The following is a 52,742-nucleotide window of genomic DNA, read 5'->3' as shown; positions in this document are numbered from 1 at the left end:
GCGGTGCGGCGGTCGCTGACCATGGCGGGCTCCTGGACGACGGAAACGAGAACACTGTTCTCTCTTGTGTGAACAGTGTTCTCGCGCGCCGGCGAGAAGTCAAGAACAGTGTTCTCACTTATGCTGCCCGGATGGCTGGCACCGTCCGTGAGCGCCGTCGTCAGGAGACGACCGACGCGATCCTGCGCTCCGCGCGCGCGCACCTGGAGCGGGCCGGGGTCGAGGGGGTCACCCTGCGCGCGGTGGCCCGCGACCTGGACATCGCGGTGTCCGCGCTCTACCGCTACGTCGACAGCCGCGACGACCTGCTCACCGAGCTGCTGGTCGAGGCGTTCACCGAGCACGCCGACGCGGTGGACGCGGCCGTCGACGCGGTGGCCGCCGACGACCTCCCCGGGGCGATCACCGCCGGGCTGCGTGCGTACCGGGCGTGGTCGCTCGCGCACCCCGCGCAGTTCGGCCTCGCGTTCGGCGCCCCGGTGCCCGGGTACCGCGCGCCCGCCGAGCGCACGATCGCGGTCGCGGTGCGGCCGGGCAGCCGGATCATGGGGCTCTACGCAACGGCGTACGACCGTGGTCTCGTCGACGAGGGCGTGCTCACCGCGCGGGCGTCGACCCTCGACGACGGCACCGCCGCGGGCTTCGACGCGCTGGCCGCCCGGCAGTCCTACCCGCTGCCCGCACCCGCGATCGCGCTGGCCGTCGACGCGTTCGTCCGCGTCCACGGCTTCACGGTGATGGAGGTCTTCGGCCAGCTCCGCCCGCTGGTCATGCCGGCGGACGCGTACTACGAGCAGCTGCTCGGAGAGGTCGTCGCAACGCTCGGTCTGCGCGCGCTCTAGTCGCAACCGCCGAGCTCGTCACCTGCGGCCGAGCTCGTCGGTTGCAACAGACGAGCTGGGCCGGGAGTGACGAGCTCGGCGGCCAGGTGGTCAGCCGGCGGGGATCGTCGACGTGTCGATGACGAAGCGGTAGCGGACGTCGCTGTTCACGACGCGGTCGTAGGCCTTGTCGACGTCGTCGGCCGTGATGGTCTCGATGACCGAGCCGATCCCGTGGGACGCGCAGAAGTCGAGCATCTCCTGGGTCTCGCGGATGCCGCCGATGTTGGACCCGGACAGGTTCCGACGGGCACCGGTGAGCGAGAAGACGCGGAACGACTGCTTGTTCTCGGGCAGCCCGACGAACACCAGCGACCCCTCGAAGCGCAGCAGCGACAGGTACGCGTCGACGTCGATGTCCGCGCCGACGGTGCTGATGATCAGGTCGAACGACCTGCGCAGGTCCCGGAAGGTCTGGCGGTCGCTCGTCGCGTAGTAGTGGTCGGCGCCCAGCGAGAGCCCGTCGGCCTGCTTGGACAGCGACTGGCTGAGCACGGTGACCTCGGCGCCGAGCGCGTGCGCGAGCTGGACGCCCATGTGCCCGAGCCCGCCCATGCCGACGATGGCGACCTTCTTGCCGGGACCCGCACCCCAGTGCTTCAGGGGCGAGTACAGGGTGATCCCGGCGCACAGCAGCGGCGCGGCGACGTCCAGCGCGATGCCCTCCGGGATGCGCAGCGCGTAGCTCTCGTCGACCACGACCTGCGTCGAGTAGCCGCCGTACGTGGGCGACCCGTCGTACGCCTTGCCGTTGTACGTGGGGACGTTGCCCTTCTCGCAGAACTGCTCCTCGCCGGCCAGGCACATCTCGCACTCGCGGCAGGAGTCGACGAAGCACCCGACGCCCGCGCGGTCGCCCACGGCGTGCTTGGTCACGGCCGAGCCGACCGCGGAGATGACACCCGCGATCTCGTGGCCGGGGACCATCGGGAAGATCGCCTTGCCCCACTCCTCGCGGGCCTGGTGGATGTCGGAGTGGCAGATGCCGGCGTACGCGATGTCGATCAGGACGTCGTGCTCGCCCAGCTCGCGGCGCTCGACGGTGCCGCGCTCGAAGGGTGCGCCGGCGGACGCGGTGAGCAGGGCGGGGACGGTCAGGGACACGGGGAACTCCTCGGGGACGTGCGGGTGGCTGCGTCCATGATGCGCCCGCGGTCGGCGAGGTGGCGACCGGCGACGTGAGGAGGAGACCGATCTCCGTCGCGTGGCTGAGGTCCCACGACCCCGGCAGAGGTCACCATGGCGCCATGACCGCCACCGCGCCCGCCCAGCCCGTCCTCGTGTGGCGGGCCTGGGTCACGCCGGCCATCTTCGCGACGGTCGTGGGCGCCTTCCTGATGATCACGCCCCCCTACAGCTTTCTCGGCCTGGAGGACGCGGCCGACGAGTGGGGGGTCGTCGGGTTGAGCCTCACGTTCGCCTCGGGAGCGGTGGTCGTCCTCGGCGTGCTGCTCGCGCGGTGGTCCCCGGGGTGGGCGACGCTGCTCACACTGGTCCCGTGGGTGCTCGTGCCGGTGGCCGGGTGGTTCATGTACGGCTGGTGGCTGGGCACGATGGCGGTCGCCGTCGTCGCAGCGGTCGACGGGGTGCGCAGGGCGGTCCTGCCGTGGGCCGTGGCGGTGGCCATCGGGGCCTACTACTGCGGGTCGGGTGCGGAGTCGGTGCTCCCGATCGGCCTGGTGAACGCGGGCACGGGCAGCGGCCCGGTCTTCCAGTGGGTGGTGTTCGCCGCGCACGTCGTCGTGTTCACCGCCGCCGTCGGCCTCGCCGCCGCGGTCGGTGCCGAGCGGCGGGCGAGATTCCGGCACGTCGCGGCCCAGGTGACCGAGCAGCACGCGCTCGAGGTCGAGTCGTTGGCCGGTGAGCGGGCACGCCTCGCGCGGGACCTGCACGACGTCGTCGCGCACCACGTGTCCCTCGTCGCGGTCCGCGCGGAGTCGGCGCCGTTCCTCCACCCCGACCTGAACGACGACGCCCGAGCGGTCCTCGCGGACATCGCGGCGGACGCCCGCGAGGCCCTCACGGAGCTGCGTCAGGTGCTCGTCGTCCTGCAGCGCACGTCGGACGAGAGCGAGCGTGCCCCGCAGCCGACGGCGTGCGACGTCGACGACCTGGTGGCCTCCGCCGTCGCGGCGGGGCAGTCGGTCGTGCTCGACGGCCGGTGGCGCGACGTGCCGTCGGCCGCGGGCTACGTCCTCTACCGCGCTGTCCAGGAGGGGCTGACCAACGCCCGTCGGCACGCCCCGGGGAGCCTGACCACCGTCAGCCGGTCGCAGTCCGACGCGCACGTCGGACTTCGGATGACCAACGCGGCAGCAACGGCGGCCGAACCGGGTCGCGGCCTGATCGGCATGCGCGAACGCGTCGAGACTCTGGGTGGCACGATGACGGCCGTGGTCGTCGACGGGGAGTTCGTGCTGGAGATCGAGGTGCCCGCGTGACGCGCGTCGTCGTCGCCGACGACCAGCCGGTCGTGCTGCAGGGGTTCGCAGCGATCATCGGGGCGGCGCCCGGACTCGAGGTCGTCGGTGCCGCGAAGGACGGGCGGGAGCTGCTGCGGCTCGTCGCCGTCGAGAAGCCCGACGTCGCCGTGGTCGACGTGCGGATGCCGGTCCTCGACGGGATCGCTGCGACCGCCCGGATCAGCGTGGAGCACCCGTCGACCCGCGTCCTGATCCTCACGACGTTCGACCTGGACGAGTACGTCTACGACGCCCTGCGCGCGGGGGCCAGCGGCTTCCTGCTCAAGGACGTGACGGCGGAGCGGCTGGTCGAGGCGGTGCGGATGGTCGCGGAGGGCTCGATGCTGCTGGGGCCGACGGTCACCCGGCGGCTGGTCGAGGACTTCACCGCCCGGTCGACCCCCGTCCAGGTGACGGGCATCGCCGACCTGACGCCCCGGGAGCTCGAGATCCTGCGGGCGGTGGCGCGCGGCCTGTCGAACGCGGAGATCGGCGCGGAGCTCTGGATCGCCGAGCCGACCGTGAAGTCCCACGTCTCGGAGGCGCTGCGCAAGCTGGGCTGCCGCGACCGGGTGCAGCTGGTGATCGCGGCCTACGAGTCGGGGCTCGTCCGGAGCTGACGCCGCCGCCCGACGTACAGCAGGTGCCCGGCGGTGGCGAGCACCCCGGGGTCGGACGCCGTCGCGACGAGCCGGTCGAGCAGCTGTCCGTACGCGGCGGGGTGCTCGACGCGCAGCGCCTCGAACCCGTCCTCGACGCCCGTGAGGAAGCCGTGCGTGGACGCCAGCGACACCGTCGAGAAGCCGTGCGACTCGAAGAACGGCGCCACGTCCGCCGGCTCGACGCCGTACACGTGCGTGAACCGGTCGGGCACCGCGTTCTCGAACACGCCGTCGTCGAGCAGCCGGTCCTGGAACGCCCGGTCGGCCAGCTGCCAACGCTCGTCGGGCAGCGACAGCAACCGTCGGACCGACACGTACCGCGGCATGAGCGCCACGGCGACCAGCGCGCCCGGTCGGGTGACGCGCGCGAGCTCGGCCGCGGCGAGCGCGCGGTCGGGGGCCGTCGTCAGGTGGTACATCGGGCCGAGGCTCAGCACCGCGTCGAAGGTGGCGTCGCCCCAGCGGGACAGGTCCCGGGCGTCGATCTGGACCACCTCGCGGACGGTCCCGGCGGGCAGCGACGACTCGGCGATGGCGAGCAGCTCGGGGGAGAGGTCCGCCAGGGTCACGTCCCAGCCGAGCTCCGCGAGCCACACCGAGTACGGGCCGGTGCCGCCGCCGAGGTCGAGCGCGCGACCGGGCTCACCCAGGTGGGGTTCGAGGAGCCGCGTGGTCAGCACGCGTTCGAGGAGCCCCTCCGCAGAGAGCAGCCGGTCGCGCTCGTGGTGGCTCTTCGCCGCGTAGTAGGCCTGCACGGCCGACGGGTCCATCAGGTCCGCACCGTGCTGAGGTCGACGCCGGTCCCGGCGGTCCCGACGCCGAGCAGCGTGGTGCCGGGCGTCAGGTGCAGCGCAGAGGTGAACGGGTCGAGGATCCGGTGGCTGCGCTCGCGGATCGTGTGGTCTCGGGGGAGGTCCATGAGCCGGACGCTACGTCCGGCCCGATGCCCCCGGCGAGGGAAATGACGTATCAGGGACCGTCACAGGGCCTCCTGCGACGTGACGGGACGGCCTGCGCCCGGAGGGGAGCGCAGGCCGTCCTTCTCACATGTCGCGGTAGCGCACCGCCTGGGCCAGCGCGGCGCGCAGCCCGTCCGCGTCGAACCGCTGCACGTACGCCGCGGTGTCGCGCTGGTAGCGCCAGCCCTCCGCGAGCGGGCCCACGTCGACCGTGTCGAAGCCGAGCTCGTCGATCAGCTCGGCCACCGCGGCACGGGCCTCGTCCGAGTCGCCGGCCACCGCGAGCGCGCGGCGGTCCGGCGTCCCGGCGGGGACGCCCTGCGTGGACAGGTCGCCGGACGCGATGTGGTTGAACGCCTTGACGACGTGCGACTGCGGCAGGTGCGTCTGCAGGAGCTCCGAGACGGTCGTCGACTCGTCGTCGAGGGCGGGGATCTGCCCGTCACGCTGCGGGTAGTAGTTGTTGGTGTCGATGACGACCTTGCCGGCCAGGGGCTCGACCGGGACGTCCGGCACGTTCTTCGTCGGGATGGTCACGACGACCACGTCACCGGCCTCGGCCGCCTCCGCGGACGTGGCGGCGCGCGCCCGGTCGCCCAGCTGGTCCACCAGGTCGGTCAGGGTCTCCGGGCCGCGGGAGTTGCTGACGACGACGTCGTAGCCCCGGGCGATCGCGAGCTGCGCGAGGGCGCCACCGATGTGGCCGGCGCCGATGAATCCGATAGTGGTCATGGTGGTGGGCAACCTCCGCGTCCCGGCTGGTGTTCCCGCGTAGCCTCGACAGGTGACCCGTTCTGCCCCGCACCCGTGGCACGGCACGGCGGAGCCCGATGCCCCGACCCTGGTCGTCGGGGTGCTGCCGAACCAGTCGCCGACGGTCGTCCGCAGGGCCGTGACCCTGGCGCACACGATGCGCGCGTCGTTGGTCTGCGTCTGGGCGGACCCGGCGCGGAGCTTCGTCGCCGAGGAGCCCGACGGCACCCTCGTCACGACCCCGCTGGACCCTGACCACGCGGACAGCGAGGAGGGGAGCGGCGTCGCGGAGACGGCGCTGAGCGAGAAGCTCGCGGCGGACCTCGACGACGTGGGCGTCCCGTGGAGGTTCGTCTACTCCGTCGGCGAGGCGTCACGGGCCTTGGCCCGGGTCGCGCGGGAGACAGGCGCCGTGCTGATCGTCGTCGGCAGTCGGCGCCCCGGGATCGGTGGCTGGATGAACCACCTGATCGGGGGGTCCACGGCAGGCCGCCTGGCGCACACCCAGCCTGTGCCGGTCACGATCGTGCCTCTCGCCGTGGAGGAGCACCCGTGACGGGGTCGCCCCACCTCGACCCGCGCCTGATCGCGGTCGTCGCGGTCGGCGGTGCCGTGGGGACTGCCGCGCGCTGGGCCCTGACGCAGACGGTCGGGACCTCGTCGAGCGGCTGGCCGACGGCGACGTTCGTCGAGAACCTGCTGGGGTCGCTCCTTCTCGGGGCGCTGCTGGAGGTCCTGCTGCGGCGGGGTCAGGAGTCTCGGCGAGGCCAGGTGATCCGGCTGGGCGCAGGGACCGGGGTGCTCGGGGGGTTCACGACGTTCAGCAGCCTGGCCATCGAGATGGAGCGGCTGCTCGCGGACGGTCAGGTGACCCTGGCGCTGGTGTACGGGGGGTTGAGCGTGGTGCTCGGGCTGCTCGCGTGCGTGGCCGGTGTCGCCGTCGCTGCCCGGCACCACCGGTGGCGTCACGAGCGTCTGCCTCTGCCCGACGAGGCGCCGTGAGTCTGCTGCTGGTCTCGCTGGTGTCCCTGCTCGGCGGGATCGGTGCGGCGACGCGGTTCGTCGTCGACGGTTCGGTGCGTTCCCGTTGGACGCGCGTCTTCCCGTTGGCCACCCTGGTGGTCAACGTCAGCGGCTCGTTCCTGATCGGCCTGCTCACCGGCGCGAGCATGTACCACGGCCTCGGGCCGCGCTGGCTGGTCCTGGGCGCCACGGGCTTCTGCGGGGGGTACACCACGTTCTCGACCGCGATGGTCGAGACCGTGAGGCTGATCCAGGCGGGCGAGCTGCGACGGGCGACCGTCAATGCCCTGGGGTCCTTGCTGCTGTGCCTCGGCGCCGCGTCCGTCGGAGTCGGCATCATGGCGCTATGACGCACGACCGTGCTATTCATGTCCCATGAGTAAAGGCGACGCCACGCGGCAGGCGGTGATCGACCAGGCGGTCGAGATCGCCGGGCGCCTCGGCGTCGCCGGTCTGACCATCGGCACGCTGGCCAGCGCGAGCGGCCTGTCGAAGAGCGGGCTGTACGCGCACTTCCGCTCCAAGGAGGCGCTCCAGCTCGCGGTCCTGGGCAGCGCGCGCGAGCACTTCGTCGACCAGGTGATCCGGCCGGCGCTCGCGGCCCCGCGCGGGGAGCCGCGGGTCCGCACCCTGTTCGAGCGGTGGCTGGTCACGTCGTCGTCGGGAGCGTCCGGCTGCTTGTTCGTCTCGGCGGCCGCGGAGTTCGACGACCAGCCCGGGCCGGTCCGGGACCTGGTGGTCAAGGACCACTGGGACCTGCTCGACTCGCTCGCCCAGATGTACCGCTCCGGCGCCAAGGACGGGGCGTTCCGCGACGACCTCGCGCCCGAGCAGTTCGCGCACGACCTGCACGGCCTGATGCTTGCGCACTTCCACGCGTGCAGGCTGCTGCACGATCCGGCCGCCGAGGCCCACACCCGGTACACCTTCGAGCGGCTGCTCCAGTCGCTCCTGCGCTGATCCCACCCTGGAGGAACCTGCCATGGCCGCACCGTCGAGCGAAAAAAGCACGACCGTTCGTACACAACTGCCGCCGATCCCGCCCGCGGTCCGCTCGGTCGTCGGCGCGCTGGACCGCGTCGCCCCCGAGCTCGTCGCCCGCGGAGCGCTGCGCCTCTGGTGCACGCCCGCCCGCACGAAGGACCGCACGACGATCCCCGGCGGCATCGCGTTCCGCACCGGGCCGATCGCCGGGCAGATCTGGGGCGACGGCCCGACCGTCTACCTCGTGCACGGCTGGGGCGGCCACCGCGGGCAGCTGCGCTCGCTCGTCGGGCCCCTGGTCGACGCCGGCCTCCGCGTCGTCGCCTACGACGCGCCCGCCCACGGCGAGTCCGGCCCGGGCGAGCTCGGGGGCCGACGGACGACGCTGCCGGAGATGTCGACCGCCCTCGACACCGTGATCGCCGCGCACGGTCCCGCCCGTGCCGTCGTCGGCCACTCGATGGGCGCCGCCGCGAGCGCGCTCGCCGTCCTGGACGGCACCTCGACGGAGCGCCTCGTCCTGGTCACCCCCTTGGCGGACCCGACCACCTACATCGAGGGCTTCGCGCACACCCTCGGCTTCAGCGAACGCACCCGGCACCGCTTCGAGGTCCGCATGCAGGTCCTCGCGTCGCGCCGGCTGGCCGACCTCGACGTGCCGCTGCGGGCCGCCAACACGCGACTACCGCTCCCGACGACGCTGGTACTCAGCGACCGGGACGACAAGGAGGCCGACCACGCCGACGGCGCCCGCATCGCCCGCGCCTGGCCCGGTGCGGAGCTCGTGATGAGCGACGGGCTCGGGCACCGGCGGATCCTGCGCGACGAGGAGACGATCAAGCGGATCGTCGCCCACGTGAGCTAGCTGTCGCAGGAGCAGACGAGGTTGCGCTCGAGGACCTCGTCTCCCAGGTCTGGTCGCGCCCACGCCTCGGCGGCCGCGCGGTCCGCGAACGACCGCGGCGCCAGACGACCGTTGGCCATCATCACGACGGCCTCGATCTGCTCGCGTGGGTCGGTCCAGGTGGTGTCGGTCGTCATCGGTGATCCCCCTCTCACCGTGCTCAACGACGGCGGGCGGCGGGTTGTTTCTCGCCGCGCGCCGAACTCGTCACTCCACGCCGAACTCGTCGCTCCATGCCGAACTCGCGCGTTGCGACCGACGAGTTCGACTGGGACCGACGAGTTCGGCGTGGCGGCGCTCAGGTCCGTGTGCGGCGGTGTCGGATCGCCCACGTGATCGCGCCGGCGACGGCGACGGCCAGGCCGCCCAGGATCGACGGCAGCGGCAGGGTCACGGCGAGGACCGTGCAGCCGACCAGCCCCAGCACCGACACCCACCGCGGCGGCCGCCCTTCGTGCGGTGCGAGCCGCAGCGCGGACGCGTTCGTCAGGGCGTAGTAGGTGAGCACGCCGAACGACGAGAACCCGATCGCCCCCCGCACGTCCAGGGTGGCGACGAGCACGATCACGACGGCCGCGACGGCGAGCTCGGCCCGATACGGCACTCCGTGCCGCGGGTCGACGGCGGCGAGGACCGGGGGCAGCTCGCGCTGTCGCGCCATCGCCAGGGTTGTGCGGGACACCCCGAGCACCAGAGCAAGCAGTGCGCCGAGCGACGCGACGGCCGCGCCGACCTGCACGACGGGGCTCAGGGCGGCCCACGACCCGGCCTCGACAACGGCGCGCAGCGGGGCGGCGGTCGCGGCGAGCCCGTCGGGGCCGACGGCGAGGAGGGCGCTCACACCGACGACGAGGTACACGACGAGGACGATCCCGAGGGCGAGGGGGATCGCGCGCGGGATCGTGCGGCGCGGGTCGACGACCTCGTCGCCGAGCGTCGCGATCCGGGCGTACCCCGCGAACGCGAAGAACAGCAGGCCCGCGGACTGCAGGATCCCGCCGGGGTCGACGCCGGTGAGGTTGGTGGTCGAGGCGGTGCCGCCCGTCAGCGCCGCGACCACGACCACGACCAGCGCGACCAGTGTGAGGGCGACGATCACGAGGCTCACCCGGGCGGACCGCTGGACGCCGCGGTAGCTCAGGGCGGTGACGGCGACGACGGCGAGGACCCCGACGAGGCGGGTGTGCCCGGGTGCGGCGTAGCTGGCGAAGGTGAGCGCCATCGCCGCGCAGCTCGCGGTCTTGCCGACGACGAACGACCAGCCCGCCTGGAACCCCCAGAACGGTCCGAGGCGCTCCCGGGCGTACACGTAGGTCCCGCCCGACTCCGGGTGCTGCGCCGCCAGGCGGGCGGACGAGGTCGCGTTGCAGAAGGCGACGACCGCGGCGATCCCGAGCCCGATCAGCAGTCCCGCCCCGGCTGCCTGCGCGGCGGGCGCGAACACCGCGAACACCCCCGCGCCGAGCATGGCGCCGAGCCCGACGACGACCGCGTCGGTGACGCGCAGCCGGCGGACGAGGGCGGTCACGCGCCGACGGGCTCCACGCCCAGCTCGTCCAGGAGCGTGAGGATCCGGCCGCGGATCTCGTCGCGGATCGGCCGGACGGAGTCGAGGCCCTGCCCGGCCGGGTCCTCGAGCACCCAGTCCTCGTACCGCTTGCCCGGGAAGTACGGGCACGCGTCGCCGCAGCCCATGGTCACCACCACGTCCGAGGCCTGCACGGCCTCGGTGGTCAGCACCTTCGGCTCCTCGGCGCGGATGTCGATGCCGACCTCGGCCATGGCGTCGACGGCGACGGGGTTCACCTGGTCGGCGGGCATCGACCCTGCGGAGCGCACCTCGACGGCCCCGCCGGACAGCGCGGTGAGGAACCCGGCCGCCATCTGGGAGCGGCCGGCGTTGTGGACGCAGACGAACAGGACGCTGGGCGTGGTCATGGTGCTCCGATGATGTCGAGTGTGGTGAGCAGGTATCGGACGCGGGCGTCGATGTCGGCGCGGATCGCCGCGACGCCCTCGGGGGAGGCGAGCGCCGGGTCGCCGACGGCCCAGTCCTCGTAGCGGGTGCCGGGGTAGACCGGGCAGACGTCGCCGCAGCCCATCGTCACGACGACGTCGGCGGCGCGGACGGCGTCGTCGGTGAGCGGCTTGGGGTACCCGTCGGCGCCGAGGGCCTTCAGCTCGGGCCGGACGTGAGTGTGGATCGCGGCGGCCGGTGCCGACCCGGCCGACCGGACCAGGACCGTGCCGCCGGCGTAGCGCTGGAGCAGGGCGGCGGCGAGCTGTGAACGACCGGCGTTGGCGACGCAGACGAACAGGACGCGGGGGATCGTCGTGCCGCCCTCGATCCGCACGAGGTCGTCCAGGCGCTGGCGCGCGAACCGTTCCGTCAGGGAGACCAGCCGGGTGCTCAGGCCGGAGGTCCGGGCGAGCGCCGTCGAGGAGTCGCGGACGACGTCCTGGACCCGGGCGGCGTCGATCGTCGGGTAGCGCGGTGCGAGGCCGGCGGCGACGCGGTCGAGGTGGTGGTCCAGGTCCGGCAGCGTCCCCGTCGGCTGCGGGTCGACGTCGTCGGCGGCCTCCAGGACCGCGCGGACCGCAGGGCGGTGCTCGGGTGCGAGCCGGTACCAGACCCAGGTGCCGCGGCGCTCGGCCGTGACGAGCCCTGCGTCCCTCAGGACCTTCAGGTGGTGGGAGACCGTCGGCTGCGACACCGAGGTGAGCGCGCTGACGTCCTCGACGCACACCTCGCCCCGCGGGCTGGCGGCGATGAGGGAGAGCGCGCGCACGCGGAGGGGATCTGCGAGGGCCTTGAGCGTCCGCGCGACCTGCTCGGCTGCGGGAGCGCTCATCGCGGTCGACGTGGGCACGGGTCTATATTGAAGAAGTTCGATACAGTGGTCAAGCCGGCGCCGGTGCGTCCTGCTCGTCGGCGTGGGCGACGTGCCGGAGCTGGTGCCAGATGAGGACGACGAAGATCGCCGACCCGACGAACGCGAACCAGAACGGCGCCGTCACGCCGTAGCGCTGGGCGAGCAGCCCACCGATCGCGGCGCCGACCACCAGCCCGCCGAACACGCCCACCAGGTTCACGCTGCCGACCCGCCCCTGCAGCTGCCTCGGCACCGCCCGCTGCCGGATCGTCACCGACGTCGTCCCCCACACGAACGCGTGCGCGCCGAAGACGAAGAACACGACCAGCGCGAACCACGGGGTCGTCGTCAGGGCGAGGGCCAGGTGCGTGAGGGTCTCGATGATCAGGCCGATCCGCATGAGGTTCGCCAGGCTGACGCGACGCGTGATCCAGCCGTAGGACACGGTCCCGACGAGCCCGCCGAGTGCCATGACGGTCGTGATGAGCCCGAACCCGATCGCCCCCAGCCCCAGCTGCTCCCGCGCGTACAGGACCAGCACCGACCAGGCTGCGCCGAACGTCACGTTGAAGATGAGGATCGTCAGCACCAGCGTCCGCACCGCCGCGTGGTGGCGCACCCAGCGGACGCCCTCGGCGATGTCGTGCCGGATCTGTGTCGCGTGCTTCTCGGCCCGGTGCGGAGGCAGGACCACCCGGGAGACCAGCACCGCGCCCGCGGCGACCAGCACGGCCTCGGCCGCGAACGGCCACGCCTGCCCGACGGCGAACAGGAACGCCCCCAGCGGCGGACCGACGAGCTGGTTGACGGTGACGAACCCGGCCATGATCCGGCTGTTCGCCAGGGCCAGGTCGTCGCGCTGCACCAGCATCGGCACGAGCGTGCTCGACGCGTTGTCGGCGAACGTCTCCGCGGTGCCCAGGACGAACATCGCCACGAGCACGAGCCAGATGGTCGCGACGTCGACCGCGACCGCCGTGGCGAGCAGCACCAGGACCAGGGTCCGCAACGAGTCGACGACGATCACCAGCCGCCGGCGGTCCAGCCGGTCCGTCACCGCACCGGCCCACAGCCCGAACAGCAGGGGCGGCAGCCACTGGAGCAGCGCCGCCAGCGCGACGAGGAACGCGTCGTCCGTGCGCGACGCCACCAGCAGCGGACCGGCCGCCAGGACGAGCCCGTCGCCGAGGTTCGTGCTCCACGACGAGGCCAGCAGCCACCGGAACCCGGTGCCCAGCCTGCGAGGGACGACGGTGTCCAGGATCCGGCTCACGATGGCCAGACGGTAGTGCGTCGGCCGGTACGGGTCACACCTGATTGTCTGCCGCGTCGCGGTACCAGCCGACGAACCCCTCGCCCGGGGAGCCCAGGTGCTCAGAGCGACGAGAACCCGCCGTCCGACGCGATCGTCTGACCCGTCACCCAGTCGGCCTCGTCGCTGAGCAGCCAGGCGATCAGGCGGGCCGTGTCCGCCGGGGTGCTCCACCGCCCGCCGGGGCTGTGGGCGCTCACGGCAGCACGCGCGGCGTCGTCGGCGTAGCCGGTGTCGTTCGGGCCGGGGTTCACGCAGTTGACCGTGATGCCGCGGGGCATCAGGTGCACCGCGAGGCTCGCGGTCAGCTCGTGCAGAGCGGCCTTCGACGCGATGTACGGCAGCTCGTCGGGCATCGCACCCCGGTACTGACCGGACGTGAAGACGACGACGCGCCCGCCGGCAGCGTCGTCGTGGCGCGCCGCGAACGCCTGCACGAGCAGCAGGGTGGCCCGCGTGTTCACCGCGTAGGACAGGTCGATCTCCGCGGCGGTGAGCTGCTCCAGGTTCTGCCCGGAGCTGCGCGCGTGGTTGGCGACGACCGCGTCCAGGCGGCCGAACGCGTCGTGCGCGGCGTCGACCAGCGCGTGCGGGGCTGCCGGGTCGGCGAGGTCCATCGACACGTGCTCGACGGTCCCGCCCGCCGCGCGCAGCTCGTCGACCAGCGCCTCGACCCCGCCCTCGTCGGCACCCCACGGCTGCTCCGCGTCGTGCGGCGACCAGGAGTGCAGGAGCACCGTGGCGCCGTCGGCGACCAGGCGGCGGGCGACCCCGGCGCCGATCGCGATGCGCCGGCTGGCGCCGGTGACCAGGACGACGCGTCCGTCGAGAGCGGGCATGTGCTGAACCTCCAAGGGATCGGGCGGCGTCACTCTGACAGCACACGGACGTGCAGGCCATCGGTATTCCCGTCGGGCGGCGTGACGACACGGCCTCCCGGCCCGTCGCCCGTCGTCACCCGCCGGGTAGCGCCACGACCCGGTCGGGGCGCCCGTCGGAACCCGTCGAGCGGCAGCCGCGTTGGACCAGGAACCGACACGAGAGGTGAGACGTATGGGATTCCTCGACCGGTTCCTGGGTCGCGACGACCAGCCGAGCGACCAGCCGCCCGCGCAGCCGTCAGGCCGGTACGGCGACCGGCCGACCTCCGACGAGGCGGCCGTCGAGCGCTACCGCTACCTGCTGCGCACGGCGCCACCCGACGCGATCGAGCAGGCGCACGCCGAGGCCTTCGCGCAGCTCACGCCCGAGCAGCGTCGGCAGGTGCTGGACGGGCTCGCGCACGACGTGCCCGAGGCCGAGCGGGCGCAGTCCGACGACCCGCGCGCCCTCGCCCGGATGGCGACCCGCGCCGAGATGCGCGCGCCCGGCACGCTCGAGAACCGGTTCGGCGGCGGTGGTGTCGGCATGGGCGGGATGCTCGCCGGCAGCCTGCTGGCCAGCGTCGCCGGGGCGTTCGTGGGCACCGCCATCGCGGACAGCTTCTTCGACCTGTCGGACGGGGGCGGCACCGACCCCGCGGCCGACGGTGGCGGGGACGTCGCCGCGGACGCGGGCGGGGACACCGGCTTCGACGGAGGGTTCGGCGGCGACTTCGGGGGCGACTTCGGCGGCGGCGACTTCTGACCGTGTGAGCGGTCGACGCCCGGACCGGTGTGAGCGGTCGACGCCCGGACCGGTGTGAGCGGTCGACGTCCGGACCGGTGTGAGCGGTCGACGTCCGGACCGTCAGCGGCCGGCTCGTACCGCCGCCCCGACGATCGGCACCAGCTCGATCGGCGGCCTCGGGTCGGTGGACAGCCGGGCGTGCGTCTCGACGTCGTACCGGTCGCTTCCGTAGCGCAGCTTCGACCGTTCGATGCCCTCGGCGGCGAACCCAGCCGCGGTGGCGACCCGGCACGACGCCGGGTTGTTCACGCGGTGCCCGAGCTCGATCCGGAACAGGCCGAGGGTGTCGAACGCGTGGGCGGCGATCGTGGCGAGCGCGCGGGAGGCCAACCCGTGCCCGCGCCGGCTCGCGGTCACCCAGTACGACGCCCACGCGGAGTCGTTCCGGCGCTCGATGTGGCTGAGCGCGACGTGGCCGACCGCGACGCCGTCGACCCGGATCGCGAACGCGACCGTCCCGTCGTCGTCGGTGAGGTACTGCGCGATGTACGTGCGGGCTGCGGCACGCGATCCGACCTCCTCCCCGAGCTGGACGGCGAGCTCGGGGCTCTCCCCGACGGCGACGGTGAGCGAGTCGGCGTCGGAGGTCGACCAGGGGCTGAGCGAGACGTTCACCGGGCGGAGGGTCCGAACCGGCCCGACACCGCCTGCCAGCCGGGCGGCGGGTCCTCGCCGACGCGCCCGTCGACCGCCTCCCGCAGCAGGTCCGCGTGCCCGGTGTGCCGCCCGTACTCCTCGACGAGGTCGAACAGGAGCCGGCGCAGGTTCGCGGGCTTGCCGTCGGAGTCGGCCAGGTCGACCGCGTGGTCGAGCCCTCCGGCCGTCAGGGCCGCACCGAGCCGGTCCCGGGACCTGCGGACGGCGCCGTCCCAGTACGAGTAGAGCTCGTCGGGGGTGTCGTCGGCCGCCGTGCTGAACAGCCAGTCGTTGTCCCCCCGCCACTCGGTGGACTCCCACGGCTCACCGATCCGCCCGCCGGTCAGCCTGACCGTGAACTGGAGGTCCTCCACGGCAGCGAGGTGCTTGAGCAGGCCTCCGAGGGTGAGGTCCGACGACGGTATCCGGGCGCTGAGCCCGGTGGCGTCGAGCTCGTCGACCTTCCAGCGGAACGTCGCACGCAGCCGTTCGAGGGCGCCGACCAGGTGCTCCAGCTCGGTGCCCGCCATCGGGGGCTCCCACCAGTAGTCCTCCATCCCTGCACCCTAGGACCGTGGGTCGAGGAGCGCGTCGAACGGTGCGGTCGGCACGACGCCCTGCACGGCCCGCGCGAGCTCGTCGTCGAGCGTCACCAGGTAGTCCGCCTGCAGCCGGGTCAGCGCGACGTACTCGGCGGCGTACGTCGACTCCCAGCCGAGCTCGTCGGCGACCGTCCAGGCGACCTTGCGCAGGACGCCGTCGCCGAGCAGTCGGATCTTCGTCCGGTTCAGTCGCGCCAGCCGCTCGCGCGCGTCCGCGGCGGAGAGCTCGCCGCGGTGCACGGCCTCGTGCATCGCGGACAGCGCCTGCGACCGCAGGAGCGTCGGTGCGAGGAGCTCGTGGGCGGCGGGCAGCGGTGCGTCGGTCGCTGCGAGCCGGAGGGCAGCGCCCGCGTCGACGACGAACTTGGTCATCCGGGCATCGTCGCACCGGGGTCCGACACCAGGCGAGGATCCGTGTTCTCATCGGGGTATGACCAGCACCGTCGTGATGAGAACGCTCAGCTGGCTCCATCGCGCGGGCGTCAAGGTGAGCGGGGGCCGGTTCGGCGGGACGCTGGTCGGGCTGCCCTCGCTGGAGCTCGTGACCGTCGGGCGTCGGTCGGGCAGGCCGCGGTCGTCGATGCTGACCGCTCCGCTCACGTTCGGGGAGACCCTGGTGGTCGTCGCGTCGGCGGGAGGCAACGACGAGCACCCGGCCTGGTTCCTCAACCTGCGCGACCACCCGCAGGTGACGGTGTCGCTCACGGGTCGACCGCCCGTCCCGATGGTCGCGCGCGTGGCGACGCCCGACGAGCGGCAGGAGCTCTGGCCGCGGATCGTCGAGGCGCTGCCCAACTACGCGCGGTACCAGGAGCGCACGTCGCGGGTCATCCCGGTCGTCTTCCTCGAGCCGGTCTGAGCGTCAGCGGCCCCGGTTAGGGTCGCGCCATGATCAGGACTCTTGCCGTCGAGGGGTACCGCAGCCTGCGCTCCCTGACCGTGGGGCTCGGTGCCCTGACGGTCGTCACCGGCGCCAACGGGAGCGGCAAGACGAGCGTGTACCGGGCCCTGCGCCTGCTCGCCGAGGTCGCGCGCGACGGTGCCGTCTCCTCCCTCGCGCGCGAGGGCGGGATGCGCTCCGCGGTGCACGCCGGCCGCCGGTCGGACGGGCCGGTCGCGGTCCGGCTGGGGGTCGCGACGGAGGACCTCTCCTACGCGATCGACCTCGGGCTGCCACAGCTGGGACCGTTCACGCTCGACCCGGAGATCAAGTCCGAGGTCGTCTGGGCAGGTCCGGTGCTGCGCCCGTCGACGGTCCTGACGGAGCGCACCGGGTCGCGCGTCCGGACGCGCGACGACGCGGGCGCCTGGACGACCGTGCCGCTGACCGTGAACGCCCACGAGTCGGTGATGGCGCTGCTCGCGGACCCGGCGGCCACCCCCGACCTGTTCGCGCTGCGGGAGCAGGCCCGCCGCTGGCGCTTCTACGACCACCTGCGCACCGACGCGGACAGCCCGGCTCGTCGCCCGGGCGTCGCGACGTTCACGCCCGTCCTGTCGCCGACCGGCGACGACCTCGCCGCGGCGCTGCTGACCATCGAGCGGACGGGCGACGCGGACGCGCTGCAGGCGTCGGTCGACGTCGCCTTCCCGGGCTCCCGGCTGGTCGTCACCGAGGACGACGACGGCGTGTGCCGGGTCGCGATGACGCAGCCAGGCCTGCGCCGACCGCTCTCCGCGGCGGAGCTGTCCGACGGCACCCTCACGTTCCTGCTGCTCGTCGCGGCGGCGCACGCGACCCGCCCCCCGGACCTCCTGGTCCTCAACGAGCCGGAGTCGAGCCTGCACCCGAGCCTGATGCCCGCCGTCGGTGCCCTCGTCGCGTCCGCCGCCGAGCGGTCGCAGGTGCTCGTCGTGACGCACGCCGGCGACCTGGTCCGCGCGCTGCGCACGGCCGACGCCACGACGATCGAGCTCACCAAGGGGGCGGGCGCGACCGCGGTGGAGGGTGCCGGCGTGCTCGACGGGCCGGCCTGGACGTGGCCGAAGCGCTGACTGCGCCGAACGACCGGACCGACGTTGCGCGACCCGCCCGGATCGCGCTTACCGCTATAACGTTTCGTCGGGTAGTCGGACGGCTGTCCGGCATGCCACGGTCGCGCAGTCCGGATGTCCGACCAGGGAGTCGTCATGCCGCTCGTCCGTCCCGCACGACTCCGCGCGGTGCTTCTCGCGCTCACCCTCCTCCTCGTCCCGCTGCTCGCGACCCCGGCGCAGGCCGCCGACAAGACCGTCTGGATCCCCGAGCGCTGGCGCACGACCAACGAGGTCGCGTGGGCGGACAACCGCAAGGCGGAGTCGGAGAACTTCGTCGTCCTGTGGGGCGAGCTGTCGGGCACGTCGCCCACCACGGCGCCCAGCGCGTACCGGTTCGACCCGGCGAACGTGCTGCGCGAGCTCGAGAGCGCGTACTCGTTCTACATCGACGACATGAGGTTCACGCCCGAGACGGGCCTGCTCGCCCAGCACAAGATCATCGTCATCATCACGAACACCTGGTCCAGCAACCCGAACCTCAACGCCTGGGCGACGGGCGGCTCCACCGACGGCCGCGTCGGCGTCATCAACCTCGCGCCCGGCGCCGCGCAGCCCGGGTCGTGGGGGCTCGTCCACGAGCTCGCGCACGTGCTGCAGAACTACACGTTCCTCGGCCGGTCCGGCGTCGGGTTCACGCACGCGTCGGCCGGCACGTTCTGGGAGAGCAGCGCCGAGTTCATGGCGATGCAAGCCCTGCCTGGTCAGGGCGCCGGTGACCTCACGCGCTTCATCCGCACCGAGAACCTGCCGTACTCGTCCAGCCGGCACCACTACGGCGCCTGGATGCTGCTGCAGTCCATCACCGAGAAGCGCGGCCTGGCGTTCTTCAACCGCATCTGGAACGAGGCGCGCAGCACCGAGCACCCGCTGGAGACGTACAAGCGCATCGCGGGACTCACGCAGGACCAGCTCGGCGCGGAGATCGCGCAGTACGCGATGCGGAATGTCACCTGGGACTACGCCAACGCTGCCGACGTCACGCCGTTCATCAACCGGCTGTACCCGTTCGTCGTGCCGCAGAGCCTGGTGCAGGTCGAGGCCGTGAACGCCTCCCAGCAGCACTTCGCGGTGCCCGACGGGATCGCCCCCGGCGCGTTCGGCTACACCAAGATCAAGCTCGTCCCGTCGTCCTCGGGCGCGCTCGTCCGGCTGCACCTCAAGGGTCACGTCGACCCGAACGGCGGCTCCGGCTGGTCGTACGGGTTCGTCGGCGTGACCGGCGGCGTCGCCCGGTACAGCCCGGTCACGCAGGGCACCGACACCGAGGCCACGTTCCAGACGCGCGCCGGTGAGCAGGTGTACCTCGTCGTGTCCGGCACCCCGACCGCCGTCCCCAAGCACGGGTTCCTCGACGGTTACCCGAAGAACTTCCGGTACCCCTTCGAGTTCCGCATCGACGGCGCCCTGCCGTCCGGCCACGAGCCTGGGTTCACGCGCGGCACCGCACCCGGTGGCGGTCGCTGGCACGCCAACGGAGGCGGGTGGGTCGACTCGCGCGCGTCGGTCGCGTCGACCGCGTACGTCGGACCGAACGCCGCCGTCTACGGCCGCTCGACCGTCAGCGGCACCGCGCGGATCGAGGGTCTGGCCTGGGTCAACGACGGCGGCACGGTCAGCGGCAGCGCCGTCGTGCGCGACTCGGCGCTCATCCAGGGCGGGGTCTCCATCGGCGGGACGGCCGTCGTGGGCGGTGACGCCGAGCCGTCGGGCACGTGCACGTCCGGCACCTACCTCACGTTCAACCCCGACCGGCGGTGCGACGGCGGCGCGGGCGAGACGGACGTGAACCGCGCGCACGGCCGCTTCACCAGCGCGGAGCTGGCGATCACGGGCACGGTGACCCCGACTCCGACCCCGACGGTCACGCCGACCCCCACGGCCACCCCGACACCCACCCCGACACCGACGCGGACGGCAACCCCCACCCCGACGCCCACGCCGACCCCGACAGCCCCCGCCGGTCGCTCCTGCACAGCCGCCTACACGGTGACGAGCACCTGGCCGGGCGGCTTCGTCGCCACGGTCCGGGTCACCGCCGGGTCGCAGGCGATCGACGGCTGGGCGGTCTCGATCGGCCTGCCGTCCGGCGCCGTCGTGCACCACTGGAGCAGCGAGGTCCTGAGCGCGGCACCCCTGACCCTGGGCCCGTCGGCGTGGAACTCCCGGGTTGCCGCCGGTGGCAGCGTCGAGATCGGGTTCCAGGGCACGGGCTCGTCGCAAGCGACGTCCGTGAGCTGCGCGGCTCGCTGAGTCGCCGGCCGGGCGTGCAGGCCCGGCCGGTCCGGGGGTGCCGACACCGGACCGGTCGGACCGTGATGGCGGCAGGCCGGCGACCGGTCGACCGAGGTCACTGCGGGACGGCGTCCGGTGGTCGCGCGACGTAGGCGGTCTTCGCGTCGCCGGACAGGCCGCAGGACCGGTAGAACGCGTGCGTCGCCGGGCTGCGCGAGCCGGTCAGGAGCATCGCCTTGTAGCAGTCGGCAGCCCACGCAGCGGCCAGGGTGCCGGCCATCACCTGCTTGCCGAGCCCGCGGCCGCGCAGGCTCTCGTCGACGACGACGTTCTCGACGACCGCGTAGGGGGACGCTCCGCGGGTCAGGTTCGGGATGACGTTGAGGTACGTCGTCGCGACGACGGCCCCGTCGACCTCGAGGACGAAGAGGTGCAGACCCGGTGACGCGAGGATCTGGTGGAACACCGCGGCGGCATCCTCCGGGATCGCGTCGGCCGGGTGCAGCTGGCGGTACAGCCGCAGGAGGTCGGGCAGGTCGTCCGGTCGCGCCTCGCGGAACATGCCCGCACGGTATCCGGGCTGTGCCGGACGGGGGAGCGGTGGCAGCCTGGAGCACCATGAGCGTGACGCGGGCGCAGTACTGGGACGGGCAGGCGCCCAACTACGACCGGACCACGGCGTTCCTCGAGCCCCGCCTGTTCGCGCCCGCCCGCCGCTGGATCGCCGAGCGGGTGTCCGGCAGGACTCTGGAGGTCGGCGTCGGCACCGGCGCGAACCTGCCCTACTACGCCGGTCAGGTCACCGACCTGACGATCGTCGACGTGAGCCCGGCGATGCTGCGGGCGGCCTCGGCGAGAGCCGCGACCGTCGGTGTCCCGGTGCGGGTGGTGCAGGCCGACGCCGCGCACCTCGGCCTGCCCGACGCCTCGTTCGACACGGTGGTGTGCACGTTCTCGATGTGCTGCGTCGTCGACGAGCTCGCGGTGCTGCGGGAGCTCGCGCGGGTGCTCCGGCCGGGTGGTCGGTTGCTCATGGCCGACCACGTCGAGTCCTCGGCACGGCTCGGCCGCGGCGTCCAGCGGGTGCTCGACCGGGTGACGCCGGACCACGCGGGGGAGCACCACCGGCGGCGCCCGCTGCTGCTCGTGGAGCAGGCAGGGCTCACGCCCGTGGAGACCGTCGCATCGCGGTGGCGGCTGGTCGAGCAGTTCGCGGCGACCCGGTGAGGGAGTGCAGCGACGGCCTCTGGGGTTGTGCACCGGAGAGAGTGACTGTACAGTCACTCACATGATCTTGAGCACCGCCGAGCTGCGGATCCCCGTCGTCACCGCCAGTGCGGTGCGCGAGTTCGCCCGCGGCGGGTACCACGGCACGACGATTGCGGACGTCGCCCGAGCGGCCCGCATCTCGCCCGCCTACGTGTTCAAGCTGTTCCCCAGCAAGGAGCGCCTGTTCGTCGCCGCGCTCGAGGACTGCTTCCGGCAGATCGTCGAGAGCCTGACCATCGGCGCCGACGAGTCGGGGGAGACCGACCCCGACGCGGTCCTCGACGCGATGGGCGGGGCCTACGCCGAGCTCATCAGCGACCGGTCGCTGCTCATGCTCCAGGTCCACGCCCAGTCGGTGGCCGACATCCCGGAGATCGGGCAGGCGCTGCGGACGGGCCTGGCCTCGGTGGTCCGTCTGGCCAAGACCCGGTCGGGCGCGAGCGACTCCGCGGTCCAGCGCTTCATCGCGTTCGGGCAGCTCTGCCACCTGATCGTCACGACCGGCATCGACGACGTCCCCGACGAGTGGGCGTCCATCGTCTCGGCCGGCATCCGCCACCCGCTCTGACCGCACCCGATCCCTGAACCTGAACTCGCCCTTTCCGCCAGTGAGTGACTAGTCACTCTATCCACCCGAAGGAGAAGTCCCATGTCCGTGCAGACAGCCCGCACCACCCGTCGCACCCCGCGCTCCGTCCTGATCTCCGCGTGGGCCGTCCCCGTGCTCGTCCTCGGCCAGTTCTCGATGGTCGCCGTCGTGCCGGTCCTGCTCGTCCTCGTCGGCACCCTGCGTCACCCGGAGCTCCGCTCGCTGCGGCCCTACAGCGCGGCGCTCGCGGCGACCTACGCGACGCCGCTCGCGATCTGGATCCTGCGTCCCGACGGCGCCGCCAGCCTGTCCAAGGACATGCACCCGGTGTTCCTGGTCCTCATCGTGGCGGCCGCCGCCGCACTGCTCGTGAAGCTCCACACCCGCCCGACCACCACGTCCGAGGAGATCTGATGACCACCCGAGCCACCACCACCGAGATCGTCCTGCCCGGCCTGGTCGAGCCCGACGGCCTGCTCGTCCACGAACGCGCCCTGCCCGAGCCCGCGGCCGGACAGGTGCTCGTCCGGGTCGACGCGACGGGGGTGTCGTTCGCGGAGCAGCAGATGCGTCGCGGCAAGTACTACGACCAGCCGCCCTTCCCGTTCGTCCCCGGCTACGACCTCGTCGGCACCGTGCAGGCCGTCGGTGCGGGTGTCGACCCGGCACGGATGGGCGAGCGGGTGGCCGCCGTCGTCAAGACCGGCGCCTGGTCCACGCACCTGCTGGTCGACGCCGACCACCTCGTCCCCGTGCCCGACGGCATCGACCCCGCCGACGCGGAGACGGTCGTCGTCAACGGCATCACGGCCTGGCAGATGCTGCACCGCATCGCCCGGGTGCAGCGCGGACAGACGATCGTGGTGCTCGGCGCCAACGGAGGCGTCGGCTCGACGCTCGTGCAGCTCGCGACCGACGCCGGCATCACGGTCATCGGCACCGCCTCGGAGCGCCACCACGACCACGTCCGCAGGCTCGGCGCGACACCCGTCGACTACCGCGCCCCCGACCTCGCCGACCGCTTGCGCGCACTGGCGCCCGAGGGTGTCGACGCGGTGTTCGACCACGTCGGCGGTACCGGCCTCGGGGACTCCTGGCGGCTCTTGCGTCGCGGCGGCACCCTCGTCTCCTACGGCACCGCGGCGACCAAGGACGACGCCGGGAGGTCCCAGCTCCCCGTGCTGGCCCTCGTCGGCCGGCTGATGCTCTGGAACGTCCTGCCCAACGGCCGGCGCGCGCACTTCTACAACTTCTGGGCCGGTCGCCGCCGCTCGACGCGCTTCCACCGGCGTCTGCGCGAGGACCTGACCCAGGTGTTCCAGCGGCTGGCCGCCGGCACCCTGGAGCCGCAGGTCGCCGCGCGGCTCCCGCTCGCCGAGGCCGGCCGCGCGCTGGCGCTCGCCGAGTCGCACACGGTCGCGGGCAAGGTCGTGCTGCTGCCCTGACAGGACACGAGCCGAACGGGCCCGCGACCGGGGGGCGAGCAGGTACGGTGCACGCGATCGGGCGTCCGGCTCGTTCCTCGTGCCTGGTCGTCGAAGGGACACACCGACGTGTCGACGGAGCTCGCCATCTCGACCCGCGGTCTGCGCAAGACGTACCGCAGCCGCACCGGGCAGAGGTCCGTCGCCGTCGGCGGCCTCGACCTGGACGTCCCCGTCGGCGGCGTGCACGGGTTCCTCGGCCCCAACGGGGCGGGCAAGACGACGACAATCCGGATGCTGCTGGGCCTGATCCGTGCGGACTCGGGGACCATGACGGTGTTCGGCCAAGCGGTGCCCGAGCGGCTGCCAAACGTCATCGGCCGCGTCGGCGCGATCGTCGAGCAGCCGAAGTTCTTCCCCAGCTTCTCCGGCCGCAAGAACCTCACGATGCTCGCGCGCGCGATCGACGCCCCGACGACGCTCGTCGACGTGGTGCTCTCGGACGTCGGGCTGCTCGACCGGGCCGACGACCGCTACAAGGGCTACTCCCTCGGCATGAAGCAGCGCCTCGCCATCGCGGCCACGCTGCTCAAAGACCCGGACCTGCTGATCTTCGACGAGCCGACGAACGGCCTGGACCCCGCGGGCATCCGCGAGATCCGCGGGACCATGCGCGGCCTCGCCGACCGCGGGAAGACCGTCCTGGTGTCCAGCCACATCCTGGCCGAGGTCGAGCAGGTGGCCGACACCGTCTCGATCATCGCCCGGGGCGAGCTCATCGCGAGCGGGAGCGTCGCCGACCTGATCGGGGCAGGGGCGGCCGGGACCGTGCGGGTGGGGATCGCCGACGTGCCTCGCGCGCAGCAGGTGCTCGGTGCGCAGGGCTGGACCGTCCGCTCCGAGGGGCGGTACCTCCTGGTCGACGGCGGGGTGCCCCCGGCGAGCATCACCGAGGCGCTCGCGGCGCAGCGGCTGTTCGTCGACGAGCTGGTGCCCGTCCGTGTCGACCTGGAGTCCGTCTTCCTCGAGCTCACGGCCGGTCGTGGTCCCGGGACCCACGCGCCGCCACCCGCCGGTGAGCACAGACCCGCGCACCACGCCGAGGAGGCGTCATGAGCCGGCTGCTGCGGGTCGAGCTCGACCGGTTCGCGTCCCGCACGCTGATCCGGCTCGGGGTCGTCGGCGTCCTGGTCATCTGCTGCCTGGGCGTCGTGAACGCCTGGCAGTCCGCCTCCCCGCCGACCGATGCCGAGCTGGACCAGGCGCAGGTCTACTACGAGCAGGCCCTCGAGGACTGGGAGGCCGACGGCGAGCAGTGGGTGGCCGACTGCGAGGAGGCTGAGGCAGCCGACAAGGAGATCTCGGACAACCCGGACGCCGTGGACTACGGCTGCGACTCGATGGAGCCGAAGCTGGAGAACTGGGTGGGTTCCCCGCCGTCCTTCGAGGTGGACACGTCCGCCCTGCTCACGTCGATGTCGGCCCTCTTCGTGCTGGCACCCCTGCTCCTCGCTGGGAGCTTCGTCTCGGCCGAGTTCTCGACCGGGTCCATCGGCAACTGGCTGACCTTCGCCCCGCGCCGGACCCGGGTGTACCTGAGCAAGGTGCTCGCCGCCGGGCTGGCGACCATCCCCGTGGCTGCGGTCGGTGTCGCGATCGTGCTCGGTGGGTCGTGGGCGTTCTACCGGTACTTCGACACGCTCGACGGCACGCCCGCGAGCGATCTGAGCTCCCCCATCGACGTGGCCCTGCGCATCGTTGCCCTGGCACCCGTGGTCGCGGTGATCGGTGCGGCGCTGGGCTTCCTGGCGCGGCACACCGCGGCGGTGCTGGGCGTCGTGCTCGCGTGGCTCGTGCTGGTCGAGGTGATCCTGGTCGGCCGGGTGCAGGAGCTGCAGCCGTGGGCGCTCATCACGAACGTGACGGCCTGGGTCGAGGGATCGACCGAGTACTACGTGACGCAGTGCACGGTGGACGCGACCGGGCAGTCCTGCCAGAGCGTCGCGCACGTGGTCTCGCAGACGCAGGGCGCGATCTACCTGGGTGTCCTCGCGGTGGTCGTCGCGGGCATCGCCCTGCTCGTGTTCCGCCGCCGCGACGTCGGCTGACCGGCCACGCCGAACCGCCTGCCTGACCGGCCGGCCTGGCTGGCCGGCCGGCCCGGCTGACCGGCCGGCGGGCTACCGCGTGATGCCGTGCCGGCGGGCCAGGTGCTCGCCGGTGAGGGAGTCGGAGACGGACACCAGGTCGGCAGGCGGGCCGGCGAAGACGACGCGGCCACCGTCGGCACCGGCACCCGGGCCGAGGTCGAGCACGTGGTCGGCGCGGGAGATCACGTCGAGGTTGTGCTCGATGACGATGACGGTGGAGCCGGCGTCGACGAACCGGTCGATGAGGCCGATCAGCCGGTCGACGTCGGACATGTGCAGGCCGGTGGTCGGCTCGTCGAGGACGTAGACGTCGGCGGGGGAGGCCAGCTCGATGGCGAGCTTGAGGCGCTGGCGCTCGCCGCCGGACAGGGTGGACAGGGGCTGACCGAGGGTCAGGTAGCCGATGCCGACGTCGTCCATCGCGGCGAGCGTGGACGCGAGCGCCTTCTCGGTGCGGTCAGTGAAGAACGCTCGCGCCTCCACGACCGACATCTCGAGCACGTCCGCGATCGACTTCTCCCGCAGCGTGTAGCCGAGCACCTCCTCGGTGTACCGGCGACCGCCGCAGAGCTCGCACGTGGACTTCATCGGCTCGAAGTTGCCGAGGTCGGTGTAGATGATGCCGAGCCCGCCGCACTCGGGGCAGGCGCCCTCGGAGTTGGCGCTGAACAGGGCGGGCTTGACGCCGTTGGCCTTGGCGAACAGCTTGCGGATGGTGTCGAGCATGCCCGTGTACGTCGCCGAGTTGGACCGCCGCGAGCCGCGCGTGGTGGCCTGGTCGACCACGACGATGTCCGGGAACCGCTTGGGCAGGACCCCGCGGATCAGCGAGCTCTTGCCGGAGCCCGCCACGCCGGTGACGACGGTGAGGACGCCGCGCGGGATGTCGACGGACACGTCCTGCAGGTTGTGCAGGGTCGCTCCCGTGAGCGACAGCGCGCCGTCGGAGGACCGCACGTCCGTCTTCAGCGGCTGGTGGCTGGTCAGGTGGTTCCCGGTGAGCGTGCCCGACGTCCGCAGCCCTTCGAGGTCTCCGGCGTACACGACCTCGCCGCCCGCGCCGCCGGCCCCGGGACCCATGTCGATGATGTGGTCCGCGATCTCGATGACCTCGGGCTTGTGCTCCACCACCAGGACGGTGTTGCCCTTGGCCCGCAGCTGCACGAGCAGCTCGTTCATCCGGTGCACGTCGTGCGGGTGCAGCCCGACGGACGGCTCGTCGAACACGTAGGTGACGTCGGTCAGCGCCGACCCCAGGTGCCGGACCATCTTGACCCGCTGCGACTCCCCGCCGGACAGGCTGGTGGACTCCCGGCTGAGCGACAGGTACCCGAGCCCGATGTGCACCAGCGCGTCGAGCCTGTCCGCGAGGTCGTCGAGCATCGGCTTGTGCTCGGGCGAGTCGAGCCCGCGGATGAACGGCGCCAGGTCGCTGACCTGCATGTCCGCGCACTCGGCGATCGACCGGCCGCCCACCAGGGACCCGCGGGCGGCCTCGTTCAGCCGAGAGCCTCCGCACGCCGGGCACGGACCGCGGGTCGAGATGCGCTCGACCGCGGCCCGGGCGTGCGGCTGCAGCTGCTCCGGGTTCTTGGTCAGGACGAGCCGCTTCAGCTTGGGGATCAGCGCCTCGTACGTGAGCGACATCCCGGAGACGGCGACCTTGGTGCCCTTCTTCGGCGCGTCGTCGGGACCGTAGAGGAACATCCGACGCTGCTCCGGGGTGAACGACCCCACGGGCTGGTCCGGCGGGTAGAACCCGCACTCGGCGTAGACCTTCCAGTACCAGGAGTCGACCTGGAAGTTCGGGAAGTCGATCGCCCCCTCCAGCAAGGACTTCCGGGGGTCGACGAGGGCGTCCTCGTCGATGGCCGCGACGTTCCCGATGCCCTCGCAGTCGGGACACATGCCGCGCGGGTCGTTGAACGAGAACGCGATCGGGGTGCCCAGGTTCGGCACGCCCATCCGCGACCACACCCGGCGCATCCCGGCGTACGTGTCGGTCGCGGTGCCGACGGTCGAGCGCGACGACCCACCCATCGGCTGCTGGTCGACCACGATCGACGCGGTCAGCCCGGTGAGCTCGTCGGCCTCCGGCTGCGGCGACTGCGGCAGGAAGTTCTGGATGAACGCCGAGTGGGTCTCGTTCAGCAGGCGCTGGCTCTCCGCCGCGATGGTGTCGAACGCCAACGACGACTTGCCCGAGCCGGACACCCCCGTGAACACGGTGATCTGGCGCTTGGGCACGTCGACGTCGACGCCCTTGAGGTTGTTCTCCCGACCACCACGGATCCGGATAGCGTCGTGCACAGAGTTCTCCTTGAAGATCGAGGTCGTCATCGGCCCAGCCGAGTCCAGCGCCGCACGGCCAGTGTGGCAAACACCACCGACAGGACCACCGGCCACACGACGGCCAGCAGGATCGCGTTCTCGGTGGCGGGGCCGTTGCCGAACAGCTCGCGCGTCGCGGCGACGGTCGCCGTGATCGGGTTCCACGCCGAGAGCACCTGGATCCAGCCGGGCATCGTGGTGATCGGCACGAACGCGTTCGACAGGAACACGAACGGCCACACGAGGATCTGGACCGCCATCACACCGCCCTGCCCGCGGAACAGCAGCCCGAGGTAGATCCCGACCCAGAGGAACGCGAACCGCAGGAGCAGCAGCAGGGCGACGCCGACCAGGGCGTTCCCGACGCCCTCGTGGATCCGCCACCCGATGACCAGGCCGGCGACGAGCAGCACCGCGAGGCTGACGACGCTGGCGAGCATGTCGGCCGTCGCCCGACCGAGCAGCACCGCGATGCGGGACATCGGCAGCGACCGGAATCGGTCGGTCACGCCGCGCTGCACGTCCTCCGAGACCGTCGTCATGGTCGTCTCGAGGCCGAACGCCATGGTCACGGCGAGCATGCCGGGGAACAGGAACTCGATGTAGCCGCCGGGCACGTCGATGGCACCGCCGAGCAGGAACCCGAACATGAGCAGGAGCAGGATCGGGAACGCGAGCCCGATGACCAGTCCCCACGGCTGGCGGCGCCAGTGCCCGAGGTCGCGCAGGGTCACGGTCCAGGAGTCGCGCAGGGCCCAGGTCATGAGGCCTCCTTCGTCGAGCCGGTCAGGTGCAGGAACACTTCGTCGAGCGTCGGACGGCGCAGGATCACGTCGTCGACGACGATCCCCGCGTCGTCGAGCGTCCGGACCACGTACGTGAGCGCGGCCATGCGGTCGGTGACCGTCGCGGTGACGCGACGGCCGTCGAGGTCCGTCTCGGCGTCCTGTGCGACGGCCCGGAGTGCGGAGTGCGCCGAAGGCAGGTCGGCCTCGTCGCGGACGACGACGTCGAGCCGGTCCTGCCCGATGGACGCCTTGAGCGCGTCGGGCGTGCCCTCCGCGGCGACGCGGCCGTGGTTCAGCACGGTCACCTGCGACGCGAGCTGGTCGACCTCCTCCAGGTACTGCGTGGTGAGCAGCACCGCGGTGCCGCCGGCGACGAGGGCCCGGACCGACTGCCACACCTCGCGGCGCCCGCTGGGGTCGAGGCCCGTGGTCGGCTCGTCGAGCAGCAGCACGGTCGGGTCCAGGACCAGGCCGGCCGCGAGGTCGAGCCGACGCCGCATCCCGCCGGAGTAGGTGGAGACGGGGCGCTCGGCGGCGTCGACGAGGTCGAACTGCTCCAGCAGCGCGTCGGCCCGCCGTCGGGCCTGCCGGGTGCCCAGGTGGGACAGGCGGCCGAACATCACCAGGTTGTCCCGGCCGCCCAGGATCTCGTCGACGGCCGCGTGCTGCCCGACGAGCCCGACGTGCCGACGCACCTGCGCGGCCTGGCGGACCACGTCGTACCCGGCGACGGTCGCGGTGCCGCCGTGCGGGTCCAGGAGCGTGGAGAGGATCCGGACCGTGGTCGTCTTGCCGGCGCCGTTGGGGCCGAGCAGCCCGTGCACCGTCCCGGCGTCGACCGTGAGGTCGAGACCGTCGAGAACCGTGGTCTCGCCGTACCTGCGCGTGAGTCCTGTCGTCCTGATCGCCATGCGTCCTCCCGAGGGCTAGTCGTACAGTGTACGACAAGGAACGCAGAGGGTCACCCGGTTGTTCCCGACGGGGGAGGATGAGCGTCATGACGGAGATCACCGGCACCGGCGACCCGGCCCGCAGCCTGTCCCTGCTGTGGCGCCTGGTGGAGCCCTCCCCGCGCGGCCGGGGCGCCGAGGCGGGGCTGTCCGTCGACCGCGTCGTCGACACCGCGATCGCGCTGGCGGACGCCGAAGGGCTCGGCGCGCTGTCGATGCGTCGCCTCGCCGCCGACCTCGGCGTCGGAGCGATGACCCTCTACACCTACGTCCCGGCGAAGGCCGAGCTGCTCGACCTCATGGTCGACAGCGCGCTCGGTGAGTTCCCGTCGCTGTACTCCCCGGTGGCCGACCACTGGCGCGCCCGGCTCGAGGCGGTCGCCCGCGCGAGCTGGTCGCAGTACGAGCGGCATCCCTGGTTGCTGCACGTCGCCGCGTCGGGCCGCCCGCCGCTCGGCCCCGGCGTGCTCACCAAGTACGAGCTCGGGCTCCAGGCGGTCGACGGCACCGGCCTCGACGAGGTCGCGATGGACGCCGTGTTCACCCTGATCGAGGGGTTCGTCGCCGGGACCGCGCGCGGGGTGGTCGACCAGGTCGCCGCCGAGGAGGCCACGGGCATCACCGAGACCGAGTGGTGGGAGGCGACCGCCCCGATCCTCGACCGCGTCTTCGACCCGGAGCGGTTCCCCACGGTCACCCGCGTCGGACCCGTCGCCGGCGAGGCGCAGCAGGCGGCGTACGACCCCCGCAAGGCGTTCGAGTTCGGCCTGGTCCGGCTGCTCGACGGCGTCGCGGTGCTGGTCGACGGGTCGCCGTAGGGCCAGCCGCGTCGCCGGTCGTCCCGCCACGCCCGTTCCTGGCGTCGGCCCGCGACGCGCCCACGGGCCGGGGCTGCCCGAAAAGTCCGCGGGGCCCTACTCTCAGCGCATGCTCATCCTCGGTCTGATCCTCTTCGGCATGCTCATCGGTGCGCTCGCCCAGCTGATCCTCGGCCGGAAGTCCGGCCGCATCGACTGGACCATGGCGATCGTCGCGGGGCTCGTCGGCTCCTTCGTCGGTGGCCTGCTGGCCAGCCTCATCAACGGCGACGGCCTCGAGCTGCGCCCCAGCGGCATCATCGGCTCGATCGTCGGCGCCATCATCGTCACCGCGATCTGGCGCTTCGCGGGCGGCCGCTCCAAGGCCTGACGCGAGAACGGCAGCTCCCCGCGAGGGCGTCACTTCACGGTGACGTTCTCGCGGGGAGCAGCCGTTCTCAGCGGCCCGGCCCGGACCGGACCGGACCGGCCCGGACCGCCGCCGTCAGCCTGTTGCGCAGCTGGCGCTCGGCGTCGTCGTGCTGCCGTTCTTCATGATCGTGACGCCGAAGCTGTTGCCGGCGCCGTTCGGTCTGGCCTGCCGGGTGGAGCCGCTGCCGCTGAGCGTCGCGTTCCAGCTGTTCTGGACGCTCTGGCTGCCGGACAGGTTCAGGGTGACCACCCAGCTGCTGGTGCCGCTGACGGTGTAGGTCACGTTGAACCGGTCGGACCACTCGTCACCGCGCGAGACGCTGACCGTGCACGACCCGCCCGAGGGCGGCGGGTTCGTCGTCCCCCCGCCACCTCCCGCGCTGGACGGTGCCACCGCGCGGCCGGTGCTGCTCGAGATGTGCCCCGTGCACAGGTTGCGCGACTTGAGGTCGTTCAGGATGTTCGGCAGTGCCTGCTGCGTCGCCGCCGGCCAGTCGTGCATGAGGATGATCTGGCCGTTGGTCAGGCGGGCAGCCGCCTGCCTGATGGCGTCGGCGCTGGCGTTGTTCCAGTCGTTGGAGTCGACGTCCCAGAGGACCTCGCGGAGGCCGAGCGAGGACTCGACGTTCTTGAGGGTCTGGTTGGTCTCGCCGTACGGCGGCCGGAAGAGCGTCGGGGTGACCCCGGCGGTCTGCTGGATGGCGGTCTGGGTGCGCGAGAGCTGGGACTGGATGTCCGACTGGCTCATGTTCACCAGGTGCGGGTGGTCCCAGCTGTGGTTGCCGATCTGCAGGCCGGCGTTCTTGTAGGCCTGCATGAGCGACGCGTTCGACTGGGCGTTGGAGCCGGTGGGGAACACGGTCGCGGTGGCGCCCGCGTTGCGCAGCGTGGAGATGAGCTGGTTCGTGGTTCCCGTGTTCGGTCCGTCGTCGAACGTCAGGCCGACGTAGCCCGCCGAGCAGCTCGACGAGGGTGGGGGTGTCGTCGTCGTGGGGGTCGGCGTGGGCGTCGAGCCCCCGCCCCCGGAAGTCCCGCAGGTGGCCGACGGCGTCGTGTTGTTGCCGTTCTTCATGATGGTGACGCCGAACGTGTTCGACCCGGTCGAGGTCACGGTCCGTCCGGAGACGTTCGCGTTCCAGCTGTTCTGGACGGTCTGGCTGCCGTTGAGGTTGAGGGTGGCGGTCCAGGAGGTGGCGCCGCTGACGGTGTAGTTCACGTTGAACCGGTCGGACCACTCGTCGGCGCGCGTCGCGGTGATGCTGCACCCGCCGGAGCTGGGAGGCGGTGTCGTCGTGCCACCACCACCACCTCCACCACCGCCGGAGCCCTCGCTCACGGTGATGTTCGAGTTCCCGCTGCTCTGGTAGCCCTCGGTGGCCATGATCATGTAGTTGTGGTTTCCGAGGTTCATGCCCTTGGAGGCCCACGCGTCGAAGTGGTTGCCGGAGGTGATGGTGCCGCCGGTCTTCTTCGACTGCCGCACGCTCCAGTACTGGTAGAACGTCGAGCGGTCACCCTCGATGGAGGGCTGGTTGACGCGCTGGGTGCGGTAGATGTCGTACGTGCCACCGTCGCTGGTCACGGTGCCCATGTGCGTCCCGGTGGGCCGGTACGTGCCCCAGTTGTCGACGATGTAGTACTCGATGAGCGGGCTGGTGGTCCACCCGTAGAGGGTCAGGTAGGCGTTTCCGCTCGGGTTGAAGCTGCCGGAGTAGTTGACGGTCTTGCGCCCGCCGGTCTGCCAGCCCTTGCCCGCCACGAAGTTGCCGGTGTTGCTCCACTGCGTGGAGTACTGCCCGCCGGAGCCCATCTCCATGGAGACGGTGCCCTGGCTGTCGGTCCAGAACGAGTAGAAGTACCCGTTGTTGGTGCCGGTCCCGTTGGTGGAGATGGCGCTGGCGGGGGTGGCGACGGCAAGGCCGACGGCGACCATGGCGCCGGCTGCGACGAACGCCATCAGGGCGCGGAACGGCCGCCGCCTGGATGGCGTACCGCGCGTGTGACCGATACTTTCGAACATCGTGCACTCCTTTGTGCGTGGGGAGCTGCGTGGGGAGCCCTCGGAGGGCGCCCGACGCCGTACCGACGCACAGGCGCGAGCGCGGCGTCGATAACGTTATCGACGTTAGTGTGCAGCGCTGCTCGTGCGCCGGGAACACCTGGGCGCAGGAGCGAACCGTTTAGGATTAGGATTCGAAAGTATCGGAATGACGGGTGGTCCGAACCGGGCCGTACTCGGCGGCCCGGTGCGGGGCGTGGGCCCCGTACCGGGCCGCCAGGAAAGTCAGCCGACGGTGCCGGTGACCTCGTTCCCGTTCCTGACCACGGTGTACGTGACCGTCTCGCCGCTCCAGAAGTGGAACGTCAGGACCACGGGGGAGCCGTCGGTGACCTCCGCGAAGAACGCAGGCCGGAGCAGGATCGTGCTACCTGAGGCGTCCGGTGCGAAGGTCACGTCGAACTCCTTGAACGACGTCCAGCCGTGCGGTCCGGCGTTGGACCCGTCGAGGTAGCGGGCCTCCATGGTGGCCAGACGGTCGCCGCGGAAGTCGGTCGGGACGGCGAACGCGTCGGTCGTGCCCGTCGCGTCGGAGAGCACCGGGGTGTCCGCGATGACGATCTCGATCGACCACGGGACGCCGTGCGAGAACCGCGCCACCAGCTCGGCGCTCGTCCCGTGGACGCCGCTGCCTGACAGGCGTGCCAGGAGCGCCGCGGGCAGGGTCAGGGTGCTGCCGGAGAGGGTGTAGTCCTTGCCCTGCTTCAGCTTCTTCTTGCCCAGCGACAGGTCCTTGAACCTCGTGCCGTTCAGGTTGAGCGTGACCGTCTGGTCCGCCACGGCTCCGGGCCGGACGAACACCTGGTCGGTCGAGGCGGTGCCGGAGCGCTTCTTCCAGCTCGAGGAGATCTGCGCGAACAGCTCCGGGTCCCGCCACGTGAGCGCGGTGCGGTCGAGGTGCTGGCCGTTGTCCCAGAGCATCGTCGTGACACCCGTGGTGCGTGCCTGGTGGCCCAGGTGCTCGAAGAACTTCAGCTTCTCGCCCTGCTCGATGGTGCCGGTGTGCCGGTCGAACCCGAGCAGCCCGTACTCCCCGAGGATGACCGGGATGCCCTGGCTGACCAGGGTGGTCTGCACGCGCGCGATCGCGTCCGTGGCGTCCTGCTGGGCGGTCGCGTCGAACCGGGTGCCGCCTGCGACGTTCACGCTGAACGGCCAGTAGCCGTAGTAGTGGAAGGTCGCGGCGAGGTGGGGGTCGTCGAGCGCGGTGAACGTCGCGACGAGGGAGTCGAGCCGGGCCTGGCCCGAGTCGGTGTGCAGCGTCGGCAGCACCAGGACGCGGTCGGCGTTCCTGCCGCCCGACGAGCGCACGACCTCGTGGAACGCGACGTTGAGCTCGTCGAGGAGCGCGTACTCCTGCGCCTCGCCGGTCGACCCGGCGAACTGCGGCTCGTTGATGCTCTCGAAGAGCAGCGTGCGGGGGTGGTCGCGGAACCGCTCCGCCAGCTGCTGCCACGTCGCGGTGAACTGCGCGAGCACCTCGTCGTGCCGGGTCGGCATCGCGTTGGTCCACATCCACGAGTCGTGGTGCAGGTCGAGCAGGACGGACAGGTCCTCGTCGAGCGCCCAGTCGACGACCTCCTCGACGCGGTCCAGGACCGCGGGGGCGATCGTGTAGTCGGGTGCGGGTCCCTCGTGCTGACCGAGCGTGACGGGGAGGCGGATGCTGCGGAAGCCGTTGTCCCGGACCTCGCTCAGCAGCTCCTGGGTGACGCGCGGGTTGCCCCAGGCGGTCTCGTCGGCCCCCACCGCGTCGAACGTGTTGCCGAGGTTCCAGCCGGGCTGCATCGCCGCGACGACCCTCTCGGCCGACCGTGGGGTGCGGTCGCCGGCCGCTGCCGGGCCGGCGAGGCCGAGCGACAGCGCCGCGGCTGCCGCGACGGCGGTGAGCGTGGTCCAGCGGGGTCTTCTCACGGGCGTGCCCTTCGTCGCAAGGTCACGCTCGACGGGGCGGCCGGCTCCCCGTCGAGCGCGTGAGGGCGTCGGTGCCCCCGGCGTCGCGCTCGTCATCGAAGCGCTTCGACCGGAGTGTAGGGATCGGATGCTCTCGGAGGAAGGGGGCGAAACGGATAGGCCGACGGGAGGACCTTCGGCCCGCGACGGGATCGTGTCCGGCACGACACCGTGGTCACATGACCGCTCTCGTCGTCTTCGAGTCGATGTACGGAAGCACCGCTGCGATCGCCGAGGCCGTCGCATCCGGGCTGGCCGACCTGCGCGTCCCGGTGACGGTCTGCGAGGTGGGCCTGGCCGGGGCACCGTCGCTCGCGCTGCGACCGAGCCTGCTCGTGGTGGGCGCTCCGACGCACCAGCGGGGCCTGTCCACGGCGCGCACCCGTGACGTGGCTCGAGCGGACGGGACGGGGACGGTGTCCCGCGGGGACGGCGTGCGCGAGTGGCTGGACCAGGTCGTCGGGCTCGCGTCCGGTCAGGCCACCGCTGTCTTCGACACCGCAGTCGCGGGCCGGCTCGCGGGGTCGGCCGCACACACCATCGGCAAGCGGCTCACCCGAGCCGGCGCCGAGCTCGTCGTGCCGCCCGAGTCGTTCACCGTCACGGGCCGCTCCAGCGGGCTCCGGCCCGACGAGCTGGAGAAGGCGCGGTCGTGGGGCCGCAGCCTCGCGCTGTTCGCCGTCGCAGCCGCGTCGGGCGCCCGCTGACCGTCAGGCCTCCCGGCGCAGCAGGTCGCCCGGCTGGCACTCCAGCACCTCGCACAGCGCCTCGAGCGTGGTGAACCGGACCGCCTTGGCGCGCCCGTTCTTCAGCACCGCGAGGTTGGCGGGGGTGATGCCGACGCGGTCGGCCAGCTCCCCGACGGACATCTTGCGGCGGGCGAGCATGACGTCGACGTCCACGACGATCGGCATCAGATCACCTCGTCGAGCTCGGCGCGCAGGGTGGTGGCGGTCGAGTCGAGCACCATCGCCTTGGTCAGGAGGATGCGCAGGACGAGCACCAGCAGGGCGATGCCCGCGGTGCCCATGCCGCCGATGACGATGAGCAGGACGATCCCCGGTGCGACGGCCTCGCCCGGCGCCAGCACGAACGACAGGACCACCGCGAGCAGGGTGGCCGTGACCGCGGCGCCGATGATGACGTCGACCCACCGGAACGCGGCCGCGCTGAACACGGTGTCCTTGCGGACCATCGTGAGCAGCCGCCAGACGCAGGCCACGGCCACCTGCACGGCCAGCACGCCGAGGAACAGGATGATCATGAGCGGCCACTTCAGGTGGGCGACCTCGGGGCCGCCGTCGTCGTCGATGTCGCGGCCGATGGCGGGGATGATCATGATCTGCACCGCCAGCAGGCCGGCGAACATCAGCACGATCACCGCCCTCAGGGCGAGGATGGCCAGTCGACCCATGGTGGAGCTCCTTCATCGCGATCTATTGATTAACGATAGAAAACTATCGTTTCGCGACGAGGGTGGCAAGTCCCGGCGATGCGGCGCCCGGCTCCGTCAGGCGTCCCGGCGGCGCAGGACCACGACGGCGGCGACGAGCAGGACGACGGCCCAGCCACCGAACACCGCGGCACGCTCGAACGCCTCGACGGCCGGGATCCCCACGGAGGTCGCCTCGGACGCGTTGATGAACGGCAGCACGGAGGCGAGCGTGTTCGACGGGAAGATCGACAGGAGCCCGATCTCGACGATGTAGGCCACCGCGACCGGCACCAGGAACCCCGCGACCTGGCTGCGGGTGAGCGCGGCGACCGAGAAGCCGATCACGCCCCAGCACACGAGCACGAGGGCCGAGCGCGTGCCGAGCCCGAACCACGCACCGTCGAAGCCGGTCCCCCCGGCGGCCACGCTGGTCACGACGGTGTCCACGACGGTGCACACGATGCTCAGGGCGACGAGCAGCACGACGACCACCCCGACCTTCGCCAGGACGATGTCCGTGCGCCGCGGGAAGGCCGTGTAGAGCGCGCGCAGGGTGTTCCAGCGGAGCTCGGCGCCGATCGCGGACGCTCCGACGGCCGCCGCCACCACGCCTCCCGCGGTGAGGTGGTTCACGGCACCGAGCGGGAAGTCGGCGGCTGAGGTCTCGCCCCGCAGCTGGTTCAGGCTCGTCGCCAGACCCACCAGGAAGATCAGTCCCAGCAGGATCCAGGTGGACCCCACCGACGTCACGCGGCGCACCTCGAAGAGCACGGCCCGGCGCATGCCCTCCATCAGGCCACCTCCCCGCCGGTGTACTCCTGCGCGTCCCGCGTCAGGTCGATGAACGCCTGCTCGAGGGAGGCGTTCCGGGCGACCAGCTCGCGCACCGGCTGCCCGGTCTCGTGCACCAGCAGCCCCACCTGCTCGGTCGACGCGCCCGTCACCACCACGCCGTCGGGGCCCTCGGACACCGCCGTGAGGCCGGCGCGGGTGGCGGCGCCCAGCACCGCCGCGGTGTCCGCGACCCGCACGAGGACCTGGCTGGACGTGCTGCGGTCGACGAAGTCGGCGACGGACTGGTCGGCCAGGACCGTGCCGCGCCCGATGACCACCACGTGGTCGGCCATGAGCTGCATCTCCGGCAGCAGGTGGCTGGACACGAAGACGGTGTGGCCGGCGTGCGCGTACGCGCGCAGGAACTCCCGCAGCCACTGGATCGACTGCGGGTCCAGCCCGTTCGAGGGCTCGTCGAGCATGAGCACGTCCGGCTCGGCGAGGATCGCCGTCGCCAGACCGACCCGCTGGGCCATCCCGAGCGAGAACCCGCCGGGGGAGTCGTCGGCCACGGACCCGAGGCCGACGAGGTCGAGGACCTCGGTGACCCGACGCGCGCCGACGCCGCTCGCCGCCGCGTGCATCATCAGGTGCCGGCGGACGGTCCGCTTCGGGTGGAAGGCCTTGGCGTCGAGGTGTGCCCCGACCGCGCGGGCGGGGACCGGCAGGTCGCGCAGCTGCTGCCCGTCCCACTCGGTGCGGCCGTCCCCGCGGTCGAGGCCGAGCATGAGGCGCATCGTCGTGGACTTGCCCGAGCCGTTGGGACCCAGGAAGCCGGTCAGCCGACCGGGTCGCAGCGTGAAGCTCACGTCGTCGACCGCTCTCTTGCGCCCGTACGTCCGACCCAGACCTGCCGTGGTGACGATCATGCAACGACGCCCTCGTGGGTCGGCTTCACGCGGCCGCGCACGAAGATCAGCCCGACGACCGCGATCAGGATGAAGATCATGTTGGACGGACCGGCGAGCGTGAGGAGCTCGCTCTGCGGGCCCGAGTGGACCTCGTCGATGCCTCCGGTCGCCAGGAAGAGCGTCGGGTCGTAGAGGCCGTGCAGGAGCATCGGCCAGATCAGGTTCCCGGTCACGCGCAGCGTCAGGTACATGCAGATGCCGAAGCCGAAGGCGAAGACGACGGTCAGCGCGACGGTGAGGATCTCCTGGCCGCCCAGGATGTTCGAGGCGTGCAGCAGGCCGAAGATCAGCGACGAGACCACCATCACCACCCACTCGGACTTCCCTGCGTCCCGCAGCATCTTCACCGCGATGCCCCGGGTGAGGATCTCCTCGACGAAGCCGACCAGCAGCCCGGACACGAACGTCACCGCCACCACCCCGGCCGCGTACGACCCGTAGTCGATGCCGAAGAGCCGCAGGAGGATCGCGACGACGACGGCGACAGGCGCGAGCCACATCCACCACCGGCCACCGATCGGTTGACGGGCGAAGAGCGCCGGGAACCAGTGCAGCGAGGCCACGAACGCGATGAGCACCACGGCGCCGATGGCGAGCGGGAGGAACAGGCCGAAGAAGACGCTCTGCGGTGTCGCGAAGAGGTTGTCGGGGTCGACCTGGTCGCCGAACAGGAGGCCGACCAGCTGGCCGCCGAGCAGGTAGAGGGCCAGGTAGACGACGGCGACGAGCGCCGCTCGCCACCACCCGCCCCGGTTCCAGAAGGCCGTCCAGCCGGACGTCGAGGGAGAGCTGGTGGACACGGATGCGGCTCCTGTCGTGGGGTCGGCGTGACGTCTCGCCACTGAAAGTCACGATGGCGGACAGGTCGCCGGACCGCACCCCGGACGCGATGCCGTGCGCGGAGCGCGACGCCGTGTCCGTGACCAGCGTAGATGTCGTGGTTTTGTTAGGACCCCTTCCATTCACCCGGCCCCGGGCAATACGGTCATCCGCAGGTCGTCCGCCCTCCCGGACGGCCGAGCGCGACGACAACGACGTCGTCGTGCTCGCCCGCGGCATCCCTCCTCGTGACGGTCGGGTGCCGAATCGTCCGTCCGTTCGCTCTCGGAGGGTTTCGCCATGCCTCGATCCGTCCATCCACGCCGCCTCGCCACCGCTCTGCTCTCAGCGGTGGTCGCCACCGGCCTCGTCGCCACCGTCGGTCTGACCGTCAACGCGTCCGCGGCCAGCGCCGCCGACACCTGTGCGCAGAAGTCCCGACCGACCGGCAAGGTCCTCCAGGGCTACTGGGAGAGCTGGGACAACTCCAGCGTCCACCCCGGTCTCGGCTACATCCCCATCGACGACTCCCGCCAGGCGCAGCACGGCTACAACGTGCTCATGGCGGCGTTCCCCGTGATCCTCCCCGACGGCACCGTGAGGTGGGCCGACGGCATGGACACCGGCGTCGACGTCCCGACGCCGGCCCAGATCTGCGCGGCGAAGGCGCAGGGGCACACGATCCTCCTGTCCATCGGTGGGGCGAACGCCAGCATCGACCTGTCGTCGGCGGCCGTCGCGGACCGCTTCGTCGCGACCATCGTGCCGATCCTCAAGGCCAACAACTTCGACGGCATCGACATCGACATCGAGGCCGGGCTCACCGGCTCCGGCAGCATCGGCACGCTGTCCACGTCGCAGGCGAACCTCGTCCGCATCATCGACGGGGTCCTCGCAGCGATGCCCGCCGGGTTCGGCCTGACCATGGCACCCGAGACCGCCTACGTGACGGGCGGCGCGGTGGTCTACGGGTCGATCTGGGGCTCCTACCTGCCGATCATCAAGAAGTACGCCGACAACGGCCGCCTCTGGTGGCTCAACATGCAGTACTACAACGGCTCCATGTACGACTGCGCGGGCAACTCCTACGCCGCCGGCACGGTCGCGGGCTTCGTCGCCCAGACCCGGTGCCTCGACGCGGGCCTGACGGTGCAGGGCACGACGATCCGGGTGCCGTTCGACAAGCAGGTCCCCGGTCTCCCGGCGCAGGTCGGCGCCGGAGGCGGGTACATGAGCCCGGCGCTCGTCTCCCAGGCCTGGTCGCAGCTCGGCGGGGCACCCAAGGGGCTCATGACCTGGTCGATCAACTGGGACGGGTCGAAGGGCTGGACGTTCGGCGACAACGTGCGGTCGCTGATCGGCGGCACGTTCCCGACTCCGACGCCGACCCCCACGCCGACATCGACGCCGACGCCCACCCCGACCGCCTCGCCGACTCCGACGTCGCCCAGCGGCTCGTGGGCGGCGTACACGTCGTACAAGGTCGGCGACGTCGTCACCTACTCCGGCACGCGTTACACCTGCCGCCAGTCGCACACGTCGCTGCCGGGCTGGGAGCCGCCGAACGTCCTGGCGCTCTGGCTGCCGGCCTGACCGGAAGGAGCCGTCGACGCCGAGCCTCGCCGGACGCGGCAGGGCTCGGCGTCCACGGTCCGCCGCAGTACGGTGGCGCAGCAGATCGGCAGGGGGCGCCGGGCGATGAAGGTGGCAGGGACGACGGTCGTCGTGACCGGTGCCGGCGACGGCATCGGCCGTGAGCTCGTGCTCGGGCTCCTCGCACGCGGCGCGCGGGTCGCCGCGGTCAGCCGCACGCCGGACCACCTGCGTGCGACCGCCGACCGGGCCGGTGCGCGGGCGGACAGGCTCTCGACGCACGTCGTCGACGTCACCGACCGGGCGGCCGTCGAGGCGCTCCCCGCGGCCGTCGTCGACGAGCACGGTCAGGTCGACGGCCTGATCAACTGCGCCGGGATCATCCAGCCGTTCGTCCCGCTGCTCGACCTGGGGTACGCCGACATCGAGCGGGTGATGGCGGTGAACTTCTGGGGGCCGGTGCACACGACGAAGGCGTTCCTGCCGCACCTCGTCGCGAGGCCCCGTGCGCACCTGGTGAACGTGTCGAGCATGGGCGCCTTCCTGCCCGTGCCCCGGCAGACCGCGTACGGGGCGTCGAAGGCGGCGCTCCGGCTCCTCACGGAGGGGCTGCACGCCGAGCTGGCCGGCACGTCGGTGTCCGTCACCGTCGTGTTCCCGGGAGCGACCCGCACACGGATCGTCGAGAACTCCGGGGTGCGCGCGCCGGAGGTCTCCGGGGCGACCGCGCGGAAGGTGGAGAAGCTGATGACGCCGGCGCCGGCGGCCGCGCGACGCATCCTCGACGCCGTCGAACGGGACGCCTACCGGGTCACCGTCGGGAAGGACGCGGCCGTCCTGGACGTCCTCGCCCGCCTGGCGCCCGAGCGCGCGGCGCGGCTGGTCCGCACGAGGATGCAGGCGCTGCTCGGCTGAGGGACACGGCGACCGGTCACGGCACGAGCCGCGCCACCTGCGCGTCGAGGTACCGGCGTTCCGCGACGTTCGTCGCCCGGCCGGCCGCCCGGCGGTAGTGGTGCAGCGCCCGGTCGTGGTCGCCCGCCTGCTCGAACAGGTGGGCGCGGAGCTGGTCGAGGCGGGGGAGCGACTCGTCGAGACCGTCGAGGAGGGCCAGCCCGGCCGACGGGCCGCCGACCATGGACGCGGCGACCGCGCGGTTGAGCGTCACGACGGGGCTGCCCGTCATCCGCTCCAGCAGCTCGTACAGCGCGAGGATCTGCGGCCAGTCCGTCGCGTCCGCGGTGGGCGCCCGGTCGTGGATAGCCGCGATCGCCGCCTGCAGCTGGTACTCGCCCACGGCTCCATGACCGATCGCCCCGTCGAGCAGCGCGGTCCCCTCCGCCACCGTGGCGCGGTCCCACCGGCTCCGGTCCTGGTCGGCCAGAGTCACCGGGGCGCCCGACGCATCGGTCCGCGCAGGGCGTCGGGCGTCCGTCAGGAGCATCAGGGCGAGCAGACCGGCGACCTCGGGGTCGTCGTCGGCGGCCCGCACGTGACGGGCCAGGCGGATCGCCTCCTCGGACAGGTCTGCCCGGGCGAGGTCGGTGTACCCCTCGTTGAACATCAGGTAGAGGACGCGCAGCACGCTGCGGAGCCGGTCGGGGCGCTCGTCGGACGACGGCATCGAGAAGCGTTCGCCCGCGACCCTCTGCTTGGCCCGGCTGATCCGCTGCGCCATCGTCGCCTCGGGCACCAGGAACGCGCGGGCGATCTCGGCGGTGGTCAGCCCGCCCACCGCGCGCAGGGTCAGCGCGATCGCGGACGTGGGTGTCAGCAGCGGGTGGCAGCACAGGAACAGCACCGTCAGGGTGTCGTCGACCTCGGTGGTCATACCGGTCGCCGGTTCCGCGGAGACCCGGAGCTCCCGGTCCCGGCGGGCGGTGTCGCTGCGCCACTGGTCGACCATCCGTCGTGATGCCGTCTGCAGCAGCCACCCGCGCGGCTGCGCCGGGACGCCGTCGACCGGCCAGTGCCGTGCCGCCGCGATCAGGGCCTCCTGCACCGCGTCCTCCGCGGCGTCGAAGTCGCCCCACCGGCGCGCGAGCGTGCCGAGGACCTGCGGCGCCAGCTCGCGCAGCAGGTCCTCGACGTCGCGGGACACGTTCAGCGCGGGTTGCTCGCCGTCTCGAGGTACGCGTTCATCTCCTCGACGCCCGACGGTCCGTCGTCCATGATCCGGCGCACCTGGATGGGCTGCTGCGTCGGGACCCCGCCGCGCCCCGGCACCGCCGAGACGAGCCCGGCGATCTCCAGAGCGCGCTCCTCGGACTCCACGTCGACGATCTGGTAGCCCGCGACCCACTCCTTGAACTCCTGGAACGGGCCGTCCGTGATCACCGGCGTGACGCCGTCGGACCGCACGACCTTCGCCAGGTCGGGACCCGTGAGGACCTCGCCACCGACGAGCTCACCGTTGGCGATCAGCTCCGCGTTCAGCCGGCCGTAGTAGTTCAGGTGCGCGGCGACCTCGTCGTCGGTCCACTCGGACATCGGGGACTCGTCGGGACCGCTCTGGAAGTCCACGATCAGCAGGTACTTGGCCATGACTGCTCCTCCTTCGTCGTGCCCAGACTGGCACTGGCACTCGAAGAACGGAGCGGTCCGGAGTTTCTCTACGCGTCGAGCGGGAGTAGTTTCCGCGCATGGACCCGACGACCCGGATGCCCGGTCGGCTGGTGCCCGCCGGCGGCGGGCACGTGCCCGTGCGTGTGCGCGGGTTCGTCGAGGATGCCGCTCCGTCTCGGGCCCACCGGTCCGAGCGCGGCTTCGCCGTCGTGCTGGCACGCACCGCGCACGACGTCGTGAAGGTCGTCGACGGTGACACGGTCCTCGGCTACCTGCCCGAGGGGTGGTCACAGACCATGGACTTCGAGCTGTGGTCCTGCGAGCAGGCCGGGGAGCCGGCCGTCGCACGGGCCGTCCTCGAAGGTGCCCGCGGGGAGCGGGACCTGTTCGTGATGCTGAGCTGGCGGCGCAGCCGGGCCTGAGCCGCGCTCAGTCGACGAGAGCCTCGTAGTGCTCGTAGACGTCGAGGGGCAGACCGTCCTCGGTGTCGTCGTCGTCGACGGGCTCCCCGGCGACAGGCTCACGCATCGCGTCCGGGATCGGTCGGACGACCTCGGAGTACTCCGTCGTCCAGTCGTCGCCCTCGTCGTCGGTCGGGTCGAAGCCGATCCCGTGGTCCGCCCAGAACCCGTCGGCGTACCGCTGCTCGACGACGCGCAGCAGCTCCCACGTCGGCCGCTCGTAGTCCGCTGCGTCGTCGACCGTCGCGTACTGGGCGTAGTAGCCCGCACCGAGCATCCAGTACGCGGCCAGCGCCGTCGCCCGGTCCGTGGACGCGTCGTCGAGCACGAACCGGAGGCGGTCGGTGCCGTCGTCGTAGTTGGTGCGGCGCACGAACGTGTGCCGCTGCTGCGGGGTGGCGGTGGACAGGAAGTCGCGCAGGAACGCCTCGGCGGCGTCGGGCCCGGTGGTCGTCACGCCCGCAACGTACCGGCTGGACTCGTCCCCTGCGGGAGACCGCCGGATTGACGGACGCGCCTACACCTCGACGGGCACCGCCCTGCCGGGCTCCGCCCACACGGTGGTCCCGCCGTCGGGCGCGAGCTCCGGCCGTTCCAGCGCCGCCGCGCTGTCCAGGAAGTGCGACCACCCTTCGTGGTGCACGGGCAGGACCGTGCGCGGTCTGAGCGACCGGCACAGCTCGCGCCCGTCCGCGACCGTCATCGTGTAGCGCAGGGGGCCGGTCGTGGGGAACCGGACCCCGCCCAGGTGCACGACCACCGTGCCCACCTGGAGTCGCTCCGGTACCCGACGCACCTCGGAGGTCAGCACCGTGTCACCGGTGACCCACACCGCCCCGTGCTCCTGGCCCTCCCACGTCAGGCCGAAGCCGGTGACGGCACCCACGAGCGCCTGTGCGCCGACGGGACCGTGCCGGCCGGGAGTCGCCGTGACCGTCAGCGTCGGCCGGTCGGGGTGCGTCAGCGTCGTCACCTCCCACGGGTGCAGGCCCACGGCTGGAGGGCCCAGCCGGCGGGCGCCCGGAACGGTCGTGAGGACCGTCGGGACCCCGGCGAGCATCGCGCGACCGGCGTCGTCGAGGTTGTCCGCGTGGTGGTCGTGACTGAGCAGGACCGCGTCGACCGGACCCACCTCCTCCACGGACAGCGCCGGACCGGCCGTCTTGCGCGACGACGTCCCCCAGCCGAACGCGTAGGTCCGGCCGGGGGCGTCGAACGTCGGATCGGTCAGGATGCGCCAGCCGTCGACCTCGAGGAGTGCCGTCGGGCCCCCGATGTGCGTGAACGTCAGGCTGGACACCGTCAGGCGGACGTGGCGTTCGAGGTGGCGTGAGCGAGTGCCCACTCCAGCGCGCGGTCGGCGATCTCCTCCCAGCCGGGACCCGCGACCATGAGGTGCGGCCGCCCGTCGTAGGTCTCGTGCTCGGTGACCGTTCCCTCGCCCTTGTAGTGCTTCGCGTTCGACGCCTGCACCGAGGGCGGCATGATGTGGTCCTCCGAGCCCGACAGGAACAGCAGCGGCACCCGGTTCGGGTTGTGGAAGTCGACCCACGCGTCCTGGTGGCCCGGCTGCACGTTCGCCAGGACCGAGTCGATCAGCACCCGGCCCGACGCGGGGATGTGGTACCTGTCGTAGAACTCCCGCGACTGCTCCGGCGTGTACGTGTTGGTGAACGCGTACGTCCACTCCTCGAACGACAGACCGACCGCGCGGTGATGGTTCGCCGGGTTCTTCACGACGGGGAACACCGACTTGAGCTGCGACCACGGGGTGACGAGCACGCCTTCGACCGGCGCCGAGTTCAGCGCGACCGCGGCACTCCCGTGCCCGCGGTCGAGCATGAGCTGCAGGAACGTCCCACCCGCCGAGTGGCCCATCAGGATCGGCTTCGTGGGGGTGTCCAACGAGCTGATGAACTCGTCCAGGTGAGACGCGATCGCGTCCACCGTGAGGTTCGCGATCGGTGTCGGGTCCGCGCGCAGCGCCTCGACCTCCACCTCGAACCCCGGGTAGCCGGGCGTGTGGACCGTGTAGCCCTTGGCCTCGTAGTACGCCTTCCAGCCCTCCCAGGAGCGGGGTGTGACCCAGAAGCCGTGGATGAGCACGATCGTGTCCGGAGCCGTCATGACGCCACCTCGTCCCTCGTCGCGTGTCCGGTTCGTCCGACCGGTTGGAGAGCACTGTGGCACCGGCGGGTTACGCGCAGTGTTCTCCGGGTGCACGGTTCTGTTGCTGCTGTGCAGACCATGTACCCGCTGCCGTGGAAGACGCTGGACGTGCTCCGCTTCTCGTCGCCTCGTGCCGATGCATCGTGCATGACGAGCACCGAGCCCGACGCGACCGCCGGGGTGGCGTCCGCAGCCGGGTCCTCGGCGACGCGCACGCCGGTCGGCACCGGGTCGAGGTGGTGGTCGAGACGTCGGCGGGCGCCGTTCGCGCCGTCGTCGGCCGGTGGGCCCACGTCCGCGTCGACGCGTCGACGCGCTGCACGCTGACGATGGAGACGGACTCGCTCGAGGGGCCGCTGTTCGCGCTGGGCTCCCTCGGGGCGGAGTTCACGGTCGTCTCGCCCCCCGAGCTGGCCGCGATGGTGCAGGACTGGGGCGCGCGCTTCGGGCGTGCCTAGACCGGTGGGCGTGCCGCCGACCGGGACCGGGCGAGGGCCAGCCCGCCGAGCACGACGGCGAGGGACCCGAGGGCCACGGCCACGACGGCTCCGCCGAGCCCGTTCCCCGTGCCCAGGCCGCCGCGGGCGGTCACCGCGAACACCGCGCCGGCGACGGTGCCGAGCAGGCCCAGCACGAGAGCTGCGAGGGCACCCGAACGCCCTGCCCGGCCGGTGAGAGCCAGCCCGCCGACGACCACGGCGACCAGGGCGACGACGGCGACGGCGGTGGGCCCGATGCGGCCGGGGGTGAGGCCGGTGACTGCTGCGGCTGCGTACGAGACGGGTGCTCCGTGCATGATCTGTCTCCTCGTCGGTGGGTTGCGTGTCCTGCGAAGCCTGTCGTCGGGGAGCCCCTCGGTCGTCCGGCAGGCGTGGGCTCTTGGCGCTGCCGCGGAGGTCGTAGCGGGGCCTCGCCTACCGCGCTCGCGGTAGGAGCCGGTCCGTCCCGGGCGGGATCCGTCCGTCGGAGGTGTCCGGCTACGGTGCCGGGATGGGCTCGCGACGGTTCGACGTCCCGGCTCCCGTCAGGGACGCGGTGATCGCCGTCGGCGTGGCCGGTGCGCAGGTGGCCGCGGGGCTGTCGGGCGACCACCCGGCCGGCGGACGCGGCGTGCTCGGCCTCGCCCTCCTGGCGGCCGGCGGCCTGGCACTCGGCGCCGCGCGTCGTGCACCCGTCCTCGTGCTGGCGGTCACGGGGCTGTGCGCGGTGGGCTCCCAGGTGGCCGGCTTCGACGTGCCGGCCGTGGCCTTCCTGGTCGCGGTGTACGCGGCGATGCGGGCGGGGCGCCGCGCGGCCACCCTGATCGCGAGTGTCGCCGTGCTCGTCGTGCTCCCGGCGGTGGCCCTGCTCTCCGGGCAGGACGCGGGTGCGGCGTTCGAGCAGGCGCGCGACGTGCTCGAGCTGGCGTGGCTGGTCGCGGCGGCCGCGGCGGGTGAGGCGCTCCGGCAGGCCGAGCGGCGGGCCGACGAGGCGGAGCGCACCCGGGAGGAGGTCGCGCGGCGCCGTGCCGACGAGGAGCGGCTGCACATCGCGCGGGAGCTGCACGACTCGCTCACCCACCAGATCGCGGTCATCAAGGTGCAGTCCGAGGTCGCGGTCCACGTCACCCGCCGGCGAGGTGAGCCGGTGCCGGCGGCGCTGCTGGCCATCCAGGCGGCCGGGCGCGAGGCGACGCGCGAGCTGCGCGCGACGCTGACGGCGCTGCGCGAGGACGGCACGACCCAGCCGCGCGGCCTCGACGACGTCCACGAGCTCGTGCAGGGCGCCCGGACCATCGGGCTGCACGCGACGCTGACGATGGCGGGCGAGCGCCCCGACGTCCCGGCCGCCGTGAGCAGGACCGTGTACCGGATCGTCCAGGAGGCCCTCACCAACGTCGCCCGGCACGCGGACGCCAGCACGGCGTCGGTCACGATCGACTGCCGACGGGACGTGCTCACGGTGCAGATCGACGACGACGGCCGCGCCGCGCCCGGCAGCGTCCCGGTGCTGGGGGTGGGGCTGCTCGGGATGCAGGAACGGGTCGCGGCCCTCGGCGGGCTCCTGCGCGCGCGACCACGCGACGAGGGCGGGTTCTCCGTGCGGGCCGAGCTCCCGGTGAGCAGCGCGTCGTGATCCGGGTCCTGCTCGTCGACGACCAGCCGCTGCTGCGCAGCGGGTTCCGGGCGCTGCTCGACCTTGAGGAGGACATCGAGGTGGTCGGCGAGGCGGGCGACGGTGAGCACGCGGTCGCGCTCGCGCGCGAGCTGCTCCCGGACGTCGCGCTGGTCGACGTCCGGATGCCCGTCGTCGACGGCATCGAGGCCACCCGACGCATCGCCCTGGACCCGGGCCTCGCCGGGGTGCACGTCGTGATCCTGACGTCCTACGGGTTCGACGAGTACGTCCTCGACGCTCTCCGTGCGGGGGCAGCGGGCTTCCTCGTCAAGGACATCGAGCCGGAGGACCTGCTCCACGCCGTTCGCGTCGCGGCACGCGGCGACGCCCTGCTCTCCCCGTCGATCACGCGCCGGCTGATCGACCGGTTCGTCTCCCAGCCGCCACGCCGGGGCGTCGGCACGGCCCTGCACGCGCTGACCAACCGCGAGCGCGAGGCGGTCGCCCTGGTCGCGGAGGGGCTGTCCAACGACGAGGTTGCCGCAAGCATGGTGATCACCCCGATGACCGCGAAGACCCATATCAACCGCGCGATGACCAAGCTCCACGCCCGCGACCGGGGCCAGCTCGTCGTCCTCGCCTACGAGTCCGGGCTGGTGACCCCGGGCGGCCGGCGCTAGACCGGGTCGAGCCTCGGGTCGTTGTCGACCAGCACGGCGAGCGCGGGCGCGGTCACGTTGGCACCGAACGCGGGGGTGCCGGGCTGGAGGTGGGCACCGGCGCGGAGCGGTCCGACGACGACGGGGTCGAACCCGAGGCGGTCGACGAGCGTCGAGACGGCTGCGGTGTCGGCCGGGTCGTCGCCCGCGACGGCGATCGCCTTGCGCTCGGGCGCCCCGACGGGCCGGGCCTCGCCGTCGAGGTCGTGGTAGCCCATGTGGTTGAACGCCTTCACGACACGGGACCCGGTCAGGTGCTCCTGGACGAGCTCGCTGGTGGTGGTCCGGGGGTCGGTGAGGTCGTCGCGCAGGCCGTCGATCTCCCACCAGTAGTTCATGGCGTCGACGACGAGCTTCCCGGCCAGGGCGTCGACCGGGAGGTCGCGGTACTTGCCCAGCGGCAGCGCAAGGATGACGACGTCGGCGGAGGCTGCGTCGAGCGCGGTGACCGCGGCCGCGCCGGGGGCGAGGACTTCGATCGTGAGGGCGATCTTCGCCGGGTCGCCGGAGCCCGCGACGAGCACCCGGTACCCGGCGGCGACGGCCAGGCGGGCCAGGACGGTGCCGACCTTGCCCGCGCCGAGGATGCCGAGGGTCGTCACGCGTCGGCCACCAGGTCGCGGACCATGGGGATGACCTTGGTGCCGTAGAGCTCGACGTTGCGCAGACGCGCGTCGGCCGGCTGGGCGCCGGTCGTGTAGATGAGGTCGAACCGGCCGACCCCGAGCGCGGTGACGGCCCGGGCGATCTTCTGCGCGACGGTCTGCGGGGACCCGACGTACAGGGAGCCGTGCGCGACCTCGGCGTCGAACTCCTCGCGACGCACGGGCGGCCAGCCGCGCAGCGCACCGATCCGGTCGCGCTGGAGGCGGTAGTGCGGCCAGAAGATCTCGACGGCTTCCTCGTCGGTGTCCGCGACGAACCCGGGGGAGTGCATGCCGACGGGGTGCGCGGTGGTGCCGAACTGCTCGGCCGCGCGGCGGTACAGGTCGAGGTACGGCGCGAAGCGCTGCGGGTCCCCGCCGATGATCGCGAGCATCAAGGGAAAGCCGTACTGGGCGGTGCGGACGACGGACTGCGGCGAGCCGCCGACGCCGACCCAGGTGGTCAGGTGGCCGGACTCGGTCTTGGGGAAGACGTCGGCGTCGTGCAGGGCCGGGCGCGTGGTGCCGGACCAGGTGACGGGCTGCTCGGTGAGGAGTCGGGAGAACAGCTCGATCTTCTCCTCGAAGAGCACGTCGTAGTCGGCGAGGTCGTAGCCGAACAGCGGGAACGACTCCGTGAAGGAGCCGCGGCCGAGGATGACCTCCGCGCGTCCCCCGGAGATCGCGTCGAGCGTCGCGAAGCGCTGGAACACACGCACGGGGTCGTCGGAGCTGAGCACCGTGACCCCGGAGCCGAGCCGGAGGCGGGAGGTGCGGGCGGCGATGGCGGCCAGGACGGTCTCGGGCGACGAGACGGAGTACTCGGGCCGGTGGTGCTCACCGAGCGCGATGACGTCGACGCCGACCTGGTCGGCGAGGACGGCCTCCTCGACGACCTGGCGGATCGCGGCGGCGTGCGAGACGAGCTCGCCGTCGGGGCCCTGGGGGCGGTCGCCGAACGAGTCCAGGCCGAGCTGGAGGGTGGTCACGGGGTTCTCCTCGATCATCAGTAGTTGACCCTTCAACCATACCCGGGTGCGATCGATTCCTGGTGGTAGGAACGGGTGTGCCCATCCTCCCGACCGAGCGCGACCCCCGCCTGATCACCGTCCGACGCGGAGGCACGCTGACCGACGAGCACCACCGCCTCCTGACGGCTGCGGAGCGCCATCTGCTGGCACGTCTTCGACGACTGACCCAGCACGTGGATCACGCCAGCCGGATCAGCCCGGCCTCGCTGTGCCGCAGCCCGCACGCGCCCTCGTAGAAGTCGACCAGGTGGGACTCGTAGTCGGCGTGCAGCCAGTGGCAGCCCGACCTCCGCGCCTCGTCGGCCGCGGCGCGGACGAGCGCACGCCCGACGCCTCGCCCCTGCGCGTCGGGTGCGACGCAGGTGTCCAGCAGGATCGCGTGCACACCGCCGTCGCCGACCACGTTGACGAAGCCGACGAGCCGACCGTCCAGGCGGGCCGTGACCCACGTGAGGCTGTGGCCCGCCAGGCGCTGACGCCAGGGCGTCGGTGTGACCGGATGACCGAACGCGGCGGCGTGCAGCGCATCGAGCTCGGGATCGGCGAGCTCACCCCGCACGTCGATGGACACGGACCGGGCGTCGATCAGAGCACCTCCGCCGAGAGGGTCCCGGGAGCGAGCACGTGCAGAGCCGCGACGACGTCGTCCGAACATGCGCACATCATGGCCGACCAGGCACTGGGTCAGTCGCCGTCCAGCACGTCCGCGATCATCCGGTGACCCTCCTGCTCGAACCCCGCGTCGCCCACCTTGTACGCCCACACGGCGGTCCCGACGGCCTCGCGCAACCGGTCCCGCCGCCACGTCAGCGGCTCGCGCGGGTCGCCGCCGTACCCGTCGAGGAGCGCCCGCTCGAGGTCGGGTCGGCCGCGGAGCTGCTTCGCGTGCAGCCGGGTGAGGTCGGTCGCGGCCGGACGCCAGTCCGTGCGGCCGAAGTCGATGACCGCGACGCGCCCGTCGTCGACCAGCCAGTTGCGGGGCTGCCAGTCGCCGTGGGTGGGGACGAGCGGGCGCGGCGGCACGGGGTGCGCGAGCTCGGCCCGGAGGCGGGCGACCACGTCGTCGGGGATGCGGTGCTCCCCCTGGAGCCACGCCAGCGACCTGGCGTCGGCGCGCAGCTCGTGGTCGCCACCGGGCCGGCTCTGCTGGGCGTGGAACAGGGCGAGCAGGCGACCGGCCTGCCGGTACACCTGCGGCTCGTGCTCGGCGGGGGTGCCCTCGACGAGCAGACCGGGCAGCCAGGTGGTCGCGAGCAGTCGGAGGCTGGGTTCGGCACGCAGCAGGTGGGGGGCGAGCGCGCGGTCGGCGAGCGGGGCGACCACCTCGGCGTGCGCCGCGATCTCCCGGTCCATGTGGTGGTCGTCGGGCCGCCCGGCCTTCACGACGACGTCGCGGCCCTCGTGGCGCAGCCGGAGCACGGTCCGGCCGAGGAGCACCCAGCTGTGGTCCGCGACGAGCTCGGCGCCCGGGAACCACGCGTCGACAGCGGTCCGCTGCGCGGCCGCCAGCCCGGGGAGCGCGGGCGGCGAGGCGTCGGTCACGCGTCGCACCCTAGGGAACCGGCGGGCGCGCTGTCGCGCCTTCTCAGTCCCGCCCGCAACTACGCCGACCGAAGGTTCGTCCGCTGAGGTGCTTGCGTAGTACTACCTCGGACCACCACCATCGGGGCCGCGGCTGGCACGATGCCGGCAGCCCGACCACCGGAGCGTCCCATGTCGCAGCAGCAACCCGTCCCCGCCCGACCGACCGCCGCGTTCGTCGGTGCGTCATGGGTGGCTCTCGTCATCGCGCTGCTCGCCTACGGCGTCGGGCTGTGGAACGCCGAGCTGGACCCGGCGGAGAAGGGGTTCCTCGGCACGCTGCTCCTGCTCGGGCTGTTCTCCGCCATCGCGGTGCAGAAGTCGGTCCGTGACCGCGCCGAGGGCGTGCCGGTGACGGGGATCTTCCTGGGCCTGGCGTGGGCGATGGTGCTGACCTCGCTGGTCCTCGTGTCGATCGCGCTGGGCAACGCGCCGTTGGAGCTGTCGGAGAAGGGCTTCTTCGGGTTGAGCTTCACGATGGCGCTGTTCTCGGTGGTCGCCGTGCAGAAGAACGTCCGCGACCTGGCCGCCGCCGGGCCCGCGCCCGCAGCCCCGAAGCCGCTGAACGAGCCGGACGCGAAGGCGACCGTCTGGCAGTGAACGACGAGCGGCCCACCGCACCCCCACGAGGGGAGTGCGGTGGGCCGGGCCGTCACTTGTAGGAGATGGACGACGTCGAGTACCCGCACGCGGACGACGGTCCGGAGCCGATCTTCGACGGCTCGCCCGAGGTCACGCCCTTGTACTCCTCGCAGATCATGATCTTCTTGGACGAGTCGTTGTAGATCGACACGTTCGTGATCGTGGCCTTGTCACCGAGGTTGGAGTTGATCCCGACCAGGGACTTGCCCGGGGCGGTCACCTTGATGTTGTCGATGACGACGGTGCGGGCGTACTGCTTGGAGCAGTTCCCGCACGAGCGGTANGTTGATCCCGACCAGGGACTTGCCCGGGGCGGTCACCTTGATGTTGTCGATGACGACGGTGCGGGCGTACTGCTTGGAGCAGTTCCCGCACGAGCGGTAGAGCTTGCCGAAGTCCGTCACCTGGAAGTTCTTGATGACGAACTTGCCGGGGCCGTTGTGCTGGAAGACCTTGTCGGACGCGCCCTTGGCGCCGCCGCCGTTGATGGTCATGACCTGCGAGCTCGACG

At 72.3% G+C, this 52,742-nt stretch carries 65 protein-coding genes (1 of these 65 running past the window's edge); 28 read left to right on the top strand and 37 right to left on the bottom strand.

What is annotated here, in order from left to right; genetic code table 11:
- Window positions 1-23 carry the 5' end (the start) of a hypothetical protein gene (locus ASF78_RS21625; protein ID WP_056594698.1) on the bottom strand. 703 nt of this gene lie to the left of the window's left edge, so 23 of the gene's 726 nt are visible here — the first part of the coding sequence; the start codon lies at window positions 21-23; its stop codon lies beyond the left edge, outside the window.
- 108 nt (window positions 24-131) lie between these two features.
- On the opposite strand from ASF78_RS21625, the gene ASF78_RS21620 reads away from it, so the two are divergent.
- A complete protein-coding gene (locus tag ASF78_RS21620; RefSeq protein WP_056594695.1) occupies window positions 132-842 on the top strand; it encodes a TetR/AcrR family transcriptional regulator in 711 nt (236 codons plus the stop codon).
- 90 nt (window positions 843-932) lie between these two features.
- Here ASF78_RS21620 and ASF78_RS21615 read toward each other — a convergent pair whose 3' ends face one another.
- Window positions 933-1,985 (bottom strand): NAD(P)-dependent alcohol dehydrogenase, encoded by a 1,053-nt coding sequence (locus ASF78_RS21615; RefSeq protein ID WP_056594694.1) that lies wholly within the window; start codon window positions 1,983-1,985, stop codon window positions 933-935.
- A gap of 143 nt (window positions 1,986-2,128) precedes the next feature.
- Here ASF78_RS21615 and ASF78_RS21610 point away from each other — a divergent pair, with 143 nt between their 5' ends.
- Window positions 2,129-3,322: a sensor histidine kinase gene (locus tag ASF78_RS21610; protein WP_056594691.1), complete on the top strand. Its 1,194-nt coding sequence runs from the start codon at window positions 2,129-2,131 to the stop codon at window positions 3,320-3,322.
- The gene (locus tag ASF78_RS21605; RefSeq protein ID WP_056594690.1) at window positions 3,319-3,963 is read left to right on the top strand and encodes a response regulator transcription factor; all 645 of its coding nucleotides are present in this window, start codon (window positions 3,319-3,321) and stop codon (window positions 3,961-3,963) included. Before ASF78_RS21610 ends, ASF78_RS21605 begins: the two co-directional genes overlap by 4 nt.
- Here ASF78_RS21605 and ASF78_RS21600 read toward each other — a convergent pair.
- From ASF78_RS21600 to ASF78_RS21595, 3 genes are all read right to left on the bottom strand, one after another.
- Window positions 3,936-4,775 carry a bifunctional 2-polyprenyl-6-hydroxyphenol methylase/3-demethylubiquinol 3-O-methyltransferase UbiG gene (locus ASF78_RS21600; RefSeq protein WP_056594687.1) on the bottom strand — a complete coding sequence of 280 codons (840 nt, stop codon included), beginning with the start codon at window positions 4,773-4,775 and terminating at the stop codon, window positions 3,936-3,938. The genes ASF78_RS21605 and ASF78_RS21600 overlap by 28 nt on opposite strands.
- Window positions 4,775-4,924 carry a hypothetical protein gene (locus tag ASF78_RS22565; protein ID WP_156374281.1) on the bottom strand — a complete coding sequence of 50 codons (150 nt, stop codon included), beginning with the start codon at window positions 4,922-4,924 and terminating at the stop codon, window positions 4,775-4,777. Before ASF78_RS22565 ends, ASF78_RS21600 begins: the two co-directional genes overlap by 1 nt.
- Window positions 4,925-5,048: 124 nt before the next feature.
- Window positions 5,049-5,696: an NADPH-dependent F420 reductase gene (locus tag ASF78_RS21595; protein ID WP_056594685.1), complete on the bottom strand. Its 648-nt coding sequence runs from the start codon at window positions 5,694-5,696 to the stop codon at window positions 5,049-5,051.
- Between the two features lie 52 nt (window positions 5,697-5,748).
- Between ASF78_RS21595 and ASF78_RS21590 the strand changes: the two genes are divergently transcribed.
- The 5 genes from ASF78_RS21590 to ASF78_RS21570 are packed head-to-tail and all read left to right on the top strand — an operon-like array spanning window position 5,749 to window position 8,589.
- Entirely contained in the window at window positions 5,749-6,273 is a 525-nt protein-coding gene (locus ASF78_RS21590; protein WP_056594683.1) for a universal stress protein, read from the top strand.
- Entirely contained in the window at window positions 6,270-6,719 is a 450-nt protein-coding gene (locus tag ASF78_RS21585) for a CrcB family protein (RefSeq protein WP_056594682.1), read from the top strand. The genes ASF78_RS21590 and ASF78_RS21585 overlap by 4 nt, the downstream gene beginning before the upstream one ends.
- On the top strand, window positions 6,716-7,090 hold the full coding sequence (crcB, locus tag ASF78_RS21580; protein ID WP_056594680.1) for a fluoride efflux transporter CrcB: 375 nt from the start codon (window positions 6,716-6,718) through the stop codon (window positions 7,088-7,090). Before ASF78_RS21585 ends, crcB begins: the two co-directional genes overlap by 4 nt.
- Window positions 7,091-7,115: 25 nt before the next feature.
- Window positions 7,116-7,700 carry a TetR/AcrR family transcriptional regulator gene (locus ASF78_RS21575; protein ID WP_056594677.1) on the top strand — a complete coding sequence of 195 codons (585 nt, stop codon included), beginning with the start codon at window positions 7,116-7,118 and terminating at the stop codon, window positions 7,698-7,700.
- 22 nt (window positions 7,701-7,722) lie between these two features.
- Window positions 7,723-8,589, top strand: coding sequence for an alpha/beta fold hydrolase (locus tag ASF78_RS21570; protein WP_082495306.1), 867 nt, complete (start codon window positions 7,723-7,725; stop codon window positions 8,587-8,589).
- Here ASF78_RS21570 and ASF78_RS21565 read toward each other — a convergent pair.
- The 6 genes from ASF78_RS21565 to ASF78_RS21540 form a co-directional block, all read right to left on the bottom strand.
- Window positions 8,586-8,765: a hypothetical protein gene (locus ASF78_RS21565; RefSeq protein ID WP_056594674.1), complete on the bottom strand. Its 180-nt coding sequence runs from the start codon at window positions 8,763-8,765 to the stop codon at window positions 8,586-8,588. The genes ASF78_RS21570 and ASF78_RS21565 overlap by 4 nt on opposite strands.
- A 161-nt stretch (window positions 8,766-8,926) precedes the next feature.
- On the bottom strand, window positions 8,927-10,156 hold the full coding sequence (locus tag ASF78_RS21560) for an APC family permease (protein ID WP_056594672.1): 1,230 nt from the start codon (window positions 10,154-10,156) through the stop codon (window positions 8,927-8,929).
- Complete coding sequence (locus ASF78_RS21555; protein ID WP_056594669.1) at window positions 10,153-10,566, bottom strand: arsenate reductase ArsC; 414 nt, start codon at window positions 10,564-10,566, stop codon at window positions 10,153-10,155. Before ASF78_RS21555 ends, ASF78_RS21560 begins: the two co-directional genes overlap by 4 nt.
- Window positions 10,563-11,480 carry a metalloregulator ArsR/SmtB family transcription factor gene (locus tag ASF78_RS21550; protein ID WP_056594730.1) on the bottom strand — a complete coding sequence of 306 codons (918 nt, stop codon included), beginning with the start codon at window positions 11,478-11,480 and terminating at the stop codon, window positions 10,563-10,565. The genes ASF78_RS21555 and ASF78_RS21550 overlap by 4 nt, the downstream gene beginning before the upstream one ends.
- 49 nt (window positions 11,481-11,529) lie before the next feature.
- On the bottom strand, window positions 11,530-12,774 hold the full coding sequence (locus tag ASF78_RS21545; protein ID WP_056594667.1) for an MFS transporter: 1,245 nt from the start codon (window positions 12,772-12,774) through the stop codon (window positions 11,530-11,532).
- Between the two features lie 101 nt (window positions 12,775-12,875).
- Window positions 12,876-13,652, bottom strand: a complete 777-nt coding sequence (locus tag ASF78_RS21540; protein ID WP_056594665.1) for an SDR family oxidoreductase — start codon at window positions 13,650-13,652, stop codon at window positions 12,876-12,878.
- Between the two features lie 214 nt (window positions 13,653-13,866).
- On the opposite strand from ASF78_RS21540, the gene ASF78_RS21535 reads away from it, so the two are divergent.
- Window positions 13,867-14,439, top strand: coding sequence for a hypothetical protein (locus ASF78_RS21535; protein WP_056594662.1), 573 nt, complete (start codon window positions 13,867-13,869; stop codon window positions 14,437-14,439).
- Between the two features lie 102 nt (window positions 14,440-14,541).
- On the opposite strand, the gene ASF78_RS21530 is transcribed toward ASF78_RS21535, so the two are convergent.
- Genes ASF78_RS21530 through ASF78_RS21520 form a run of 3 tightly spaced genes read right to left on the bottom strand, consistent with a single transcriptional unit; the run spans window position 14,542 to window position 16,091 of the window.
- Window positions 14,542-15,096, bottom strand: a complete 555-nt coding sequence (locus ASF78_RS21530) for a GNAT family N-acetyltransferase (RefSeq protein WP_056594661.1) — start codon at window positions 15,094-15,096, stop codon at window positions 14,542-14,544.
- Window positions 15,093-15,674: a DUF664 domain-containing protein gene (locus tag ASF78_RS21525; RefSeq protein WP_056594658.1), complete on the bottom strand. Its 582-nt coding sequence runs from the start codon at window positions 15,672-15,674 to the stop codon at window positions 15,093-15,095. The genes ASF78_RS21530 and ASF78_RS21525 overlap by 4 nt, the downstream gene beginning before the upstream one ends.
- A 9-nt stretch (window positions 15,675-15,683) precedes the next feature.
- The gene (locus tag ASF78_RS21520) at window positions 15,684-16,091 is read right to left on the bottom strand and encodes a type II toxin-antitoxin system VapC family toxin (RefSeq protein WP_056594655.1); all 408 of its coding nucleotides are present in this window, start codon (window positions 16,089-16,091) and stop codon (window positions 15,684-15,686) included.
- A 58-nt stretch (window positions 16,092-16,149) separates the two neighbouring features.
- Here ASF78_RS21520 and ASF78_RS21515 point away from each other — a divergent pair, with 58 nt between their 5' ends.
- The 3 genes from ASF78_RS21515 to ASF78_RS23200 all read left to right on the top strand — a co-directional run bounded on the left by ASF78_RS21515 (window position 16,150) and on the right by ASF78_RS23200 (window position 20,006).
- On the top strand, window positions 16,150-16,578 hold the full coding sequence (locus tag ASF78_RS21515; RefSeq protein ID WP_056594652.1) for a nitroreductase/quinone reductase family protein: 429 nt from the start codon (window positions 16,150-16,152) through the stop codon (window positions 16,576-16,578).
- 29 nt (window positions 16,579-16,607) lie between these two features.
- Window positions 16,608-17,714: an AAA family ATPase gene (locus tag ASF78_RS21510; protein WP_056594649.1), complete on the top strand. Its 1,107-nt coding sequence runs from the start codon at window positions 16,608-16,610 to the stop codon at window positions 17,712-17,714.
- Window positions 17,715-17,849: 135 nt separating this feature from the next.
- On the top strand, window positions 17,850-20,006 hold the full coding sequence (locus ASF78_RS23200; protein WP_082495312.1) for a DUF6055 domain-containing protein: 2,157 nt from the start codon (window positions 17,850-17,852) through the stop codon (window positions 20,004-20,006).
- A gap of 97 nt (window positions 20,007-20,103) precedes the next feature.
- Here ASF78_RS23200 and ASF78_RS21500 read toward each other — a convergent pair whose 3' ends face one another.
- Window positions 20,104-20,550, bottom strand: a complete 447-nt coding sequence (locus ASF78_RS21500; protein ID WP_056594646.1) for a GNAT family N-acetyltransferase — start codon at window positions 20,548-20,550, stop codon at window positions 20,104-20,106.
- Between the two features lie 56 nt (window positions 20,551-20,606).
- On the opposite strand from ASF78_RS21500, the gene ASF78_RS21495 reads away from it, so the two are divergent.
- The 6 genes from ASF78_RS21495 (at window position 20,607) to ASF78_RS21470 (ending at window position 25,378) form a co-directional block, all read left to right on the top strand.
- A complete protein-coding gene (locus ASF78_RS21495; protein ID WP_056594643.1) occupies window positions 20,607-21,215 on the top strand; it encodes a class I SAM-dependent methyltransferase in 609 nt (202 codons plus the stop codon).
- A 61-nt stretch (window positions 21,216-21,276) separates the two neighbouring features.
- The gene (locus tag ASF78_RS21490) at window positions 21,277-21,825 is read left to right on the top strand and encodes a TetR/AcrR family transcriptional regulator (RefSeq protein WP_056594640.1); all 549 of its coding nucleotides are present in this window, start codon (window positions 21,277-21,279) and stop codon (window positions 21,823-21,825) included.
- A gap of 81 nt (window positions 21,826-21,906) precedes the next feature.
- A complete protein-coding gene (locus ASF78_RS21485; RefSeq protein WP_056594638.1) occupies window positions 21,907-22,260 on the top strand; it encodes a hypothetical protein in 354 nt (117 codons plus the stop codon).
- On the top strand, window positions 22,260-23,291 hold the full coding sequence (locus ASF78_RS21480; RefSeq protein WP_056594635.1) for a medium chain dehydrogenase/reductase family protein: 1,032 nt from the start codon (window positions 22,260-22,262) through the stop codon (window positions 23,289-23,291). The genes ASF78_RS21485 and ASF78_RS21480 overlap by 1 nt, the downstream gene beginning before the upstream one ends.
- A 108-nt stretch (window positions 23,292-23,399) precedes the next feature.
- Window positions 23,400-24,386 (top strand): ABC transporter ATP-binding protein, encoded by a 987-nt coding sequence (locus ASF78_RS21475; RefSeq protein WP_056594631.1) that lies wholly within the window; start codon window positions 23,400-23,402, stop codon window positions 24,384-24,386.
- The gene (locus ASF78_RS21470; RefSeq protein WP_056594628.1) at window positions 24,383-25,378 is read left to right on the top strand and encodes an ABC transporter permease; all 996 of its coding nucleotides are present in this window, start codon (window positions 24,383-24,385) and stop codon (window positions 25,376-25,378) included. The genes ASF78_RS21475 and ASF78_RS21470 overlap by 4 nt, the downstream gene beginning before the upstream one ends.
- A gap of 72 nt (window positions 25,379-25,450) precedes the next feature.
- Here ASF78_RS21470 and ASF78_RS21465 read toward each other — a convergent pair whose 3' ends face one another.
- Genes ASF78_RS21465 through ASF78_RS21455 form a run of 3 tightly spaced genes read right to left on the bottom strand, consistent with a single transcriptional unit; the run spans window position 25,451 to window position 29,450 of the window.
- Window positions 25,451-27,760 carry an excinuclease ABC subunit UvrA gene (locus ASF78_RS21465; protein WP_200940700.1) on the bottom strand — a complete coding sequence of 770 codons (2,310 nt, stop codon included), beginning with the start codon at window positions 27,758-27,760 and terminating at the stop codon, window positions 25,451-25,453.
- Window positions 27,757-28,515 carry an ABC transporter permease gene (locus ASF78_RS21460; protein WP_056594625.1) on the bottom strand — a complete coding sequence of 253 codons (759 nt, stop codon included), beginning with the start codon at window positions 28,513-28,515 and terminating at the stop codon, window positions 27,757-27,759. Before ASF78_RS21460 ends, ASF78_RS21465 begins: the two co-directional genes overlap by 4 nt.
- The gene (locus tag ASF78_RS21455) at window positions 28,512-29,450 is read right to left on the bottom strand and encodes an ATP-binding cassette domain-containing protein (RefSeq protein WP_056594622.1); all 939 of its coding nucleotides are present in this window, start codon (window positions 29,448-29,450) and stop codon (window positions 28,512-28,514) included. Before ASF78_RS21455 ends, ASF78_RS21460 begins: the two co-directional genes overlap by 4 nt.
- Window positions 29,451-29,536: 86 nt before the next feature.
- Here ASF78_RS21455 and ASF78_RS21450 point away from each other — a divergent pair, with 86 nt between their 5' ends.
- Window positions 29,537-30,307, top strand: coding sequence for a TetR/AcrR family transcriptional regulator (locus ASF78_RS21450; protein WP_056594618.1), 771 nt, complete (start codon window positions 29,537-29,539; stop codon window positions 30,305-30,307).
- Between the two features lie 109 nt (window positions 30,308-30,416).
- A complete protein-coding gene (locus ASF78_RS21445) occupies window positions 30,417-30,677 on the top strand; it encodes a GlsB/YeaQ/YmgE family stress response membrane protein (RefSeq protein WP_056594615.1) in 261 nt (86 codons plus the stop codon).
- 114 nt (window positions 30,678-30,791) lie between these two features.
- Here ASF78_RS21445 and ASF78_RS23340 read toward each other — a convergent pair whose 3' ends face one another.
- Together ASF78_RS23340 and ASF78_RS21435 are read right to left on the bottom strand one after the other, a co-directional pair.
- The gene (locus tag ASF78_RS23340; RefSeq protein WP_304437714.1) at window positions 30,792-32,675 is read right to left on the bottom strand and encodes a glycoside hydrolase family 11 protein; all 1,884 of its coding nucleotides are present in this window, start codon (window positions 32,673-32,675) and stop codon (window positions 30,792-30,794) included.
- A gap of 327 nt (window positions 32,676-33,002) precedes the next feature.
- Window positions 33,003-34,691 carry a cellulase family glycosylhydrolase gene (locus ASF78_RS21435; protein ID WP_056594609.1) on the bottom strand — a complete coding sequence of 563 codons (1,689 nt, stop codon included), beginning with the start codon at window positions 34,689-34,691 and terminating at the stop codon, window positions 33,003-33,005.
- A gap of 218 nt (window positions 34,692-34,909) precedes the next feature.
- Between ASF78_RS21435 and ASF78_RS21430 the strand changes: the two genes are divergently transcribed.
- Window positions 34,910-35,437: a hypothetical protein gene (locus ASF78_RS21430; protein ID WP_082495302.1), complete on the top strand. Its 528-nt coding sequence runs from the start codon at window positions 34,910-34,912 to the stop codon at window positions 35,435-35,437.
- Between the two features lie 3 nt (window positions 35,438-35,440).
- Here ASF78_RS21430 and ASF78_RS21425 read toward each other — a convergent pair whose 3' ends face one another.
- The 5 genes from ASF78_RS21425 to ASF78_RS21405 all read right to left on the bottom strand — a co-directional run bounded on the left by ASF78_RS21425 (window position 35,441) and on the right by ASF78_RS21405 (window position 38,710).
- On the bottom strand, window positions 35,441-35,644 hold the full coding sequence (locus ASF78_RS21425) for a helix-turn-helix transcriptional regulator (RefSeq protein ID WP_056025474.1): 204 nt from the start codon (window positions 35,642-35,644) through the stop codon (window positions 35,441-35,443).
- Entirely contained in the window at window positions 35,644-36,144 is a 501-nt protein-coding gene (locus ASF78_RS21420) for a DUF2975 domain-containing protein (RefSeq protein ID WP_056594607.1), read from the bottom strand. The genes ASF78_RS21425 and ASF78_RS21420 overlap by 1 nt, the downstream gene beginning before the upstream one ends.
- A 96-nt stretch (window positions 36,145-36,240) precedes the next feature.
- Window positions 36,241-36,957 carry an ABC transporter permease subunit gene (locus tag ASF78_RS21415; RefSeq protein WP_056594604.1) on the bottom strand — a complete coding sequence of 239 codons (717 nt, stop codon included), beginning with the start codon at window positions 36,955-36,957 and terminating at the stop codon, window positions 36,241-36,243.
- Window positions 36,957-37,868, bottom strand: a complete 912-nt coding sequence (locus tag ASF78_RS21410) for an ATP-binding cassette domain-containing protein (protein ID WP_056594601.1) — start codon at window positions 37,866-37,868, stop codon at window positions 36,957-36,959. Before ASF78_RS21410 ends, ASF78_RS21415 begins: the two co-directional genes overlap by 1 nt.
- A complete protein-coding gene (locus tag ASF78_RS21405) occupies window positions 37,865-38,710 on the bottom strand; it encodes a CPBP family intramembrane glutamic endopeptidase (RefSeq protein ID WP_056594598.1) in 846 nt (281 codons plus the stop codon). The genes ASF78_RS21410 and ASF78_RS21405 overlap by 4 nt, the downstream gene beginning before the upstream one ends.
- A gap of 319 nt (window positions 38,711-39,029) precedes the next feature.
- On the opposite strand from ASF78_RS21405, the gene ASF78_RS21400 reads away from it, so the two are divergent.
- Both ASF78_RS21400 and ASF78_RS21395 read left to right on the top strand, forming a co-directional pair.
- Window positions 39,030-40,322 carry a glycosyl hydrolase family 18 protein gene (locus tag ASF78_RS21400; protein ID WP_082495300.1) on the top strand — a complete coding sequence of 431 codons (1,293 nt, stop codon included), beginning with the start codon at window positions 39,030-39,032 and terminating at the stop codon, window positions 40,320-40,322.
- A 72-nt stretch (window positions 40,323-40,394) separates the two neighbouring features.
- Entirely contained in the window at window positions 40,395-41,237 is an 843-nt protein-coding gene (locus ASF78_RS21395; RefSeq protein ID WP_235518758.1) for an SDR family oxidoreductase, read from the top strand.
- 16 nt (window positions 41,238-41,253) lie between these two features.
- Here the strand turns inward: ASF78_RS21395 and ASF78_RS21390 are convergent, their stop codons facing one another.
- Complete coding sequence (locus tag ASF78_RS21390) at window positions 41,254-42,423, bottom strand: RNA polymerase sigma factor (RefSeq protein ID WP_056594595.1); 1,170 nt, start codon at window positions 42,421-42,423, stop codon at window positions 41,254-41,256.
- Between the two features lie 2 nt (window positions 42,424-42,425).
- Window positions 42,426-42,866, bottom strand: a complete 441-nt coding sequence (locus ASF78_RS21385) for a YciI family protein (RefSeq protein WP_056594590.1) — start codon at window positions 42,864-42,866, stop codon at window positions 42,426-42,428.
- 98 nt (window positions 42,867-42,964) lie between these two features.
- Between ASF78_RS21385 and ASF78_RS21380 the strand changes: the two genes are divergently transcribed.
- A complete protein-coding gene (locus tag ASF78_RS21380) occupies window positions 42,965-43,309 on the top strand; it encodes a hypothetical protein (protein WP_056594586.1) in 345 nt (114 codons plus the stop codon).
- Between the two features lie 7 nt (window positions 43,310-43,316).
- Here ASF78_RS21380 and ASF78_RS21375 read toward each other — a convergent pair whose 3' ends face one another.
- From ASF78_RS21375 to ASF78_RS21365, 3 genes are read right to left on the bottom strand one after another with little or no spacing between them, the layout of a single operon-like run.
- Window positions 43,317-43,805, bottom strand: coding sequence for a DUF4274 domain-containing protein (locus ASF78_RS21375; RefSeq protein ID WP_056594583.1), 489 nt, complete (start codon window positions 43,803-43,805; stop codon window positions 43,317-43,319).
- A 60-nt stretch (window positions 43,806-43,865) separates the two neighbouring features.
- Window positions 43,866-44,648: an MBL fold metallo-hydrolase gene (locus ASF78_RS21370; RefSeq protein ID WP_056594580.1), complete on the bottom strand. Its 783-nt coding sequence runs from the start codon at window positions 44,646-44,648 to the stop codon at window positions 43,866-43,868.
- A 2-nt stretch (window positions 44,649-44,650) separates the two neighbouring features.
- Window positions 44,651-45,475 (bottom strand): carboxylesterase, encoded by an 825-nt coding sequence (locus tag ASF78_RS21365; protein WP_056594578.1) that lies wholly within the window; start codon window positions 45,473-45,475, stop codon window positions 44,651-44,653.
- A gap of 185 nt (window positions 45,476-45,660) precedes the next feature.
- On the opposite strand from ASF78_RS21365, the gene ASF78_RS21360 reads away from it, so the two are divergent.
- Complete coding sequence (locus ASF78_RS21360) at window positions 45,661-45,975, top strand: WYL domain-containing protein (RefSeq protein ID WP_056594576.1); 315 nt, start codon at window positions 45,661-45,663, stop codon at window positions 45,973-45,975.
- On the opposite strand, the gene ASF78_RS21355 is transcribed toward ASF78_RS21360, so the two are convergent.
- Window positions 45,972-46,313 (bottom strand): DUF6223 family protein, encoded by a 342-nt coding sequence (locus tag ASF78_RS21355; protein WP_056594573.1) that lies wholly within the window; start codon window positions 46,311-46,313, stop codon window positions 45,972-45,974. The two genes, ASF78_RS21360 and ASF78_RS21355, sit on opposite strands and share 4 nt — an antisense overlap.
- A gap of 194 nt (window positions 46,314-46,507) precedes the next feature.
- Here ASF78_RS21355 and ASF78_RS21350 point away from each other — a divergent pair, with 194 nt between their 5' ends.
- On the top strand, window positions 46,508-47,632 hold the full coding sequence (locus ASF78_RS21350) for a sensor histidine kinase (protein ID WP_056594720.1): 1,125 nt from the start codon (window positions 46,508-46,510) through the stop codon (window positions 47,630-47,632).
- Window positions 47,629-48,294: a response regulator transcription factor gene (locus ASF78_RS21345; RefSeq protein WP_056594569.1), complete on the top strand. Its 666-nt coding sequence runs from the start codon at window positions 47,629-47,631 to the stop codon at window positions 48,292-48,294. The genes ASF78_RS21350 and ASF78_RS21345 overlap by 4 nt, the downstream gene beginning before the upstream one ends.
- Here the strand turns inward: ASF78_RS21345 and ASF78_RS21340 are convergent.
- The 4 genes from ASF78_RS21340 to ASF78_RS21320 all read right to left on the bottom strand — a co-directional run bounded on the left by ASF78_RS21340 (window position 48,291) and on the right by ASF78_RS21320 (window position 51,550).
- Window positions 48,291-48,935 (bottom strand): NADPH-dependent F420 reductase, encoded by a 645-nt coding sequence (locus tag ASF78_RS21340; RefSeq protein WP_056594565.1) that lies wholly within the window; start codon window positions 48,933-48,935, stop codon window positions 48,291-48,293. The two genes, ASF78_RS21345 and ASF78_RS21340, sit on opposite strands and share 4 nt — an antisense overlap.
- Window positions 48,932-49,966, bottom strand: a complete 1,035-nt coding sequence (locus ASF78_RS21335) for an LLM class flavin-dependent oxidoreductase (RefSeq protein ID WP_056594717.1) — start codon at window positions 49,964-49,966, stop codon at window positions 48,932-48,934. Before ASF78_RS21335 ends, ASF78_RS21340 begins: the two co-directional genes overlap by 4 nt.
- A 220-nt stretch (window positions 49,967-50,186) precedes the next feature.
- Window positions 50,187-50,579, bottom strand: coding sequence for a GNAT family N-acetyltransferase (locus ASF78_RS21325; protein ID WP_235518756.1), 393 nt, complete (start codon window positions 50,577-50,579; stop codon window positions 50,187-50,189).
- A gap of 113 nt (window positions 50,580-50,692) precedes the next feature.
- Complete coding sequence (locus ASF78_RS21320; RefSeq protein ID WP_056594558.1) at window positions 50,693-51,550, bottom strand: aminoglycoside phosphotransferase family protein; 858 nt, start codon at window positions 51,548-51,550, stop codon at window positions 50,693-50,695.
- Window positions 51,551-51,721: 171 nt separating this feature from the next.
- Here ASF78_RS21320 and yiaA point away from each other — a divergent pair, with 171 nt between their 5' ends.
- Window positions 51,722-52,189: an inner membrane protein YiaA gene (gene yiaA / locus ASF78_RS21315; protein ID WP_056594557.1), complete on the top strand. Its 468-nt coding sequence runs from the start codon at window positions 51,722-51,724 to the stop codon at window positions 52,187-52,189.
- 52 nt (window positions 52,190-52,241) lie between these two features.
- Here the strand turns inward: yiaA and ASF78_RS23185 are convergent, their stop codons facing one another.
- Both ASF78_RS23185 and ASF78_RS23180 read right to left on the bottom strand, forming a co-directional pair.
- Window positions 52,242-52,466, bottom strand: coding sequence for a pectate lyase (locus ASF78_RS23185; RefSeq protein WP_255354848.1), 225 nt, complete (start codon window positions 52,464-52,466; stop codon window positions 52,242-52,244).
- A 49-nt stretch (window positions 52,467-52,515) separates the two neighbouring features.
- A partial coding sequence (locus ASF78_RS23180) for a pectate lyase (RefSeq protein WP_255354847.1) occupies window positions 52,516-52,725 on the bottom strand: 210 nt, incomplete at its 3' end.
- Between the last annotated feature and the right edge of the window lie 17 nt (window positions 52,726-52,742).

Source organism: Cellulomonas sp. Leaf334 (assembly GCF_001424195.1).
Taxonomy (GTDB): domain Bacteria; phylum Actinomycetota; class Actinomycetes; order Actinomycetales; family Cellulomonadaceae; genus Cellulomonas.
The sequence above is the reverse complement of the archived record's forward strand: the minus strand, read 5'-3'. Positions and strand labels throughout refer to the sequence as shown.

Bases quoted from the DNA above. Each gene is read 5' to 3' on its own strand.
- ASF78_RS21620 (WP_056594695.1), top strand. From the start codon at position 132: ATGGCTGGCACCGTCCGTGAGCGCCGTCGTCAGGAGACGACCGACGCG.
- ASF78_RS21610 (WP_056594691.1), top strand. From the start codon at position 2,129: ATGACCGCCACCGCGCCCGCCCAGCCCGTCCTCGTGTGGCGGGCCTGG.
- ASF78_RS21600 (WP_056594687.1), bottom strand. From the start codon at position 4,775: ATGGACCCGTCGGCCGTGCAGGCCTACTACGCGGCGAAGAGCCACCAC.
- ASF78_RS22565 (WP_156374281.1), bottom strand. From the start codon at position 4,924: ATGGACCTCCCCCGAGACCACACGATCCGCGAGCGCAGCCACCGGATC.
- ASF78_RS21595 (WP_056594685.1), bottom strand. From the start codon at position 5,696: ATGACCACTATCGGATTCATCGGCGCCGGCCACATCGGTGGCGCCCTC.
- ASF78_RS21575 (WP_056594677.1), top strand. From the start codon at position 7,116: ATGAGTAAAGGCGACGCCACGCGGCAGGCGGTGATCGACCAGGCGGTC.
- ASF78_RS21570 (WP_082495306.1), top strand. From the start codon at position 7,723: ATGGCCGCACCGTCGAGCGAAAAAAGCACGACCGTTCGTACACAACTG.
- ASF78_RS21565 (WP_056594674.1), bottom strand. From the start codon at position 8,765: ATGACGACCGACACCACCTGGACCGACCCACGCGAGCAGATCGAGGCC.
- ASF78_RS21555 (WP_056594669.1), bottom strand. From the start codon at position 10,566: ATGACCACGCCCAGCGTCCTGTTCGTCTGCGTCCACAACGCCGGCCGC.
- ASF78_RS21550 (WP_056594730.1), bottom strand. From the start codon at position 11,480: ATGAGCGCTCCCGCAGCCGAGCAGGTCGCGCGGACGCTCAAGGCCCTC.
- ASF78_RS21540 (WP_056594665.1), bottom strand. From the start codon at position 13,652: ATGCCCGCTCTCGACGGACGCGTCGTCCTGGTCACCGGCGCCAGCCGG.
- ASF78_RS21535 (WP_056594662.1), top strand. From the start codon at position 13,867: ATGGGATTCCTCGACCGGTTCCTGGGTCGCGACGACCAGCCGAGCGAC.
- ASF78_RS21525 (WP_056594658.1), bottom strand. From the start codon at position 15,674: ATGGAGGACTACTGGTGGGAGCCCCCGATGGCGGGCACCGAGCTGGAG.
- ASF78_RS21520 (WP_056594655.1), bottom strand. From the start codon at position 16,091: ATGACCAAGTTCGTCGTCGACGCGGGCGCTGCCCTCCGGCTCGCAGCG.
- ASF78_RS21515 (WP_056594652.1), top strand. From the start codon at position 16,150: ATGACCAGCACCGTCGTGATGAGAACGCTCAGCTGGCTCCATCGCGCG.
- ASF78_RS21510 (WP_056594649.1), top strand. From the start codon at position 16,608: ATGATCAGGACTCTTGCCGTCGAGGGGTACCGCAGCCTGCGCTCCCTG.
- ASF78_RS23200 (WP_082495312.1), top strand. From the start codon at position 17,850: ATGCCGCTCGTCCGTCCCGCACGACTCCGCGCGGTGCTTCTCGCGCTC.
- ASF78_RS21500 (WP_056594646.1), bottom strand. From the start codon at position 20,550: ATGTTCCGCGAGGCGCGACCGGACGACCTGCCCGACCTCCTGCGGCTG.
- ASF78_RS21495 (WP_056594643.1), top strand. From the start codon at position 20,607: ATGAGCGTGACGCGGGCGCAGTACTGGGACGGGCAGGCGCCCAACTAC.
- ASF78_RS21490 (WP_056594640.1), top strand. From the start codon at position 21,277: ATGATCTTGAGCACCGCCGAGCTGCGGATCCCCGTCGTCACCGCCAGT.
- ASF78_RS21485 (WP_056594638.1), top strand. From the start codon at position 21,907: ATGTCCGTGCAGACAGCCCGCACCACCCGTCGCACCCCGCGCTCCGTC.
- ASF78_RS21480 (WP_056594635.1), top strand. From the start codon at position 22,260: ATGACCACCCGAGCCACCACCACCGAGATCGTCCTGCCCGGCCTGGTC.
- ASF78_RS21470 (WP_056594628.1), top strand. From the start codon at position 24,383: ATGAGCCGGCTGCTGCGGGTCGAGCTCGACCGGTTCGCGTCCCGCACG.
- ASF78_RS21465 (WP_200940700.1), bottom strand. From the start codon at position 27,760: ATGACGACCTCGATCTTCAAGGAGAACTCTGTGCACGACGCTATCCGG.
- ASF78_RS21460 (WP_056594625.1), bottom strand. From the start codon at position 28,515: ATGACCTGGGCCCTGCGCGACTCCTGGACCGTGACCCTGCGCGACCTC.
- ASF78_RS21455 (WP_056594622.1), bottom strand. From the start codon at position 29,450: ATGGCGATCAGGACGACAGGACTCACGCGCAGGTACGGCGAGACCACG.
- ASF78_RS21450 (WP_056594618.1), top strand. From the start codon at position 29,537: ATGACGGAGATCACCGGCACCGGCGACCCGGCCCGCAGCCTGTCCCTG.
- ASF78_RS21445 (WP_056594615.1), top strand. From the start codon at position 30,417: ATGCTCATCCTCGGTCTGATCCTCTTCGGCATGCTCATCGGTGCGCTC.
- ASF78_RS23340 (WP_304437714.1), bottom strand. From the start codon at position 32,675: ATGGCGTTCGTCGCAGCCGGCGCCATGGTCGCCGTCGGCCTTGCCGTC.
- ASF78_RS21430 (WP_082495302.1), top strand. From the start codon at position 34,910: ATGACCGCTCTCGTCGTCTTCGAGTCGATGTACGGAAGCACCGCTGCG.
- ASF78_RS21425 (WP_056025474.1), bottom strand. From the start codon at position 35,644: ATGCCGATCGTCGTGGACGTCGACGTCATGCTCGCCCGCCGCAAGATG.
- ASF78_RS21420 (WP_056594607.1), bottom strand. From the start codon at position 36,144: ATGGGTCGACTGGCCATCCTCGCCCTGAGGGCGGTGATCGTGCTGATG.
- ASF78_RS21415 (WP_056594604.1), bottom strand. From the start codon at position 36,957: ATGGAGGGCATGCGCCGGGCCGTGCTCTTCGAGGTGCGCCGCGTGACG.
- ASF78_RS21410 (WP_056594601.1), bottom strand. From the start codon at position 37,868: ATGATCGTCACCACGGCAGGTCTGGGTCGGACGTACGGGCGCAAGAGA.
- ASF78_RS21400 (WP_082495300.1), top strand. From the start codon at position 39,030: ATGCCTCGATCCGTCCATCCACGCCGCCTCGCCACCGCTCTGCTCTCA.
- ASF78_RS21385 (WP_056594590.1), bottom strand. From the start codon at position 42,866: ATGGCCAAGTACCTGCTGATCGTGGACTTCCAGAGCGGTCCCGACGAG.
- ASF78_RS21380 (WP_056594586.1), top strand. From the start codon at position 42,965: ATGGACCCGACGACCCGGATGCCCGGTCGGCTGGTGCCCGCCGGCGGC.
- ASF78_RS21365 (WP_056594578.1), bottom strand. From the start codon at position 45,475: ATGACGGCTCCGGACACGATCGTGCTCATCCACGGCTTCTGGGTCACA.
- ASF78_RS21355 (WP_056594573.1), bottom strand. From the start codon at position 46,313: ATGCACGGAGCACCCGTCTCGTACGCAGCCGCAGCAGTCACCGGCCTC.
- ASF78_RS21350 (WP_056594720.1), top strand. From the start codon at position 46,508: ATGGGCTCGCGACGGTTCGACGTCCCGGCTCCCGTCAGGGACGCGGTG.
- yiaA (WP_056594557.1), top strand. From the start codon at position 51,722: ATGTCGCAGCAGCAACCCGTCCCCGCCCGACCGACCGCCGCGTTCGTC.